This is a genomic window from Armatimonadota bacterium (assembly GCA_031459765.1).
GTDB lineage: Bacteria > Sysuimicrobiota > Sysuimicrobiia > Sysuimicrobiales > Kaftiobacteriaceae > Kaftiobacterium > Kaftiobacterium secundum.
Window position 1 is genome coordinate 1 of record JAVKHY010000006.1, and the last position, 56,508, is coordinate 56,508.

At 71.7% G+C, this 56,508-nt stretch carries 57 protein-coding genes (1 of these 57 only partly in view); 16 read left to right on the plus strand and 41 right to left on the minus strand.

The features are described 5' to 3' along the window. The 5 genes from QN141_08510 to QN141_08530 form a co-directional block, all read left to right on the plus strand. The coding region (locus tag QN141_08510) for a DUF58 domain-containing protein (protein MDR7558517.1) at positions 1-1,515 on the plus strand (1,515 nt) is incomplete at its 5' end. Positions 1,516-1,522: 7 nt separating this feature from the next. After that, positions 1,523-1,981, plus strand: a complete 459-nt coding sequence (locus QN141_08515; protein ID MDR7558518.1) for a hypothetical protein — start codon at positions 1,523-1,525, stop codon at positions 1,979-1,981. 339 nt (positions 1,982-2,320) lie between these two features. Further along, the gene (locus QN141_08520) at positions 2,321-2,719 is read left to right on the plus strand and encodes a HEPN domain-containing protein (protein ID MDR7558519.1); all 399 of its coding nucleotides are present in this window, start codon (positions 2,321-2,323) and stop codon (positions 2,717-2,719) included. Positions 2,720-2,732: 13 nt separating this feature from the next. Beyond that, complete coding sequence (locus tag QN141_08525) at positions 2,733-3,020, plus strand: nucleotidyltransferase domain-containing protein (GenBank protein MDR7558520.1); 288 nt, start codon at positions 2,733-2,735, stop codon at positions 3,018-3,020. Between the two features lie 129 nt (positions 3,021-3,149). After that, positions 3,150-3,500, plus strand: a complete 351-nt coding sequence (locus QN141_08530; GenBank protein ID MDR7558521.1) for a hypothetical protein — start codon at positions 3,150-3,152, stop codon at positions 3,498-3,500. Between the two features lie 24 nt (positions 3,501-3,524). On the opposite strand, the gene QN141_08535 is transcribed toward QN141_08530, so the two are convergent. The 9 genes from QN141_08535 to erpA all read right to left on the minus strand — a co-directional run bounded on the left by QN141_08535 (position 3,525) and on the right by erpA (position 12,769). Beyond that, on the minus strand, positions 3,525-4,292 hold the full coding sequence (locus QN141_08535) for an SRPBCC family protein (protein ID MDR7558522.1): 768 nt from the start codon (positions 4,290-4,292) through the stop codon (positions 3,525-3,527). A gap of 2 nt (positions 4,293-4,294) precedes the next feature. Then, positions 4,295-5,293: a methionine synthase gene (locus QN141_08540; protein MDR7558523.1), complete on the minus strand. Its 999-nt coding sequence runs from the start codon at positions 5,291-5,293 to the stop codon at positions 4,295-4,297. Next, a complete protein-coding gene (locus tag QN141_08545; protein MDR7558524.1) occupies positions 5,290-6,276 on the minus strand; it encodes a methylcobamide--CoM methyltransferase in 987 nt (328 codons plus the stop codon). The genes QN141_08540 and QN141_08545 overlap by 4 nt, the downstream gene beginning before the upstream one ends. A gap of 20 nt (positions 6,277-6,296) precedes the next feature. After that, positions 6,297-8,222 (minus strand): bifunctional homocysteine S-methyltransferase/methylenetetrahydrofolate reductase, encoded by a 1,926-nt coding sequence (locus QN141_08550; GenBank protein ID MDR7558525.1) that lies wholly within the window; start codon positions 8,220-8,222, stop codon positions 6,297-6,299. A 35-nt stretch (positions 8,223-8,257) separates the two neighbouring features. Beyond that, on the minus strand, positions 8,258-9,400 hold the full coding sequence (locus tag QN141_08555) for an acyl-CoA dehydrogenase family protein (GenBank protein ID MDR7558526.1): 1,143 nt from the start codon (positions 9,398-9,400) through the stop codon (positions 8,258-8,260). A 15-nt stretch (positions 9,401-9,415) separates the two neighbouring features. Further along, the gene (locus tag QN141_08560; GenBank protein ID MDR7558527.1) at positions 9,416-10,357 is read right to left on the minus strand and encodes a fused MFS/spermidine synthase; all 942 of its coding nucleotides are present in this window, start codon (positions 10,355-10,357) and stop codon (positions 9,416-9,418) included. Between the two features lie 40 nt (positions 10,358-10,397). Beyond that, positions 10,398-11,858 carry an RtcB family protein gene (locus QN141_08565; GenBank protein ID MDR7558528.1) on the minus strand — a complete coding sequence of 487 codons (1,461 nt, stop codon included), beginning with the start codon at positions 11,856-11,858 and terminating at the stop codon, positions 10,398-10,400. Positions 11,859-12,098: 240 nt separating this feature from the next. Further along, the gene (locus QN141_08570) at positions 12,099-12,323 is read right to left on the minus strand and encodes a NifU family protein (protein MDR7558529.1); all 225 of its coding nucleotides are present in this window, start codon (positions 12,321-12,323) and stop codon (positions 12,099-12,101) included. A gap of 29 nt (positions 12,324-12,352) precedes the next feature. Further along, positions 12,353-12,769 (minus strand): iron-sulfur cluster insertion protein ErpA, encoded by a 417-nt coding sequence (erpA, locus tag QN141_08575; GenBank protein MDR7558530.1) that lies wholly within the window; start codon positions 12,767-12,769, stop codon positions 12,353-12,355. Positions 12,770-13,454: 685 nt separating this feature from the next. Between erpA and QN141_08580 the strand changes: the two genes are divergently transcribed. Further along, on the plus strand, positions 13,455-14,696 hold the full coding sequence (locus QN141_08580; GenBank protein MDR7558531.1) for an HNH endonuclease: 1,242 nt from the start codon (positions 13,455-13,457) through the stop codon (positions 14,694-14,696). 162 nt (positions 14,697-14,858) lie between these two features. Here QN141_08580 and QN141_08585 read toward each other — a convergent pair whose 3' ends face one another. The 5 genes from QN141_08585 to QN141_08605 form a co-directional block, all read right to left on the minus strand. Further along, entirely contained in the window at positions 14,859-15,485 is a 627-nt protein-coding gene (locus QN141_08585) for a cupin domain-containing protein (protein ID MDR7558532.1), read from the minus strand. Beyond that, complete coding sequence (locus QN141_08590; protein MDR7558533.1) at positions 15,482-16,516, minus strand: zinc-binding dehydrogenase; 1,035 nt, start codon at positions 16,514-16,516, stop codon at positions 15,482-15,484. Before QN141_08590 ends, QN141_08585 begins: the two co-directional genes overlap by 4 nt. Beyond that, positions 16,507-17,610 (minus strand): zinc-binding dehydrogenase, encoded by a 1,104-nt coding sequence (locus QN141_08595; protein MDR7558534.1) that lies wholly within the window; start codon positions 17,608-17,610, stop codon positions 16,507-16,509. The genes QN141_08590 and QN141_08595 overlap by 10 nt, the downstream gene beginning before the upstream one ends. Positions 17,611-17,637: 27 nt before the next feature. Then, complete coding sequence (gene moeB, locus QN141_08600; protein ID MDR7558535.1) at positions 17,638-18,885, minus strand: molybdopterin-synthase adenylyltransferase MoeB; 1,248 nt, start codon at positions 18,883-18,885, stop codon at positions 17,638-17,640. A 364-nt stretch (positions 18,886-19,249) separates the two neighbouring features. Further along, positions 19,250-19,900, minus strand: a complete 651-nt coding sequence (locus tag QN141_08605; protein MDR7558536.1) for a hypothetical protein — start codon at positions 19,898-19,900, stop codon at positions 19,250-19,252. 234 nt (positions 19,901-20,134) lie between these two features. Between QN141_08605 and QN141_08610 the strand changes: the two genes are divergently transcribed. The 6 genes from QN141_08610 to QN141_08635 all read left to right on the plus strand — a co-directional run bounded on the left by QN141_08610 (position 20,135) and on the right by QN141_08635 (position 26,258). Then, the gene (locus tag QN141_08610) at positions 20,135-20,569 is read left to right on the plus strand and encodes a CBS domain-containing protein (GenBank protein MDR7558537.1); all 435 of its coding nucleotides are present in this window, start codon (positions 20,135-20,137) and stop codon (positions 20,567-20,569) included. Further along, positions 20,566-21,966 (plus strand): FAD-dependent oxidoreductase, encoded by a 1,401-nt coding sequence (locus tag QN141_08615; protein ID MDR7558538.1) that lies wholly within the window; start codon positions 20,566-20,568, stop codon positions 21,964-21,966. Before QN141_08610 ends, QN141_08615 begins: the two co-directional genes overlap by 4 nt. A gap of 110 nt (positions 21,967-22,076) precedes the next feature. Beyond that, complete coding sequence (locus QN141_08620) at positions 22,077-25,217, plus strand: BTAD domain-containing putative transcriptional regulator (protein ID MDR7558539.1); 3,141 nt, start codon at positions 22,077-22,079, stop codon at positions 25,215-25,217. A gap of 62 nt (positions 25,218-25,279) precedes the next feature. Next, entirely contained in the window at positions 25,280-25,477 is a 198-nt protein-coding gene (locus QN141_08625) for a hypothetical protein (protein ID MDR7558540.1), read from the plus strand. A gap of 9 nt (positions 25,478-25,486) precedes the next feature. Then, a complete protein-coding gene (locus QN141_08630) occupies positions 25,487-25,705 on the plus strand; it encodes a DUF2283 domain-containing protein (GenBank protein MDR7558541.1) in 219 nt (72 codons plus the stop codon). Positions 25,706-25,751: 46 nt separating this feature from the next. Then, positions 25,752-26,258: a hypothetical protein gene (locus QN141_08635; GenBank protein ID MDR7558542.1), complete on the plus strand. Its 507-nt coding sequence runs from the start codon at positions 25,752-25,754 to the stop codon at positions 26,256-26,258. 12 nt (positions 26,259-26,270) lie between these two features. On the opposite strand, the gene QN141_08640 is transcribed toward QN141_08635, so the two are convergent. From QN141_08640 to QN141_08705, 14 genes are all read right to left on the minus strand, one after another. Continuing rightward, complete coding sequence (locus QN141_08640; GenBank protein MDR7558543.1) at positions 26,271-26,606, minus strand: LytTR family DNA-binding domain-containing protein; 336 nt, start codon at positions 26,604-26,606, stop codon at positions 26,271-26,273. A gap of 7 nt (positions 26,607-26,613) precedes the next feature. Continuing rightward, a complete protein-coding gene (locus tag QN141_08645; protein MDR7558544.1) occupies positions 26,614-27,258 on the minus strand; it encodes a response regulator transcription factor in 645 nt (214 codons plus the stop codon). A gap of 74 nt (positions 27,259-27,332) precedes the next feature. After that, a complete protein-coding gene (rsrA, locus tag QN141_08650; protein MDR7558545.1) occupies positions 27,333-27,608 on the minus strand; it encodes a mycothiol system anti-sigma-R factor in 276 nt (91 codons plus the stop codon). Continuing rightward, complete coding sequence (locus tag QN141_08655; GenBank protein ID MDR7558546.1) at positions 27,605-28,243, minus strand: sigma-70 family RNA polymerase sigma factor; 639 nt, start codon at positions 28,241-28,243, stop codon at positions 27,605-27,607. Before QN141_08655 ends, rsrA begins: the two co-directional genes overlap by 4 nt. 252 nt (positions 28,244-28,495) lie before the next feature. Continuing rightward, positions 28,496-28,924 (minus strand): Rrf2 family transcriptional regulator, encoded by a 429-nt coding sequence (locus QN141_08660; protein MDR7558547.1) that lies wholly within the window; start codon positions 28,922-28,924, stop codon positions 28,496-28,498. After that, positions 28,921-30,315: a pyridoxal-phosphate dependent enzyme gene (locus tag QN141_08665; GenBank protein ID MDR7558548.1), complete on the minus strand. Its 1,395-nt coding sequence runs from the start codon at positions 30,313-30,315 to the stop codon at positions 28,921-28,923. Before QN141_08665 ends, QN141_08660 begins: the two co-directional genes overlap by 4 nt. Before the next feature lie 33 nt (positions 30,316-30,348). Next, complete coding sequence (locus QN141_08670) at positions 30,349-31,176, minus strand: hypothetical protein (GenBank protein MDR7558549.1); 828 nt, start codon at positions 31,174-31,176, stop codon at positions 30,349-30,351. After that, complete coding sequence (locus QN141_08675; GenBank protein MDR7558550.1) at positions 31,176-32,822, minus strand: cystathionine beta-synthase; 1,647 nt, start codon at positions 32,820-32,822, stop codon at positions 31,176-31,178. The genes QN141_08670 and QN141_08675 overlap by 1 nt, the downstream gene beginning before the upstream one ends. Positions 32,823-32,833: 11 nt before the next feature. Next, positions 32,834-33,979 (minus strand): cystathionine gamma-synthase, encoded by a 1,146-nt coding sequence (locus QN141_08680; protein MDR7558551.1) that lies wholly within the window; start codon positions 33,977-33,979, stop codon positions 32,834-32,836. Beyond that, entirely contained in the window at positions 33,976-34,701 is a 726-nt protein-coding gene (lipB, locus tag QN141_08685) for a lipoyl(octanoyl) transferase LipB (GenBank protein MDR7558552.1), read from the minus strand. The genes QN141_08680 and lipB overlap by 4 nt, the downstream gene beginning before the upstream one ends. A gap of 114 nt (positions 34,702-34,815) precedes the next feature. Beyond that, a complete protein-coding gene (locus tag QN141_08690) occupies positions 34,816-35,637 on the minus strand; it encodes a Nif3-like dinuclear metal center hexameric protein (protein ID MDR7558553.1) in 822 nt (273 codons plus the stop codon). Further along, positions 35,634-36,707, minus strand: a complete 1,074-nt coding sequence (locus QN141_08695) for an ABC transporter ATP-binding protein (protein MDR7558554.1) — start codon at positions 36,705-36,707, stop codon at positions 35,634-35,636. Before QN141_08695 ends, QN141_08690 begins: the two co-directional genes overlap by 4 nt. Beyond that, on the minus strand, positions 36,700-38,328 hold the full coding sequence (locus QN141_08700) for an iron ABC transporter permease (GenBank protein MDR7558555.1): 1,629 nt from the start codon (positions 38,326-38,328) through the stop codon (positions 36,700-36,702). The genes QN141_08695 and QN141_08700 overlap by 8 nt, the downstream gene beginning before the upstream one ends. Continuing rightward, complete coding sequence (locus QN141_08705; GenBank protein ID MDR7558556.1) at positions 38,329-39,333, minus strand: iron ABC transporter substrate-binding protein; 1,005 nt, start codon at positions 39,331-39,333, stop codon at positions 38,329-38,331. A 238-nt stretch (positions 39,334-39,571) separates the two neighbouring features. On the opposite strand from QN141_08705, the gene QN141_08710 reads away from it, so the two are divergent. Both QN141_08710 and QN141_08715 read left to right on the plus strand, forming a co-directional pair. Continuing rightward, a complete protein-coding gene (locus QN141_08710) occupies positions 39,572-39,991 on the plus strand; it encodes a Fur family transcriptional regulator (protein MDR7558557.1) in 420 nt (139 codons plus the stop codon). Next, on the plus strand, positions 39,988-40,647 hold the full coding sequence (locus QN141_08715) for a metal-dependent transcriptional regulator (GenBank protein ID MDR7558558.1): 660 nt from the start codon (positions 39,988-39,990) through the stop codon (positions 40,645-40,647). The genes QN141_08710 and QN141_08715 overlap by 4 nt, the downstream gene beginning before the upstream one ends. Here QN141_08715 and QN141_08720 read toward each other — a convergent pair. Beyond that, positions 40,644-42,008, minus strand: a complete 1,365-nt coding sequence (locus QN141_08720; protein MDR7558559.1) for a TrpB-like pyridoxal phosphate-dependent enzyme — start codon at positions 42,006-42,008, stop codon at positions 40,644-40,646. The genes QN141_08715 and QN141_08720 overlap by 4 nt on opposite strands. Before the next feature lie 221 nt (positions 42,009-42,229). Here QN141_08720 and QN141_08725 point away from each other — a divergent pair, with 221 nt between their 5' ends. Continuing rightward, complete coding sequence (locus QN141_08725) at positions 42,230-42,724, plus strand: ferritin-like domain-containing protein (GenBank protein ID MDR7558560.1); 495 nt, start codon at positions 42,230-42,232, stop codon at positions 42,722-42,724. A gap of 29 nt (positions 42,725-42,753) precedes the next feature. Here the strand turns inward: QN141_08725 and QN141_08730 are convergent, their stop codons facing one another. The 10 genes from QN141_08730 to QN141_08775 form a co-directional block, all read right to left on the minus strand. Beyond that, positions 42,754-44,481 carry an ABC-ATPase domain-containing protein gene (locus QN141_08730; protein ID MDR7558561.1) on the minus strand — a complete coding sequence of 576 codons (1,728 nt, stop codon included), beginning with the start codon at positions 44,479-44,481 and terminating at the stop codon, positions 42,754-42,756. Between the two features lie 21 nt (positions 44,482-44,502). Next, complete coding sequence (locus QN141_08735) at positions 44,503-45,588, minus strand: nucleoside 2-deoxyribosyltransferase (GenBank protein MDR7558562.1); 1,086 nt, start codon at positions 45,586-45,588, stop codon at positions 44,503-44,505. After that, positions 45,585-46,784, minus strand: coding sequence for an acyl-CoA dehydrogenase family protein (locus QN141_08740; protein MDR7558563.1), 1,200 nt, complete (start codon positions 46,782-46,784; stop codon positions 45,585-45,587). The genes QN141_08735 and QN141_08740 overlap by 4 nt, the downstream gene beginning before the upstream one ends. 17 nt (positions 46,785-46,801) lie before the next feature. Then, positions 46,802-47,980, minus strand: coding sequence for a M20 family metallopeptidase (locus tag QN141_08745; GenBank protein ID MDR7558564.1), 1,179 nt, complete (start codon positions 47,978-47,980; stop codon positions 46,802-46,804). A gap of 76 nt (positions 47,981-48,056) precedes the next feature. Further along, positions 48,057-49,421 carry a S41 family peptidase gene (locus QN141_08750; protein ID MDR7558565.1) on the minus strand — a complete coding sequence of 455 codons (1,365 nt, stop codon included), beginning with the start codon at positions 49,419-49,421 and terminating at the stop codon, positions 48,057-48,059. Positions 49,422-49,484: 63 nt separating this feature from the next. Then, positions 49,485-50,213, minus strand: a complete 729-nt coding sequence (locus tag QN141_08755) for a cytochrome c biogenesis protein CcdA (protein ID MDR7558566.1) — start codon at positions 50,211-50,213, stop codon at positions 49,485-49,487. 347 nt (positions 50,214-50,560) lie between these two features. Further along, a complete protein-coding gene (locus QN141_08760; protein ID MDR7558567.1) occupies positions 50,561-51,364 on the minus strand; it encodes an SAM-dependent chlorinase/fluorinase in 804 nt (267 codons plus the stop codon). Positions 51,365-51,401: 37 nt separating this feature from the next. Continuing rightward, positions 51,402-52,259 carry a DNA-formamidopyrimidine glycosylase family protein gene (locus tag QN141_08765; protein ID MDR7558568.1) on the minus strand — a complete coding sequence of 286 codons (858 nt, stop codon included), beginning with the start codon at positions 52,257-52,259 and terminating at the stop codon, positions 51,402-51,404. Next, positions 52,252-53,472 (minus strand): DHHA1 domain-containing protein, encoded by a 1,221-nt coding sequence (locus tag QN141_08770; protein ID MDR7558569.1) that lies wholly within the window; start codon positions 53,470-53,472, stop codon positions 52,252-52,254. Before QN141_08770 ends, QN141_08765 begins: the two co-directional genes overlap by 8 nt. A 3-nt stretch (positions 53,473-53,475) precedes the next feature. Then, positions 53,476-54,033, minus strand: coding sequence for an inosine/xanthosine triphosphatase (locus QN141_08775; protein MDR7558570.1), 558 nt, complete (start codon positions 54,031-54,033; stop codon positions 53,476-53,478). Between the two features lie 32 nt (positions 54,034-54,065). Here QN141_08775 and lgt point away from each other — a divergent pair, with 32 nt between their 5' ends. Then, a complete protein-coding gene (gene lgt, locus QN141_08780; GenBank protein ID MDR7558571.1) occupies positions 54,066-54,803 on the plus strand; it encodes a prolipoprotein diacylglyceryl transferase in 738 nt (245 codons plus the stop codon). Between the two features lie 19 nt (positions 54,804-54,822). On the opposite strand, the gene QN141_08785 is transcribed toward lgt, so the two are convergent. Together QN141_08785 and QN141_08790 are read right to left on the minus strand one after the other, a co-directional pair. Beyond that, positions 54,823-56,250, minus strand: a complete 1,428-nt coding sequence (locus tag QN141_08785; protein ID MDR7558572.1) for an NADH-quinone oxidoreductase subunit N — start codon at positions 56,248-56,250, stop codon at positions 54,823-54,825. After that, a protein-coding gene (locus QN141_08790; GenBank protein ID MDR7558573.1) for an NADH-quinone oxidoreductase subunit M crosses the window boundary here: on the minus strand, positions 56,247-56,508 show its 3' portion. 1,217 nt of this gene lie beyond the right edge of the window; only the last 262 of its 1,479 coding nucleotides appear in the window; its start codon lies beyond the right edge, outside the window — the gene reads right to left on this strand; it ends in the stop codon at positions 56,247-56,249. The genes QN141_08785 and QN141_08790 overlap by 4 nt, the downstream gene beginning before the upstream one ends.

Sequence of the window (56,508 nt, forward strand, 5' to 3'; positions counted from 1 at the left end):
ATGGCCGCGCTCTCGGCCCTGCTGCTCGCGCTCGCCGTCCCGTTCATCCCCGTCCCCCACATGGGCGTGGCGGTCGGCGCGCTGGCGCTGCGCGTGCGTCTCGCCGGCGCGGCGGAGGCCGAGCGCCTGTTCATCGCGGCGGTCAACCTGCTGGCCCTGCCGTTCGTCTGGGAAGCCGTTTTCCCCGGCCGTCGGGGTGTGGCGGCCCTCGCCCTGGCGGCCTTCCCCTGGCTGCTGCAGACCCTGGAGGGAAGCGTCCACCACGCGCTCCTCCCACCGACCATCCTCGGCCGCAACCCCACGCCGCGGCTCGCGGCGCTGGCCGCCGCCTTTGCCGCCGCCGCGGCCGCCGCCGGCACGCTCGGGCACGATGTGCTGGCCCTGGCCGCGGCGGGCACGCTCGGGCTCCTCATGGCCGTAGCGGCGACCTCCCTCGCCCGACTGCGCCCCCACCTGCTCGCATTCGACGTCCCGTCGATCCGGGCGCTGGCCGGGCAGCCCGGCCGCTTCAGGACGGTCCTGAAGACCGAGCGCAGGGTTCTTGGTCATGTCCACATCGCGCCCCACGCACGGTGGGTGTACGCCGTGCCGTTGAAGACGACCGATCGGGACGTCGTTCTCGATGTGCGCGTCGTCCCGCCGCTGGCGGGATCCGGCGCGGTGGAGGCCCGCCTCATCTGGACCGATCCGTGGGGCCTGACGGGCGCGGCCTTCGACCGGCCGCTGGCGCAGCTGCGGGTGATCCCGCGCGCGGCGTACGCGGCGTGGCTGGCCCGACGCTACCTCGAGACGAGCCGCGCGACGGGGGCGTCCGCCGTGATGACTTCCGAGGCGCGCGCCGCGGGCACCCGGCGGGGACTCGACTACTACGGAGCGAGACACTACGAGGCGGGCGACACGCTGCGCGACATCCTGTGGAAGCAGACGGCCAGGCTCCTCCAGCTCGTCGTCAAAGACCGCCGCCACGATCTGGCGCAGGCCGCCGTCCTGGCCGTGCGGCTGGCCGGACGCGATGCGGACGAGGCGGACCGCCTGGCCTACTACCTGCTGATGGCCACGCTGACCCTGGCACAGGAAGGGATCCCGCTCGCCATCGCCGCCTACGGCCCGGACGGTCCGGCGGCCACCACCCCGCTGCTGGCTCCGCGGCCCGCCGTGCGGCAGGCCCTGCTTCTGGCCGAACAGGTCCACGTCGCTCCGCGCCCCCGACGGCTCCTCAGTCCCGCCGACCCGCGGCGGCTGCGGCGGGCCATTTCCCGGGTGCAGCAGGCCGATGGGGTTCCGGGGAGACGGCTCGCCGATGTCCTCGCCTTCGAGTACCGCGCGCACCGGCAGCGGGCGCACCACCATCCGGCGGTCCGGGCCCTGGCCGCGGTGCTGCCCCACCTGCAAAGTCCGGCCATCATCGTCGTCATCTCGGGCGTGGCGGACGACGCAGAGGTGCTGAACTTCGCGCTGGAGGGCCTGGCCGCGCGCGGGTTCCAGCGGATGGACCTGCTGGCCGTGTCCGGCTGAGTCCCGGATGAACCCGCTGGCTCACGCCCTGACGGGCGCGCTCATCGGACAGGTCGCGGCCTCTCCGACGCTGGGATTCCTGGGCGGCCTGGCCAGCCATCTCGTGCTGGACGCCATCCCGCACACGGAGGGCGAAACGTTCCGGGGAAGTTCTGCGACCTCGGTCGGCGTGGAGCATCTGGAAGCGGCCGTCGAGCTCGGCCTCGCCGTGGCCGGCCTGTGGTGGGTGGTCACGCGGTGCGCTTCGGCGCAGCCCTTCGCCCTCGCGCTGGGGGCGCTGGGTGGGATCGTGCCGGACCTCATCGATCAGCCGCTGAGGATGCTCCACAGGCCCCTCCTGCTCCACCGGATGGAGTGGCACCACACCCTCCCGCGGCATCGGGCGGGCGCGGGCATGCTCACACAGCTCGCCGCGGCCCTCCTGGCCGGCCTGGGGGTATGGCGGCTCTCCGGCTGCGGCTGGTAGACCACCGGCCGCCGGGGCCTTGGCCGCGCCTCGGGGGTCCAGGGCAAGCCCACATTGGTAAGGTGTCTTTCAGGGCGGGCTGCGACCCGATGACGACCGACGCGCTGGAAGTCCGGATGGCCCCGCCCTCATCCTGACCGCCATCTTGATCCCGCTGCTCATCGATCTCCGATTCTCAAGGGGGCACGTTCAGGCGGTAGTTGCGGAGGACGGCCGCCGTGTCGATCCCGGACCGCGGGATGTGCACCGGACCCTGGGCAGGCGGGCGACGACTGGGTATAGTGGTTGCGGCACAGCAATTGCGGCGGTCGCATCCGGGGGCGGGGGTGAAGAGCCGGCATGGCCGAGCGCAGCCGGGACTGGGCGGAACAGGCGCGGAGGGACCTGGAGAGCGCGCGCCTGCAGGCGGAGGGCGGGTTCTTCGAGTGGGCCTGCTTCGTCAGCCAGCAGGCGGCGGAGAAGGCGGTCAAGGCCGCCTATCAGAAGCTCGGCGGCGAGGCCTGGGGGCACGCCCTGGGGCCGCTGCTCGAGGGCCTGCGGGAGAAGGTGCCGGTCGCCGACGAGATCCTGGCCTGCGGGAGGTTGCTGGACCGCTTCTACATCCCCGCCCGATATCCGAACAGCTGGGACAGAGGCAGCCCCAAGGACTACTTCACCCGGGAGGATGCCGGGCATGCGCTCCGTTGTGCAGAGTCGATCCTACGGTTCTGTGAAGGTCTTCTGGCTCAACAGGGGTGAGGCGCTGACCCGGGTGAAGGAGGCCGCCGAGAGACTCCTCGCCGAGCGACGGGATGTCGCCGCCGTCTATCTGTTCGGCTCTCTGTCCGAGAACCGGGCCGTGCCGGGTAGCGACGCCGATCTCCTCATCCTCCTGGAGCGGAGTCAGCGGCGCTTCCTGGATCGTGCGGAAGAGTTCTCCCGCTATTTCTCGGGGATCGGCCTGCCGGTCGAGCTCTTCTGCTACACGCGCGAGGAGGCGGAGCGCACCTGGCTGGCCAGGGCGGCCATCGCCCGCGGCGTCCTCCTCGCGGGTCGCTGATCCCTCGCCGGAAGCTCGGCCGACGTTCCCCCGGAGGTTGACGAAACAGCTTGAGCGTTTCTGCCGGCCGGCCGACTTCCGTCGAATGCCCCGACCTGGTCGGAGCAGGCGGAGGCGATCCGTGGTAAGGTGTCCTTCAGGACGGCCTGCGACCCGATGACGACCGACGCGCTAGAAGTCCGGATGGCCCGGCTCGAGGGGGCCTACGAGCAGATCAACGAGCGCCTCGCGGGCGTGGAGCGCGGACTCGCGGCGCTCCGCTCCGAAGTTGCGGGCGGGATCTCGGGTCTCCGCTCGGAGCTGGAGGGCGAGATCGCGGGCCTCCGCTCGGAACTGAAGAGAGAGATGGGGGAGCTCCGCGTCACGATGACCGCGGGCTTCGAGGGGGCGCGCCGGCAGACGCAGACGCAGTTCTACTGGACGCTGACGTTCATCTTCGGCGCCGTCCTGGCGCCGCTGCTGCTCGAGGTCCTCCGCTGACTGCCCTCCGCTGACTGTCCTCCGCTAATTTTGGCCGCCTGAAGCCGCCGGCGGCGGCCCGCCCGGACCCCGAAGTCCGCGCCGCGACCGGCGGCGCCGGCGGCGCCTCCGCTTTCCCCCGGGTTGTCCCGCCGTCCCGGGGCCGGCTGCGGGTGAAGGCACCTCGGGGCGGCGGCCGGCGGGGCGCGGGGCGGCGGGACCTGAGACGGCCTCGCCGTTTCGCGCGGCGGCCGCCGCCGGCTTCGGCGCGGAGGGCGCCGCTGCTTCCGCCTCCGCGCTCTCGGCTTCCCCGGCCTCGGTTTCCTCGCCCTCGGCTTCTCTGGCCGCGGCGCCGTCGGCGGTCTTCCGCGCGACCGCGCGCGGGAGGTCGCGCTCGGCGGTGAGCTTGAACTTCTCCAGGCTGCGCTCGACGAAGGAGTGCAGCACCAGGCGCGCCGCCTCTTCGGAGATCAGCGGGATGCCGACGTCGGCCTCCACCGTCAGGATGACCTCGGTGTCGCCCTCGATGGGCTTGAACTGGTACTGGCCGCGGAAGGCCTTGAGGTTGCCCCGGAACTGGCGGAAGTCGATGCGGTTCGGGGGATGGAGGGTCGCCCGCTGCACCGACTCCACGGGCAGACCGGCGAAGTAGCCGCCGTAGCGCACGGTGAGGGTGTTGTTCTTCCTCTCCACCGCCTCCGCCGTCAGCCACAGGCCGGTGACGCGGGGCAGCGCCTCCAGGCGGCTGACCAGCTGGAACACCTTCTGCACCGGCGCGCGGATGATGCGCCGCCCTTCGACCTTGACCGGCACCGCTACGCCCTCGCCCCCTCCCGCGCCCCGAGCAGTTCGCCGCGCACCAGGCGGGTGCCCTCGACCATCGCCCGCAGCTTGCCCACCGTCTCCTCGATCGTCCGGGTCTTCAGGCCGCAGTCCGGGGAGACGTAGATCTGCGGGGCGGGGATGACCCGCAGGGCGCGGCGGATCCCGTCGGCCACCTCCTCCGGCGTCTCCACGCGGTGGCTGTGGGCGTCCACCACGCCCAGGCCGATGTCTTTGGTGAAGGGGACGGTGGCGAAGGTCTCCAGCAGGGCGAACTCCTCGTTCTTCAGGGCCAGGTCCAGCTGGTTGACCGCCAGGCGCAGCATCGCCGGGTAGATCTTGGGCACGTCCCCGTAGCAGATGTGGGTCACGGTGTAGGCGGAGACGCCGTCGGTGACGATCTCCATCGCCTCCCGGGCCAGCTCGAACTCCTCCTCCGGCCGGGTGTGGATCGCCGGCTCGTCGATCTGGATGTAGCGCGCCCCGGCGCGCTCCAGGTCCACCACCTCCTCGTGGATCGCCCGGGCCAGCTCCAGGACCAGGGCCCGGCGGGTGGGGTAGTATTCGTTGAACGACCACTCGGCGATGGTGTAGGGGCCGGTGAGCATCCCCTTCACCGGCCGGGGGGTGAGGGACTGGGCGTAGGTGAACCAGGAGACGGTGACCGGCGCCTTGCGGCCCACCGGGCCGACCACCACCGGCTTGGGGTAGTAGCGGTTCCCGTAGGAGCGCACCAGCCCGGCGATGGCGAAGCCTTCCAGTTCGTCCGCGAAGTAGGCGACCATGTCCCCGCGGTACTGCTCGCCGTCCACCAGCAGGTCCAGCCCCACCTCTTCCTGGATCCGGATCCACTCCGCGGTGGCCCGGCGTTCGAGGGCGGCCAGTTCCTCTTTGGAGATCTGCCGGCGCAGGAACTTGCGCCGGGCCTCCAGCAGGTAGGCCGGCTTGGGATAACTGCCGACGGCGGTGGTGGGGAGCAGCGGGAGCGTCACGCCGGCACCCCTTTCCCGGCCCGGCGCGCGGCGGCGACACCCTCCGCCAGGGCCGCCAGCTTGCGGCGCGCCACGCCGCGGGGCAGGAACTCCAGCCCGGCGCTGGGCGCCACCATCAGCCGCTCCGGCGGGACGATGCGGGTGAGGCGTTCGACCGCGGCCACGATCTCCTCCGCCGTCTCCAGTCGGGTGTTGCGCGCGTCGAGGATCCCGGCCATCAGCCCCTTGGTGAACGGCGCGGTCTCCAGGAGGTCCCAGTTCCGGTGGCCGGCGACGAAGTCCAGTCCCAGCACGGCGAAGGGCAGCTCCAGCATCTGCGGGTAGAGCCCGCCGACATCCCCGAAGTAAGTGGCCAGCACCAGGGTGCCCTGCACCCCGTCGGTCAGCACCCCCATCGCCTCGGCGAAGACGGGGTAGTCCGGCCTGCGCCGCAGCAGCGCGGGTTCGTCCACCTGAATCACCTCCGCGCCGGCTGCGGCCAGGGCCCGGAGCTCGGCGTTCAGGGCCCGGGCCAGCGCCAGGACCAGATCCCGGAAGGTCGGGTAGTAGGTGTTCCGGCTCAGCGCGGCCAGCGTGAAGGGCCCCGTCACCACGGGTTTGACCGGCCGGGGGCTGTGGGCGCGGGCGAAGGTGTAGTCGGCGACGGTGATGGGCGCCTCCCAGACGACCTCCCCCTCCACCACGGGCTCCCGGAAGTAGACGTTGGTGTCGAAGTAGCGCTGCAGCCCGTTGATGCTGAAGCCCCGCAGCCGCCGGGCGAAGGGGGTCTGGCCGTCCTCCCAGCGGATCTGGCCGTCGGTGATGAGGTCGATGCCGGCCTCCACCTGCTCGCGGATGACCTCCAGGGTGACCTCGTCCTCCACGGCCCGCAGCGCGGCCTCGTCGATCTGCCCTTTCTGGAACTTCTCCACCGCGCTGCGCCACCTGCCGGGGGCGGGGAGGTCGGGGATCTTGGGATAGTTGCCGATGACCGTGGTGATCACTGCATCCTCCGGGAACGGAATTACCGCCCGTCGCCGACCGACGAGCGGTGGTTGGAGCGGTGACTCTTTGCCATCTTCACCAGTTCGATGACCGTATCATAGCGTCCGAAGGAGGGGATGAGGTAGATCCCGGCGACGCGCCCCGCCAGGGCCCGGATCAGTTCCTCCGCCATGCGCAGCCCTTCCTCCCGCCCGTCGGCCGCGGCGCGCAGGCGGGCGCGCACCGCCTCGGGGACCACCAACCCCGGCACCTCGTTGTGCAGGAACTCGGCGTGGCGGCTGCTGACCAGGGGGAGCACGCCGACCAGCACGGGCAGCGGGATGCGGCCGCCGATCCGCTCGAAGCGGTCCAGGGCCTCCGGCTCGTAGACCGGCATCGTGCAGATGAAGTCCGCGCCGGCGCGGACCTTGCGGTCGAGGATGCGCGCCTCGCGGTCCAGGTCGGCGGCGGAGAGGTTGAGGGCCACGCCCACCGAGAACGCGGTGGGCGTCCCGATGGCGTTGCCGGCCACGTCGCGGCCGCGGTTGAACTCCTTGATGAGCTTCACCAGCCCCGAGGGAGTGACGTCGCTGACGGCGGTGGCGTTGGGGTAGTCGCCGATCTGCGGCGGATCGCCCCGCAGCACCAGCACGTTGCGGATTCCCAGGGCGTGGACGGCCAGCAGGTCGGACTGCAGCCGCACCAGGTTGCGGTCGCGGGTGGTGAAGTGCAGGATCGTCTCCAGCCCCACCTCGGACTGGATGCGCGAGGACATCGCCCAGGGGCTCATCCGCAGCCGGGCCATGGGGTTGTCGGCGATGTCCACGGCGTCCGCGCCGGCCTCGCGCAGCCGGCGGCAGGCCTCGATCTCCCGGTGGTCGTGCACGCCCCGCGGGGGATGGACCTCCACGGTGACGACGAAGGTGCGCCCCAGCTTCTGCCCCAGGGCGCTGGGCGTCCCGGGCGGGGCGGCCACGGGCTCCGGCTCCACGACCGGGGCGCCGAGGGCCCACCGCGATCCGGTCTTCGCCTCGCTGGATACCTGCGGGTGCTGCAGGGCGTCGCGCATCCGGGCGATGTGCTCCGGCGTCGTCCCGCAGCAGCCGCCGACGATCCGCACCCCCAGCGCGACCAGGCGCACGGCGTGGGCGGCCATATACTCCGGCGTGGAGACGTAGATGTAGCGGCCGCCCACGTAGGAGGGGAAGCCGGCGTTGGGCATCGCCGAGAGGTACGCCGAGCGGACTGCGGCGGCCATCTGCTCCATCACTTCCAGCACGCCCTGGGGACCCACGCTGCAGTTGGCGCCGACCACTTCTGCGCCGGCCCGCTCCAGGGCCTGGACGATCTCCCGCGGTCCGTGCCCCAGCAGCGTCCGGCCGTCCTGGGTGAAGGTCATCTGCGCGATGATCGGCACCCCGGCCGCCTCGCGCGCGCCGCGCAGGGCCTCCAGCAGTTCGGCCAGGTCGGTGAACGTCTCCAGGATGAGCACGTCGGCCCCGCCGGCCACCAGCGCCCGCGCCTGCTCGCCGTAGGCCTCCCGGACCTCTTCGGGGGAGACCGTCCCCAGCGGCGCCATCGGCCGGCCGATCGGCCCCATCGATCCCGCGACGAAGACCCGGCGGCCGACGGCGGCGGCGGCGTCCCGGGCCAGCGCGGCGCCCGCCCGGTTGATCTCCTCCAGCCGGTCGGCCAGCCCGTGGCCGGCCAGCTTGAACCGGTTGGCGCCGAAGGTGTTGGTCTCGATCAGCTCGGCGCCGCTGGCCAGGTAGTCGAGGTGGATGCCGCGCACCAGCTCCGGGGCGGTCAGGTTCAGCTCGTCGAAGCACTGGTCGAAGGGGACGCCGCGGGCGTACAGCTGCGTCCCCATGGCCCCGTCGGCCAGCAGGACCCCCTGGTTCAGCCGGACGAGAAAGGCGTGCACGTCTCCCCCCACCATGCGGCGGTAACTGCCAGAGTACTCCACCGGGGGGCGTTTCGCAATGCGCCGCGGGGTAGATTCTACTCCGCCAGAAGGGATTTGGCGATGATGATGCGCTGGATCTCCGAGGTGCCCTCGCCGATCTCGGTGAGCTTGACGTCGCGCAGGTAGCGCTCTACGGGGTAGTCTTTGATGTACCCGTAGCCGCCGTGGATCTGCACCGCCCGGTTCGCGGCGCGGCTGGCCGCCTCGCTGGCGTACAGCTTGGCCATCGAGGACGCGGCGCGGATCGGCTCCCCCAGGTCGGCCAGCTGCGCGGCGCGCAGCACCAGCAGCCAGGCGGCGTCCAGCTCCGTGGCCGTGTCGGCGATCATGAACTGGATGGCCTGGTGCTCGGCCAGCGTCATCCCGAAGGCTTTGCGCTGCCCGGCGTAGGCGATGCTGTCGTCCAGGGCCGCCCGGCCCAGCCCCACGGCCATGGCCCCGATCCCGATGCGGCCGCGCTCCAGGACCGCCATCGCCTGCCGGTAGCCCTGCCCCTCCCCGCCGATCAGGTTGCCGGCGGGGACCTCGCAGTCCAAAAATGTGACCTCCGCGGTGTCGCTGGCCCGCAGGCCGAGTTTGTCCTCCTTCTTCCCCACGCGCAGCCCCGGCGCGCCGCGCTCCACGATGAAGGCCGAGATCCCCCGCCGCCCCGCGGCCGGATCGGTCTTGGCCAGCACGACGTAGACGCCGGCCACGCTGCCCTGCGTGACGAACACCTTGGTCCCGTTCAGCACCCAGACGTCGCCGGCGCGCACGGCCCGGGTGGTGATCGCCGCCGCATCGCTGCCGGCGCCGGGTTCGGTGAGGCACCAGGCGCCCAGGCTCCGGCCGGAGGCCAGTTCGGGCAGGTAGCGCGCCTTCTGCTCCGGGCTGCCGAAGAGGTGGATGTGGCCGGCGCACAGCGAGTTGTGGGAGGCCACGGTGAGGCCGATGGAGCCGTCCCCCCAGGAGACCGCCTCCACGGCCAGCGCCGCGCCCACCATCCCCAGTTCCGCCCCGCCGTAGGACTGCGGGATGGTCAGCCCCAGCAGCCCCAGGGCGGCCAGTTTGGGGACCACGTCGATGGGAAAGCGGCCTTCCTGGTCCCAGCGGCGGGCGTGGGGGCGCAGCTCCTGCAGGGCGAACTCGCGCACCGTCCGGTGCAGCAGGGCCTGCTCCTCCGACAGATCGAAGCGCATGCGCCGGCCTCCTCCTCACAGGACCGTCAGGGGCTCCCGGTCCGAGATCACCCCCTGCTCGCCGGCGATGAGCCGGCGCAGCGGCGCGGGCAGGGACATCACCCGCCGGTGCGTCTCGCCGTCGTAGAACCGCAGCCGCAGGCCGCGCTGCGCCAGCCGCCGGTCCACCTCGGCGGCGGAGAGGTCGTCCCAGACCGGCCGCCGGGCGCCGGCGACGAAGGCCCAGGGGTAGTCGAAGGAGAGGATGTACTCGCAGTAGGAGCGCGTGTGGGGGAAGACCTGGCGCACCGTGTGGTGGATCATCGCGTGCAGCCGGTCGCCGGCGTCGTAGTGCACACCGATGGCCTGGGTGACGAACAGGCCTTCCGGCGCCAGCACCCGCGCCACGGCCTGGTAGAACTCCCGGGTGAAGAGCAGCTTGCTCGGCCCGCCCTCGATGGGGTCGGTGACGTCGTTGATCACCACGTCGAACCGCTCCTTCGTCTCCTCGACGAAGGCGCGGGCGTCGCCGTAACGCAGGCGCACCCGCGGGTCGTCGAAGGCGCCGGCGTGCCAGCCCGGCAGGTGCTCCCGGCACAGCGCCACCAGCTCCTCGTCGATGTCCACCATCACGACCTGCTCGATCGTGGGGTGGCGCAGGATCTCGCGCAGCGGCGCGCCCTCGCCGCCGCCGCAGACCAGCACGCGCCGCGGCGCCGGATGGGCCACCAGGACCGGGTGCACCAGCAGCTCGTGGTAGATGTACTCGTCCACCTCGGCCGACTGGATCTTCCCGTCCACGATCAGGCAGCGCCCCAGGTGCTCGAGCTGCTGGACGACGACCTCCTGATAGCGGGTGCGGGCGCGGGCCACGACGGGGCCGGAGCGGTGCGCGTGCACCTCAGCCGGCGTGTACCGATCGTAGAACCAGATGCCCTTCAGCGGAAACTCGGCGGGCCGGGCGTCGAACTCGGGCACGGCGGGACCTCCCTGTCTCGGGTTCCCCCGCCGGGCGGCGTTATCCTTTCACCACGCCGATGGGCCGGGTGCGCACCACGCGGCGGCTGATGCCCGCGGCGTGGCAGACGGCGACCACGTCGGCGACGTCCTTGTAGGCCGCGGAGGCCTCCTCCGCCAGCAGCCCGCGGTCCTGGGCCCGCACCAGGATCCCGCGGCGCCGCAGCTCGTCGGCGATGTCGCGGCCGGCCAGGGTGCGGACGGCCTGCTTGCGCCCCATCACCCGGCCTGCGCCGTGACAGGTGGAGCCGAAGGACTCCCGCATCGCCTGCGCGGTGCCCACCGCGACGAAGGAGTAGCGGCCCATATCCCCGGGGATGAGCACGGGCTGGCCGATCTGGCGGTAGCGCGCGGGCACGTCGGGGTGGCCCGGCGGAAAGGCCCGCGTCGCGCCCTTGCGGTGCACCACCAGTCGGCGCTCGACGCCGTCCACCGTGTAGGGTTCGACCTTGGCGATGTTGTGCGAGACGTCGTAGACCAGCGACATGCCCAGGGCTTCGGGGCTGCGGCGGAAGACGGCGGCGAACGCCTCCCGGGTCCAGTGGGTGATCAGCTGGCGGTTGGCCCAGGCAAAGTTCGCGGCCGCGCACATGGCGGCGAAGTAGCGCGCCCCCTCCTCGGAGGTGAAGGGCATGCAGGCCAGCTGGCGGTCCACCAGCTGGATGCCGTGCTGGCGGGCGGAGCGCTCGGCGACGCGCAGGTAGTCGGTGCAGACCTGGTGGCCCAGCCCGCGCGACCCGCAGTGCACGAAGACCACCACCTGGCCGGGCGCCCCCAGGCCCATCGTCTCCGCCGCCTCCGGGTCGTACACCTCGTCCACGACCTGGATTTCGAGGAAGTGGTTGCCCGAGCCCAGGGTGCCGACCTGGCCGCGGCCGCGCTGCTTGGCCTGCGGGCTCACGGCGTCGGGATCAGCCTCCGGCAGGGCCCCGCCGCCTTCGATCGCCTCCAGGTCCTCCTCCCACCCGTAGCCCTGGCTCACGGCCCACCGGGCGCCGCCTTTCAGCGCCGCGTCGATGGCGCGCGTGTCCAGCTTCACCCGCCCCGTGGCGCCGACGCCGGAGGGCACGGCGGCAAAGAGCGCGTCGACCAGCTGCTGCAGCTGCGGCCGGACGGCCTCCTCGTCCAGGTTCGTGCGGATGACCCGGACCCCGCAGGAGATGTCGTAACCCACCCCGCCGGGACTGATCACGCCCTCCTGGGGGTCGAAGGCCGCGACCCCGCCGACGGGGAACCCGTAGCCCCAGTGGATGTCGGGCATGGCCAGGGAGGCGCCCACGATGCCCGGCAGCGTGGCGACGTTCGCCACCTGCTCCAGGGCCTGCTCCTCCGCGATCTGGGCCAGCATGCGCTCGTCGGCGTAGACCAGGCCGGGGACCCGCATGCCCCGCTTGTAGGACGGCGGGATCTCCCAGCGGTAGTCGTCGATCTTCTTCAGGATGTGGGTCCAGGGGGTGCTCATGCGCGCACCTCCGAGACGAGTGTACAGCAAGACGGGCCCTCCGGAAGAAGGCCCTCCGGCCTGCGGAGCGCCCTGTTTCCGTCCGGGAGATTCAGTCCGGGAGATCCGGCCCCGGAGATTCGCCTCGGGAGATTCGGCTCGGGAGTGTGGGCCCCGGAGGTGCGGGCCGGGAGGATCGGAACGGGAGGTTCGCGCCGGGAGGTGCGGACCGGGAGGTGCGAACCGGAGACTGCGGAAGGTCTAGAAGGGCATCGCCTCGACGCCCTTGATCTCGGGCACCGCGTCTCTGATCAACCGCTCCACGCCGGCCTGCAAGGTCATCATGGAGTGCATGCACCCCACGCAGGCTCCCGCCAGGCGGATCTGCACGATGCCGCCGACGATGTCCACCAGTTCGATGTCCCCGCCGTCACCCTGGATGTAGGGCCGGATCATCTCCAGGACCTGCTCCACCTTGCCGCGCAGTTCGGCGTCCGCGCGCTCCACCTGGGTCGTCATGTCGTCGCTCCTTCCTCCGATGCGGCGCCGGATGCCTCCGCTGCGGCGTCGGGCTCGCACCCGCACTCCTGGGGCTGGCCGCGGTCGTGGCGCGTGTGGAAGGAGTGGCCGCAGCCGCAGGTGGCGACGGCGTTGGGGTTGCGCACCGTGAATCCTTCGCCCATCTGGGAGGTGATGTAATCGATCTGCGCGCCGCGCAGGTAGGGACCGGAGGCGGAGTCCACCAGCAGGCGGACGTCCCCCTGCTCGATCACCGTGTCGTCGGGATGCCGCTCGGGGTCGAAGGCCATCCCGTAGGTGAAGCCCTCGCACCCGCCGGGCGCAACGAACAGCCGCAGATACAGATCCGGCTGCTCCTGGTTGGCCAGCAGTTCCCTCAGCTTGGCGACGGCCGCAGCGCTGATCGTAATCATCGTAGCTTCCATTCTATGGATTGCTGAGCAACCCTGTCAACAAAGCGCGCCGGCCGACGGGCTCCGGAAGAGCTGGGCGGGCGGACCGGGCTCGGCGGGCGGACCGGGATCGGCGCACCGCCCACGCTCGGCAGGGTCCCGGGCTCGCTACGCCTCCCGAGCTCGACAGGCAGCCTGCGCCCGGCAGGGGGACTGCGGTCGGCAGGCGGACTGCGCTCGGCAGGCGGACTGCGCTCGGCAGGCGGACTGCCCTAACCATCCGAGCCGCGCTCGTACGCCGACTGGGCTCACCAAGAGGGCGGTGTTTGAAACTCGTGCCAGCCAAAGTTCGGTACAACATTCAGGCCAGGATGGGCGCAGCTCCCATATCTGGTGTTCGGTCATCCGCCATGCGCTGCTGAGTTGCGCTCCTGACTGACCGGATTGGCCTCATCGGACCATCGAACACCACTTGAAAGGCCCGGATCACGTTGTGGTATAACAGGCGACGACCGCACATTCATCACCCGCATCGACCGCACATCGACCACACCCCGACCACACCCAGACTACACACCACACCCCGACCGCACCCAGACCACACACCGACCGCGCCCTGCGCGACCGCGATCCGCCGCACTGCTCGGCACCCCGTGGATGCCCGGCTCCCGAGTCCCTCAGGCATCCCGGGAGAAAGGAGGCACGCATGAGTGCACACACCGATGTCCAACGATCGCTCGGTGATGTCCCCAGACCGTTCGGTTCGGAGGCGCTGGCCAGCATCGGGCGGCTCTCCGACGGCGAACTGCTCGCCCGGGTGCGGGATCTGGCTCAACGCGAACGGGAAGGCACCGCCGCCCTCATCGCCCACCTGGCTGTCCTGGACCGGCGCCGACTCTACCTTCGGGAAGGCTACTCCTCGCTCTTCACGTACTGCACGCGGGCCCTCCACTTCTCGGAGAGCGCCGCCTACTGGCGGATCGAGGCAGCCCGGGCGGCGCAGAAGTTCCCCCTCGTCCTGGACCGGCTGGCCGACGGCTCCGTGCACCTCACGGCGGTGGTTCTGCTCGCGCCGCACCTCACCCCGGCCAACCACCGGGAGCTCCTGACGGCCGCCGTGCACAAGACCAAACGCGAGGTGGACGAACTGATCGCGGCCCTGCGCCCCAGGCCGCCCGTGCCGTCGGCCATCCGCAGGCTGCCGGGGGTGTCCCTGCCGTCTCCATCGCAGGCCGCCTCCCGGTTCGCCGGGGAGTTACCGGTCGCCCCGCCGCCCGGCGCGCCGATACCGGACGCGTCGCCGGCCGACCTCGCACGATCGGACCCCACGCCGCCCGACACAACCCCGACCGTCGCCGCCCCGCCCGACGCCACCCCGCCCGACGTAACGTCGCCCGATGTAACGTCGCCCGACGCGCCGACCGGCCCGGCCGACACCGTCCGCCTGCGAATGGGAAGGGTTGAACCGCTGGCTCCGCGATGCTATAAGGTCCAGTTCACGGCGAGCGAGGAGCTGTGCGCGAAGCTCCGTCGGGCGCAGGAGATGCTTCGTCATCAGATCCCGGACGGGGATCTGGCGCAGCTCATCGATCGGGCGGTCACCCTGCTGCTCGAGCGGCTGGCCGCACAGAAATACGGAGTGACTCAAGGCGGAGCGAAGGACCGCGATACCGGTTCGGGCGGACGGCGCGCCGGCGCCAACTCGCGCTACATCCCCGCCGCCGTCAGACGGGCGGTGTACGAGCGTGATGAAGGACGGTGCGCCTTCGTCTCGGCCAGCGGGCGCCGCTGCGGCGAGCGCGCCTTCTTGGAGTTCCACCATGTCGTGCCGTACAGCCTGGGAGGTGAGGCGACGGTCGAGAACATCCAGTTGCGTTGCAGGGCCCACAACGGTTTCGAGGCGGAACGGTGCTTCGGGCGTCGTCCGCCACCGGGCGGGCGGACCTGAGACCGGACATGAGACCGGACCTGCGGGTGGTGTTCCGCGCGGACGCCCGCCGTGCTGTCGGCGCCGGTCCGGCTGTCGGGCCCTGTCCGGCTGTCGGGCCCTGTCCGGCTGTCGGCGCCGGTCCGGTTACCCGCGCCTGCCCGGCTCTCCGCGCCTATCCGGTCATCGGCGCCGGTCCGGCGGGTCGGCGATGCGGATCGCCGCGCCCACCACCGGGTCGGCGAGCAGCGCCTCCAGTTCGCGGACGGAGAGTGCCTGCGGCGCATCGCGTCGGGCGTCCACCGAACACAGGAAGCCGAACGGCTCCTTCCCCGCGTTCACGAACTGGTGCGGGACATCCGGCGGGATGACCACGAGGTCGAAGGGCGCGACCTGGAACACATTGCGGCCGGCGACGACCGTCCCCGTTCCCCGGAGCACGACGATGGTGTGGGCGTGGGCGTGTTTCTCCAGGCTGCTGAATCCGCCGGCGCCCACCTCGAAGTACCGCAGCTGAAAGGCGAAGCCGTCTCCTCCGGCCAGCGTGTGCCGGACGACGTGGCGCCAGCCCATGCCCGCCGCTCCGCTCTCGCCCCGCTTGTACACCTGCGCCGGAACGCCTTCCCAGCTGAAGGTCTCCGGATCGAACTTTCGGTGGGCCAGGGCGGAGCGATCGACGACCGGCTCGGGCAGATCGCAACTGCCGGTTTGCGTCGTCGCCGGATCCGGCGCAGCGGCCGCATCAGGCGCATCTGAGGATGAGATCGGCGGAGCGGGCGAAATCTGGGACCGTCCGGGGCGGGATCTCACGGCCGCACCACCACCTTCAGGGCGTCGGCGGCCTCGCGCACCAGACGGTACCCTTCCGGAGCCTCGTCGAGAGGCAGGCGGTGGGTGACGAGGGTCTCTACCGGCATGCCCCCGCGGATGAGGGCCAGCGCCTCGCGGGTGTCGGCGGGACCGCAGGAGTACGACGGCACCACGCTCACCTCCCGAAAGTACGCGTCGTGGACCGGCAGCATCCAGCGGGCCTCGGGTTCCGTGGGCGTGAACAGGACAAGGGTGCCGCCGGGGGCGGCGGCCTCGAAGCCGGCCTGGATGGCCTCGATCGAGCCGGGGCCGACGATGACCACGTCCGCCCCTTCGCCGGCGGTGACGTCTCGGACGACCTGCGCCGGCGGTGTCTCCCGAACGTCGATGACGTGGTCGGCGCCGGCCTCGCGGGCACTGGCCAGGCGGCGGGGGACGCGGTCCGCGGCGAAGATCTCCCCCGCCCCCAGCCTCCGGGCCAGCATGACGTGGAGGAGCCCCATGACGCCGAGCCCGATGATCAGGATGCGGTCTCCGGCCCGCAGGCGGCCGCGCCGGATCGACTTCACCACGGTGGCCAGCGGCTCGATGAAGGTCGCCGCTTCGTCGGAGACCTCCTCGGGGACCAGCAGGGTGTCGCCGGCAACGATCTCCTCGGGGACCACCGCGAACTGCGCCAGCCCGCCCGGAATCAACCGCGTGCGCCGCCAGGTCGCGCAGTGGACATAGTCCCCGCGGCGGCAGGCGCGGCAGCGCAGGCAGGGCGCGTGGTGGTGCACGAAGACGCGGTCTCCCGGGGCGAACTCCCGCACCGCCGCGCCGCAGGCGACCACTTCGCCCACCGGCTCGTGCCCCAGGACCAGCGGCGCCTTGCGCGCCATGTACCAGTCCATCGCCTCGCCCGGGCAGAGGCCGCAGGCGCGGATCCGCACCAGCAACCCGCCCGGACCGGGGGCGGGCAGGCTGACCGTCTCCAATCGCAGATCGTCGGGGCTGTGGAAGACGACGGCGCGCGTGCGGACTACGTCCATCCGACGGCCTCCGGCAGGATCGCGTACTTCACGCCGTGGCCGCGGTCCAGGGAGGCGAAGACGTCCGCGATGCCGGGGAGGTCCCGCACGCCGCTCACGATCGGCCGCACGTCGATGGCGCGGGTGGCCAGCAGGCGGTGGGCTTCCTCCACGTCCGCCGGGCGGTAGTGGAAGCTGTTGATGATGTCCACCTCGTCGTAGTGCAGCCGGGTGGCGTCGAAGGCGACCTGCGCGCCGGCGGCGAGCCCGGCGAAGAGGAGCACCCGCCCGCCGCGGCGGGCCCACCCCGCCACCTCGACCCACATGCGCGCGCTGCCGGTGCACTCGATCACCACGTCGGGGCCCTGCCCGTCGCCGGCGTCGCGAATCTTGCGGGCCACGTCGTCGTGCTCGGTATCCACCACCGCGTCGGCGCCCATGGCCGCGGCCAGCGCCAGGCGCTCGCGGCGGCGGCCCACGGCGATGACGCGGACCCCCATCGCCTTGGCCATGCGGATGTGCAGGAAGCCGATTCCTCCCAGGCCGACCACGGCCACCTGCTCGACCGGCGTCGGCCGCAGGCGGCTCCAGGCATGCACCACGCAGGACAACGGCTCCAGGAACGCCGCCTCGATGTAGGAAAGCCCCGAAGGCTTGCTCAGCAGGTGGGTGGCGGCCACCTTCTCGGAGACGAGCAGGTAGTCGGCGTAGGCGCCGAGCACGATGCCTTCAAACTGCCGCTCGCAGAGGTTGTGGCGCCCGCGCCGGCAGGCCGCGCACTGGCCGCAGGGGGCCGTGGGCAGGGGCACCGCGGCGTCGCCTTCGCGCACCCCGCGCACCTCGCGGCCGACCGCAACGACGTCCCCGGCGCACTCGTGACCGAAGGGGCCGAAGGGCACCTTGGGATGGCCGCGCCGGTAGGTCTTCAGATCGGTCCCGCAGGTCAGCGCGGCGCGGACGCGCAGCACCACCTCCCCGGGACCGGGCGCGGGGACGGGCAGGGTGACCAGCTCGATGTGCCGCGGCTCCCGCAGGACGGCCTGGCGCATCACCGCCGTGGACTCCGCCGGGGAAGCATGCACTTCGACCACGTTGTGGCGATCGGACACACCCATGATTTCCAAAGGCGGCGTCCGGTTCCTTCAGGACGCGGGGCCCGCCTCGACCGGGCCCGCTTCTATGGGATACTGCCCGTTCATCCAGGCCACGATCCCGCCCGCGATGTTGTACGCGCGATCGTGCCCCTGCGCGCGCAGCGCCTGCACCACGGCGGCGCTGCGCTGGCCCACGGCGCAGTACACGATCACGGGACGGTCGGTGGGCACCTCGCCCAGCCGCGCGGGGAGCTCGCTCAGCGGAATGAGCCGGGCGCCGGGGATCCGGGCCGTCGTCCACTCCCACGGCTCGCGGACGTCCAGCAGGACGGCCTCCCCGCCGTCGAGCAGTTCCTTGGCCTGCTGCGGGCTGATGTCGGCCGACGGCACCGCGACGGCCGGGGATGCTCCGACGGCCGACGCTCCGGCCGGCACCAAGGAGGCGATCACCGCTGTGGGCGCGTGGACGGCGGAACGGCCCGGCACGCCGCAGAAGGCTTCATAATCAATCAGTTCGGTGATCGTGGGGTGGTCGCCGCACACCGGGCAGTTCGGGTTGCGGTTCCAGCGCAGGGTGCGGACCTCGCCGGAGAGGGCGTCGAAGATCAGCAGACGGTTGACCAGCACGTCGCCCCGTCCAAGCAGGAGCTTCACCGTCTCCAGCGCCTGCAGCGTCCCCATGAAGCCGGCCAGCGCGCCGATGATCCCGCCCTCGGCGCAGGAGGGCACGGCGCCCGGCGGCGGCGGCGTCGGGAACAGGCAGCGGTAGCACCCGGAGCCCGGCAGGAAGGTGGTGGCCTGCCCCTCCCATTTCAGGATGCTGGCGTCCACCAGGGGCTTGCGCAGGAAGACGGCGGCGTCGTTCACCAGGTACCGGGTGGGGAAGTTGTCGCTGCCGTTGACCACCACGTCGTAGTCGCGCAGGATGTCCAGGGCGTTGTCGCTGCTGAGCACCGTCTGGTAGGGGACCACGGTGACGTCGGGGTTGATGTCCTCCAGGGTGCGGCGGGCCGACTGGGTCTTGGGGCGGCCGACGTCGTGGGTGAAGTGCAGCACCTGCCGGTGCAGGTTGGTGAGGTCCACGCGGTCGCCGTCCACCACGCCCAGCGTCCCCACGCCGGCCGCGGCCAGGTAGAGCGCCACCGGGCTGCCCAGCCCGCCCGCGCCGATGATCAGGACCTTGCTCTCCAGCAGCCTGCGCTGGCCGGCGACGCCGAGCTCCTCGAGGATGATCTGCCGCGCGTAGCGCTCCATCTGCTCGTCACTGAGCAGCGGACCGCGGTGGGTAACCGCCATAGACGACTGCCTCCTTGAATCCCCATTCTAGCACAGCGGGTGCGGGTGACCGGGGCACACCTCCGAGCACGCGACACACCCCCGAACCCGGTACACACCCGAGCACCCGACACACACCCGAGCAACGGAGGCGCCGCCCGCGGCATTCCACTCGGGTCGCGCGGCTCGGGGAGCCGCGGGGCTCGAGGGGCCGCGCGGCTACGGGGCTCGAGGGGCCGCGCGGGTCGGGGGCCGCGGGGGTCCAGGGGTCGAGCGACTCGGGGTGTCCCGCGGCGGCGGACTGTCGGAAGGCGGATCGCACCGGCGGGCGGGGGGACGAACCGCGGTCTCCGCCCGCCGGCGCGGGATGAGGGAAGGACGAGGCCTACTTCACCGGGCCGCTCTGAAGCTCGACCACCACCGTGGCCTGGCGCACGCCCTTGTTGAAGACGTCGACGTCCGCGCGGACCTCGACGGTGCCGACCGCGAACAGCGTGTAGATCTGTTTCAGATTTCCCAGGATCAGCGTTCCGTCCCACCGGGTCGCGGTGAACGTGCCGGCGGGCACGGTGACCTTCAGGGTCTTGCCGCGGGAGACCACGTTGCTCCACCCGCTGCGGCCGGTGACCTCGCCGTTGGTGTAGATCTCGGCGCGCCCGGCCAGGGCCTCGTCCACGCCGGTCTGCGCGTAGGGTTTGTCGAAGACGGTCTCGGTGGTCGAACGGCCGTCGCTCGACGCCGCCACGGCCACCCGGAAGTACTTCCCCGTCCACAGGGTCAGGTGCCGCTCCACCTCCTTGGCCAGCGATTCACGCGTCTCGAAGAGATGGTAGCTCTTGCCCTGGAACGTGGTGGGGCCGCGATAGGTCACGGTGCGCGTCGTCACGGTCCGGCTGCCCTGGGGGGTGGCGCGGAGCACACGGTAGGTCCAGACTGTTCCGGGCTTGAAGGGCACCGGCGCGGGCGCGGCGGCCCGGGCCGGCCCGGTCGCCGCCAGCGCCGCGACGAGGGCCAGCGCCGCCAGCATGAACCGCATGGGGGGACCACCTCCTGTCTACCATCTGTTACCCATCCCGTGAAAACGGCAGACCCGTGAAAGCGGCAGACCCGGTGGTAGGAACGACAGAGGCGGGAACGACAGAGGCAGTGGGCACGGCGGAGGCTGCTTGGGTCGGGCGGAGGCTGCCCGGGCCGGCAGTTGACGACCGACACCGCCCGAGGGCGGTGTCATGCGCTATCATCAGGGAGGATCGCGGGGGGAGGGCGGGCCATGAACATCCGGCACGTGCTGGCGCAAAAAGGCGGCCAGGTCTACACGGTCGGTCCGGACCAGACGGTGCGCGAGGCCCTGGCGCTCCTCGCCGCGCACAACGTCGGCGCGCTGGTGGTGGTCGATCGGGAGGGCCGGCCGGTGGGGATCATCTCGGAACGGGACATCGTCCGCGCCGCCGTTGCCGACGAGCAGCTCTTCGGCCGGCCGGTGCGGCAGTTGATGACCCGCGAGCTCATCGTCGCCTCGCCGGAGGACGACCTGCGGGTCGTGGCCCATACCATGACCGAGCGGCGGATCCGGCACCTGCCGGTGGTCATGGGAGACCGCCTGGTGGGTATCGTTTCTATCGGGGATCTCGTGAAGGCGCAGCGCGACGCATACGAGGGCGAGATCGACATCCTGGAAGCGCGCGTGACCCCGGAGCATCCATGAGGGTGCCGGGCACCGAGGATCATCCGGTCCGCGTGGCGATCATCGGCGCCGGGCCCACGGGATTCTACGCCGCGGAGCAGCTCCTCAGCCGGAAGGACCGGATCGCCTCGGTGGACGTCTTCGACCGCCTGCCCACGCCCTACGGCCTGGTCCGCTACGGGGTGGCGCCGGACCACCAGAAGATCAAATCGGTCACCGCCGTCTACGACCGGACGGCCTCGCATCCCCGCTTCCGCTTCTTCGGCAACGTGGAGTACGGGAAACACCTCACCCTCGAAGACCTGACCCGCCACTACCACCAGATCGTCTTCTGCACCGGCGCCCAGACCGACCGCCGCCTGGGCATCCCCGGAGAAGACCTCGCCGGCAGCTATCCGGCCACGGAGTTCGTGGCCTGGTACAACGGCCATCCGGACTACACCGACTACCGCTTCGACCTCTCCCAGGAGGTCGCCGCCGTGGTAGGCATCGGCAACGTGGCCGTGGACGTGGCCCGGATCCTGCTGCGCTCGGCCGACGAACTGGCCCGGACCGACATCGCCGACTACGCGCTCGAGGCGCTGCGCGAGAGCCGGATCAAGGAAGTGCACATGCTCGGCCGGCGCGGGCCGGCCCAGGCCGCCTTCACCAATCCCGAGATCCAGGAGCTCACCGAGCTTCCCAACGCCGACGCCACGGCCCGTCCGGAGGAAGTGGCCCTCGACGAGCTGAGCAGAGCCGCCGTCGAGCGCACCCGGGATTACACCACGATGAAGAAGGTGGAGATCCTCCAGGCCCTCGCCGCCCGGCCCAGCCGCGGCAAACCCCGCCGACTGGTGCTCCGCTTTCTGGTCTCGCCCACGGCGCTGGTCGGATCCGACGGCCACGTGCGGGAGATGCACCTGGTCCGCAACCGGTTGGAAGCCACCCCGGCCGGCACGCTGGTGGCGAAACCCACGGGGGAGACGGAGACGCTTCCCGCGGGGCTGGTCTTCCGCTCCGTGGGCTACCGCGGGGTCCCCCTCCCCGGCATCCCCTTCAACGACAAGTGGGCGGTCATCCTCAACGACAAGGGACGCGTGCTGGATCCCGACACGCAGGACCCCCTGGTCGGACTCTACACCGCGGGGTGGATCAAGCGCGGGGCGACGGGCGTGATCGGCACCAACAAGCCGGATGCCGCCGAGACCGCGGCCAACATGCAGGCCGACCTGGATCAGGGCCGCATGCTGGCCCCCGACCATCCCGAGCCGGAGGCCATAGACGCGCTGGTCCGGGAGCGGCAGCCCTACGCCTTCTCCTACGCGGACTGGCGGAAGCTGAACGAGATCGAGGTGGCCCGGGGCCGGGCGGCCGGCCGCCCCCGCGTTAAGTTCACCCGCATCGAGGAGATGCTCGCCGCCCTGGGCCGGACGTAGGCCCCGCCGAAGACCAGCAGAACCGCAGAGGAACAGCACAGGAACCACGAAAGGAACCGCGTTGGCAAGGGAAGAACCCTAGCGGCACGTCGTTTCGGGGGCCGCGGGGCGTGGATCCGACAATCCTGCCGGCCAAACTGCAGATCCCACTCGCGCAACCCAAGACGCTTCATCGCGCCCGCCTGACGCGGCGGCTCGATGAAGCGCTACACCGGCCGGCCACGATCATCGCCGCCGATGCGGGATTTGGGAAGAGCACGCTGGTCGCGGCCTATCTCGCCGACGAGGGCCGCCCGGCGGTGTGGTACCGGCTGGATCGGGGGGACAGCGATCCAGCGCTCTTCGCCGCGCACCTCCTGCACGGACTCCGGCCCTACCTACCGCGCCAGGCGCACGCGGCGGCCGTCGGCGGTCTCGGCCATGTCACGGACTGGCGGGTGGCGAGCCACCTGCTCTCCGTCAGCCTCCACCGCCTGCGGACCGATGTCGTCATCGTGCTCGACGACTTTCATCTGCTCGACGCGCCGCAGCTCGCGGAGGCGATCACCCGCCTGATCGAAACGCTGCCGGCGCGCGCCCGCCTCGCGCTGCTCACCCGGAGCAGACCGGCCTTCCCGCTGGCCCGGTGGCGGATCGAGGGTCGCCTCGCGGAGATCGGGACCGAAGATCTCCGGTTCACGGCGGAGGAGGTGCGCGACCTCCTCGTCGGCCTGCACGGGCTGCCGCTGTCGGAGGCCTCGCTCCACCTCATCGGCGCCCGGACCGAGGGGTGGCCGGCCGGGATCGTGCTGGCGCTGCACGCGGCGATCACGCGCGGTCCGCAGGCGGTCGCCCAGTCCTTGAGCACCCTGTCGGGATCGACGCGCGAGATCTACGACTATCTGGCCCAGGAGGCCTACGAGCGCCAGGCGCCCCCGGTCCAGCGGTTCCTGCTGGCCTCGGCCGTCGTCGCCCAGTTCAGCGTGCCCCTGGTCGAGGCGCTCCTCGACACTCCGGCGGACGAGCTCCGGACGATCGTCGATCATCTGGAACGCAGCCACCTGTTCATCGTTCCGCTGGACAGGGAGCGCCTGTGGTACCGGTATCATCACCTCTTCCAGGAGTTCCTCCGGCAGGTCGGAGCCGAGCAGGACCAGGAGTGGATCCGCGACATCCATCGGCGCGCCGCCGCCTGGTGGGAACGCGCCGGCGACGTCCACGAGGCGATGACCCACCTCGCGGCGGCTGGGGAAACCCGGCGGGCGGCACATCTGCTGAGCGCCAACGGGACCGACATCGTCTCCCGCGGACACCTGGAAACCATCCGCCGCTGGCTGGCGGCGCTGCCCGAGCCCTTCTGGCACGCGGCGCCGCGTCTGTACTACATCCGGGGACTGGCCCAGCTCATCGCCGGGACTCCCCGGCAGGCCGTGCGGTCGCTCCAGCAGTCCCGCCAGGTGCTTCGCGCCGCCGGCGATGTCGAGGGAGAAACCATGGCCGTCCGCTGGCTGGTCAATGCCGCCGCCTGGGAGGGCGAGATCGACCTGCTCTCCCGACTGCTCCCCCAGATCACCGAACTGGAAACGCGACTGCCGGACGGCGCGCTGATCCCCCGCGCCCATCTCCACGCCGCGGCGGGCCGGATCGCGCTGTGGACCGGAGATCTTCAGGGCGCCGAAGCACGCTGCCGCGGAGGCCGGGAGGCGGCCGCCGCGAGCGGCGACGCGTACACCGAGATCTGGTGCGCTCGGGCCCTGACCGACCTGCTCATGACCACCGGAAGGTTCTCCGAGGCCGCGGGCGTCTACGAGGAGATCATCGCCTCCGCCCGGGCGCGCGACTGGTGGCACGAAGCCGCCCACCTGCACACCGAGCTGGCCGAAGTGCTGCTGTTCCTGGGCCGGCTGGACGAGGCCGAACGCCACCTGGGCGAGGCCCGGCTGCTGCAGGCGACGATCCCCTGCCTGGTCCTGAAGGCCGAACTGGCCCATAAGACCGCCCAGGCCGCCGGGCGACAGGGGGCGCGGGACCGCGCGGAGGCGATCCTGCGGGAACTGCTCGGCCCAGGAGAGGGCGCGACGCCTTACGGTCTCTGGCGCTTTCTTGCCGCGGTGGACCTCAGCATTCTGCTGGCGGAGACGGCTCCAGGTGAAGCCCTGCGCCTCGCGGAGGAGGCGGTCGCGCAAGGGAGTCGGTTCGGGGTCGTCCGCCACGGCCAGGCACTATTTGCCGCAGGTCTCGCCGGGCGTTCCTCCGAGCAGTGTCGGGACGCGGCCGCGGCTTTCGCCAGGGCCTCCGCCCCCCACTGGCAGGCGCTGAGCCTGCTCCACGCCGCCGCACTCGCCCCCGCCGGAGACCGCACCGCCTTGAGGGCGCAGGCGCTGCTCGCTCTGCGGGGGCTCACCCCCGAGGGCTGGGAGTTCCTCCTGGCGCGCGTCTTTCCCGGAATCCTCGCCCCCTATCGGGACGATCCGGCGATCCGCGCCCGCGCCGCCCCGCCGGCCCGCCCGAACATGCCGCGGCTGACCGTCCGCTGCCTCGGCCCGTTCACCGTGATCCGCGACGGGATCCCGCTCGGCCAGAACGACTGGCCGCGGGCGGCGCCCCGGAGGCTGCTGCAGTACCTCCTTATTCAGGACAGACCTGTGCACCGTGAGGAAGTGATCGAGCACCTGTGGCCCGGCGCCGACCCGCAGCGCGGGGCCAATCAGCTGCGTGTGGCGCTGGCCCATCTGCGCCGCGTCCTCGAGCCGGACCGGCCCGCCCGAGCACCGTCCCGGCTGGTGCTCAGTTCGGCATCGACGCTGGCGGTGGCGCGGGACCGCCTCGATGTCGACCTCGATCGATTCCGCGCGGCCATCGCCAAGGGCGCCTCCGGCGCGGGGCCGGAACGGACCCGCGCGCTCATTGAGGCGGTCAGCCTCTACAGGGGACCGCTGTTCGCCGACGATCCGTACGAGGAGTGGGCCCACGTCCACCGCGAGCGGTTGGTCCGACAGTTCCTCGAGGCGCTGAGGCTGCTCGCCGAAGAAGAGGAACAGATGGGACGCCACGAAGACGCCCTCACCCGGTGGCGGGCGGCCGTCGAAGCCGACCCGTACGCCGAGCAGGCGTACCGCGGCATGATGCGCTGCTCCCTGGCGCTCGGCCGCAGTGCGGATGCGCTGCGGGCGTTCGCGGCCTGCACGCAGGCCCTCGCCGGCATCGACGCCGCCCCCTCCTCCGAGACCCTGGCTCTGCGCGACCTCGTTCCGGTTCCGCCCACCCGTTAATCCCCGGATAACGCCGCCCGGATAGAGTGGACCCCACTACCCGCTCCGGGGGGTGTGCCCTGGTGAAGAGAGCCGCGTGCCTGTCGATCCTGCTCCTGAGCCCGGCCTCGATCGGAGGCGTCGCCTGGGCGCGGGCCGCCGAGGCCGCGGTGGAAGTCGCGAACATCGGGCACAACGCCCTCAATCGGGGGACCGTTCCGCTCAAGTTCCTCGTCGTCTACACGGGCGAGGAAGGCAAACCGACGACGGTCGCCCCGTGACGGCCGACGATGCGCCTGGCCTACGATGCTCAGGCCGACGCCCTGAGTCTGACCTTCAGGGAGGGGACCGTGAGGAGCAGCCGGGAGATCGCCCGGAGCGTGATCGTCAATCTCGACCCGGCTGGGGAACCGGTGGCGATCGAAATCCTCAACGCCCGGCGATGGATCGGACGAAGGGGGCTGAGCCGGATCGCCATCGATCTGCAGGACCTCTGGCCGGCGGAGTGACGGACCCGGCCAACCAGGCGGCGCTGAGACACGAGGAGGCAGCGAGATGATCCGCATGCGTCACTTCACGATCATGCTGGGACTGCTGGTGGTGCTGTCCGCAGGTCAGGCCTCCGCGTCGCACACGGGGCTGCTCTTCGGCGCCTCGTCGCGGGTGGTCATGACGATGTCCGAGTGGAAGTTCTCGCCCTCCACCATCACCCTTCCGGCGGGGGTATCGGTCGATCTCGTCCTGGAGAACACGGGCATCCAGTCCCATGTCTTCATGGTCTATCCGGCGCCGAAGACACCGTACAAACTGACCAGCGACTGGTGGGAGTACGTGCTCGAGCGGACCTATTTCCAGGGCATGGGCGAGATCATCGTCCACCGCCGCTACGACTTCGTCGTCTCCGGGACGCGGCTGGCGGAAGTGGCGGTGGAACCGGGGAAGACGGTGACCCTCACGTTTACGCCGGTGAAGAAGGGGCGGTTCGAGATCGGGTGCCACCTTCCTACCGGCGGAGGGAGCCACTACGCCGCCGGGATGAAGGGCCTGTTCATCGTCAGGTAGGGGTGATCCTCCCTACCAGCGCAGCAGCAGGCGCAGCGCCTTGACGCGGTGGCGGCTGAGGGGCACCTCCTTCCGGCCGTCGAGGGCCAGGCTGTAGGCGTTGCGCGTCCAGGGGATGATGCTGCGCACATGCTCCAGGTTGACCAGGTAGGCGCGGTGGGCGCGGAAGAAGGGGGCGGGCTCCAGGCGCCGCGCGACGGTGGTCAGGGTCCAGCGGACGGGCAGTTCATCCCGCTCGGTGACGACGCGGACGCGGCCGCCGTCGGCATAGCAGTACAGGATCTCTTCCAGCGGCAGCAGCCGGATCTCGCCGTCCAGGTGGATGGGCAACCGCGCCGGAGCGGCCATGGAGCCATCAGGCGCAGGCGATCCCGCGACGCAGGGCGTGCACGGCGACTTCGGCCTGGCTGTGCACGCCGAGTTTGCGGTAGGCCGACTTGAGGTGGTTGCGCACGGTGTGGGCGCTGAGGTGCAGCTCCCGCGCGATGTCGCGCACCGAGTGTCCGGCCACCACCTGCTGGACCACCTCGATCTCCCGGCGGGACAGGGGGAACGGTCCGCGGGAGGCGATCCGCGGCGCGGCGGCCCGCTGCACGGCGGCGGGAGCGATGGCCGGATCGATCACCCGCTGGCCGGAGGCCACCCGGCGGACGGCCTCCACCAGCTGCGCGGCCGGAGCGGTCTTGAGGAGGTAGCCGGAGGCGCCGGCGCGCAAAGCCTCCAGGACGTAGGGTTCCTGGTGGAACATCGTCAGGACCAGCACGGGGATCGCCGGGAACTGCCGTCGCAGCGCCCAGGTGGCTTCCACACCGTCCATGCCGGGCAGCCCGATGTCCATGAGCACCACCGAGGGCTGGAGACGACGGGTCAGGGCCAGGGCTTCCGGGCCGCTGGCGGCCAGCCCCACAACCTCGAAGGCGGGGTCGGAGCGCAGCAGGACGGCCAGCGTTTCCGCCACCAGGCGGTGGTCATCGACGAGGAGCAGGCGGATGGCAGACACAACCAGACCTCCTCTGCCCTCCGCCTGATGCCGATCATAGCGGCCGCGGCCGAAACTGCAATACCGGAGGTGAGCTAGCCCGGCGGGACTGGTGGTCGGATGGCGCCCTCGGACGCCCCTTCTCCCTCGAGGAGACGGAAGAGGCGCCGCCGCAACTCGGGGGGCATGGGGCCTTCCCGACACTTCTCTTCGATCAGCGCCATCAGGCGGCGCTGGAACTCGTACTTCGAACCGCACCCCTCGCACTCGGCGACGTGGGCCCGGATCTCCAGGTAGGCGTCTTCGGAGACCTCGCCGTCCAGATAGCTCCAGACCTGCTCCAGTACCTGTTCACAGTCGATCTCGCTCATCGGGTCCCACCCGTCCCGCTCGCCGGAGACGGCCCGGCACCGACGTAACGGGCGCGGCGTGCATACTCCCAGAGCTTGACCTGGAGCTGGCGGCGCCCGCGGTGCAGGCGCGACATCACGGTGCCGATGGGAATGCCCAGGATCTCCGCGATCTCCCGGTAGGAGAAGCCCTCGATGTCCGCCAGGATGACCACGTTGCGGAAGGCCTCGGGCAGGCTGTCCAGCGCCCCTTTGACGTCGGCATCCATCAGGCTGCTCAGGAGCAGCTCTTCGGGGTTGCCGGCCCGACGGAAATCCTCGCTCTCGTGCACCTTGGAGTAGAGATAGAACTCGTCCACATCTTCCTGGTCCACCACCTCCGGCTCGCGCTCGCCCTTGCGGTAGCCGTCGATGTAGGCGTTCATGAGGATGCGGTACAGCCAGGCGCGAACGTTGGTGCCCGGACGGAAGGTGTGGAAGGACCGCCAGGCCCGCAGGAAGGTCTCCTGGAGCAGATCCTCCGCCCGCGTGCGGTTCCGGGTCAGGCGCAGGCTGGCCCCAAAGAGGCCGTCCAGATGTTCGCTGACCATGGCTTCGAACCGCGCCCGGTCCTCGGCCGTATATTCGCGCTGGTGGACCAATACCCCGGCTCCCATCGGTCGCCCGGTCCAACGGCCGGGCGTCCCCCCGCATTCCCGTCTTCTGTCACGGGCAACCAGCAAGACCAGCCGCGACACCCTGGTCCCCCCTCAGTGTACCTTACGTCGGGGTCGCCGAGTGTACCCGACATCAGGGTCGCCGACAGGCGTTGCGGTCCGGAGGCCTTCGTTCCGGTGCAGGACGGAGGCGCGCCCGCCGGGGCGCGGCGTCGGATCCGGCCCCGCGGCGTCGGATCCGGCCCCGCGGCGTCAGACCCGGCCCGCGGGTTGCCGCGCGCGGGCGCTGACGTCGGCGAGCGAGATTCCTTTGAGGACCTGCGCCACGGCGCCGTTGATGGCGTGCCACACCGGACGCAGGCTGCACCCGGCCGCGTAGACGCAGTCCGGCTCGCTGGTCTCCACGCACCACCAGGGAGCGGTGGACCCCTCCAGGACGTCGAAGGCCTCGTGCAGGCTGATCTGTTCCGGCGGCCTGGCCAGGGTGTGGCCGCCCGTGGGCCCGCGCTTGCTGCTCACCAGACCGGCCCGCCGCAGCGTTGTCATCAGCTGGTTCAGGTAGGGCTCCGGCAGTCCCTGCCGCTCGGCGATGTCGCGGCTCTGCACCGGCCCCTCGCCGTAGTGGTTGGCGAGGTCGATCAGCGCCCGCAGACCGTACTCCGCGCGCGTGCTGACCTTCATGCCACGATCACGGTCCCTTCGCTGACCCGGCCCTCGACGATCCGGAAGACCCGCACCTCGGGACAGGAGGGATCCTGCAACGAGACGATGAGGTAGAAGGAGTCGGGATAGGTGGCCTTGGCGATGTCGGTGCTGGACGGATAGGCCCTCGTCCTCGGGTGCGAGTGATAGATCGCCGTCAGCTCCAGCCCCTCGGCCTCCATCAGCCGGTGCGCCCGGTACAGCTCCTGGGGATCCATGTTGTAGGTCACCGGGCTGTGGTCGATATTCGTCCCCCGGAAGACCCGCTCCACCCGGTGCCCGTGCCCCAGGAGCAGCCCGCAGCACTCCAGGGGCGCCTCCTCCAGCGCCTGGGAGAGCACCGCCGCCAGGTGTCCGGCGGCCAGGACGACGGCGTCTACCCTCCTTTTATAGCAGAACCGCCGCCGGAAAGAAACCGACGTTCCCTCCCCCAGGCGCCCTTCCACGGTCACGAACCCGTCGTCCGACGCAAACTGCGGCGAGGTCTCCCACATCGCCGTGGAGAGGTACCGGTCCCCCCCGTCGGGACCGATCGCCACCACCACGCCGGCCTCCAGGGTGTGGGCCACGGCCAGCGCGCCGACCGCGGCCGCCCCGGCGGACTGTCCCGCCAGGATGCCTTCCTCGCGCGCCAGCCGCCGGGCCATGGCGTAGGCCGCTTCGGTCGGGACGGACACCTTGAGGTCGTGCCCCGCCGGATCGTAGATGCCGGGGACGATGGCCGTGGCCATGTGTTTGAGCCCCTCGATCCCGTGCAGGCCGCTGTCCGGCTCCACGGCGACGATCGTCACGCCGGGGGTTCGCTCGCGCAGGTACCGTCCGGCGCCCATGATCGTCCCGCTGGTGCCCAATCCGGCCACGAAGTGCGTGATCCGTCCGCCCGTCTGCGCGTAGACTTCCGGACCCGTGGTGGTGTAGTGGGCGCGGACGTTGCTGGGGTTGTTGTACTGGTCGGCGTAGAAGTAGCGGTCGGGCGCGGCGCGGGCCAGTTCCCGCGCCAGGAGGATCGCCCCGTCGGAGCCCTCGAGCGGGTTCGAGTACCGCACCTCGGCGCCGTAGGCCCGCAGGATGGCCTTGCGCTCGGCGCTCACGTTCTCGGGCACGACCAGGTGCACCGGATAGCCCTTGGCCGCCCCGATCATGGCGTAGGCGATCCCGGCGTTGCCCGAGGAAGCATCCAGGATGATGCGGCCGGGCCGGAGCCGCCCGTCCCGCTCCGCGTCCTCGATGATCGCCCGCACCGGCCGGTCCTTCACCGACCCCCCGGGATTGAACCACTCCGCCTTGATGTAGACCTCCACGGCGGGCGGCAGATCGGCGGTCAGCCGCCGCAGGCGGATCAGCGGGGTGTTGCCGATGCAGTCCAGCACAGAGGCCATCAGGGAAACGCGCGGCGGCGGACCTCACTCATCAAACAGGAAGGCCCCTTCCGGGTAGTAGCGGACGCGGCCGTCGAGCAGGCGGGCGCGGACGAGCTCCTGCAGGCGGGCGTTGGCGCGGTCGATCTCCTTCCCCTCGGCCAGAAGGTCCAGCGGGATGTTCACCCGCAGCGCCCGGCCGGGGATCAGGTGGCGCGTGATGCCCGTGGGCAACTTCGCCGGCGAGGCGGCGATGGCCACGATATCCTGCTTGTCCAGCTGGGGAAAGACCACCACGGCGGAGATCTCCCCGTAGCTGCGCACCAGGGTATCGAAATCCTCCGTCGGCACGCGGTAGATCCGCGCCGCGCCCTTGTAGGCGGCCACCACCCGGCGCAGCAGATCGGCCAGCCGGTGCTGCGGCGAGAGGGGCACGACGAAGGCGTGGGCGTTGGTCAGGAGGTAGCAGGCCGCCTGCCGGTCCCGCAGCGCCTTCGCCGCCGCCTCGCGGGAGGCCGCCTCCAGCGGGACGCCGGCCTCGCGCAGCGCCCGGGGCAGGTCCATCGGGTCCAGGATCAGATGGCGCCACACCTCCAGGCGGACCGCCGGGTCGTCGTAGTTCACCACCTGGAGCGGCACCGCGGGCAGGTCCAGACGGGCCAGGGCGCTGACCCGGTTGGCGCCGTCGAGCACCACATAGCCGTCCTCGCCGAGCAGCGCGGCCACCGGCGGGTTGCGCAGCATGCCGTCGCGGCGCAGCCGCTCGGCCAGGCCCGCCACCCGCAGCGGGTCGGCGTCCTCGTGCAGGGCCACCTGCGCCCGGGACACCACGCGCAGGTCGGGCAGCACGCGGCCGGCGACGCGCAGATCCATCAGGACCGCCCGACCTGCCTGGCCAGGTAGTCGATGACGTCGATCTTCGTGACGATCCCCACCACGGCGCCGTGGTCCACGACGACCGCGGCGTTGGCGGAGAGGAAGATCCCGGCCAGGGCGTCCACCGGCGTCTGCGGGTCGACCACCGGCGGCGCGGGATCGACGATGGACTCGATGGGATCGGCCCCCCGGTGGTCGCCCTGGAGCAGCGCGTTGAGGAGGTCCACCTCGGAGATCATGCCCACCAGCCTGCCCTCGTCCAGCACGGGCAGCTGCGAGACGTCGTGTGCCTTCATCTTGGCGATGACGTCGTTCATCGCGTCGCCCCGCGAGGCCGTGACCAGCCGGCCCTCCCGGCCCCGGAGGAGATCGCCCACCACCCCGGGCGTCTCGAGGAACCCGTGCTCGCGCATCCAGTCGTCGCTGAAGAGCTTGCTGAGGTAGCGCGAGCCGGAGTCCGGCAGGATGACCACCGCGCGCAGGCCGGCGCCCGTCTCGGGCAGCGTCCGCAGATACTTGACCGCGCCGGCCACCGCGGCGCCGCCGCTGCCGCCGCAGAAGATGCCCTCCTCCCGGACCAGGCGGCGGGCGGTGAGGAACGCCTCCCGGTCGGACACCTGGACGACGTCGTCCAGCACCGAGAAATCCATGGTCTGGGGGAGGAAGTCTTCGCCGATCCCCTCCACCTTGTAGGTGTGGGGTTCGGGCAGGCGGCCGGTCCGGAAGTACTCGTAGAAGACCGAGCCGACCGGGTCGACGCCGATCACCCGCAGGCGCGGCTGCCGCTCCTTCAGGTAGCGGCCGGCGCCGGAAATCGTCCCGCCGGTGCCCATGGCCACGACGAGGAGGTCGATCCGGCCGCCGGTCTGGCGCCAGATCTCCGGGCCCGTGGTCCGGTAGTGGGCCTGGGGGTTGGCCGGATTGGCGTACTGGTTCGCGTAGAAGGCGTTGGGCGTTTCCTGCGCCAGGCGCCGGCTGACGCTGTAGTAGCTGCGCGGATCCTCCGGCGCCACCGCGGTGGGCGTGATCACCACCCGCGCGCCGAAGGCGCGCAGCAGGCGGATCTTCTCCTCCGACATCTTGTCCGGCATGACGAAGATCGTCCGGTAGCCGCGGACCGCGGCGGCGATGGCCAGGCCGACGCCGGTGTTTCCCGAGGTGGCCTCCACGATCGTGCCGCCCGGCCGCAGCGCGCCGGAGCGTTCGGCCTCCTCGATCATCGCCGGGCCGATCCGGTCCTTCACCGATCCTCCGGGGTTGAGGAACTCGAGTTTGGCCACCACCTCGGCCCGCACACCCCGCGTCACCTTGTGCAGCCGGACCAGCGGTGTGCGGCCGATGACCTCCAGGATGGTGTCGCAGATCTCCTCCGCCCCGCCGGCCATGGCCGGGATGATCGAGACCTCGTCGCCCTCCTCCAGGGGCGTGCCCAGGCCCTGCCGCTGCCGGATCTCGACGCCGTTGACGAAGACGTTGATGAAGGCCCGCACCCCGCCCGCCTCGTCGCACAGCTCGCGCCGGATCCCGGGAAACTGCCGCTCCAGGGCCTCCAGCGCCTCGCCGACATCGGCGGCGCGGACGGCCACCTTGGCCTGTCCGCCGGTCAGCCGGCGCAGCGGGGTGGGAAGGTAGACGGTGGCCATGGCTTCTCCGTTCAGGACGCGGCCGAAGCGAGCGCCTGCTGCAAGTCCTCAACGAGATCGTCGGGGTGCTCAATTCCGACGGAGAGGCGCAGCAGCCCCGGATCGATCTGCAGCGGGGAGCCGGCCAGACTGGCGTGGGTCATGCTGGCCGGATGGTCCAGCAGCGACTCCACGCCCCCCAGGCTCTCGGCCAGGGTGATGACCCGGACCCGGGCGGCCACCGCCCGGGCCGCGGCCTCTCCTCCCTTCACAATGAACGACACCATCCCGCCGAATCCGCTCATCTGTCGACGGGCGATCTCATACCCCGGGTGCTCGGGCAACCCCGGATAGCACACGCGCGACACGCCACGGTGGCTTCTGAGGAACTCGGCAATGCGCATGGCGTTTCGCGCGTGGGCTTCCATCCGCACGGCCAGCGTGCGCAGCCCGCGCAGGACCAGCCAGCAGTCGAAGGGCCCCGGGACGGCGCCGGCGGCGTTCTGGTGGAACTTCAGCGTCTCGTAGATCTCCTTGCTCGAGGTCACCACCGCGCCGCCCACCACGTCGCTGTGGCCGCCGAGGTACTTGGTGGTGGAATGGACGACGATGTCGGCGCCGAAGCGCAGCGGGCGCTGGAAGTACGGCGAGGCGAAGGTGTTGTCCACCACGACCAGGGCGTCCCGGCCGTGGCCGAGGTCGGCCAGGCGGGCCAGGTCCAGAATCTTCAGATACGGGTTGGTCGGGGTCTCGATCAACACCATCCGGGTGCGGGGCGTGAACGCCGCCTCGACCTGCGTCGGATCGGTCATGTCCACACAGGCCGACTGGATGCCGTAGCGCCGCAGCACCCGCACGAACAGCCGGTACGTCCCGCCGTAGACGTCGTCGGGCAGCAGGACGTGGTCGCCGGGGTTGAGCAGGTAGGCCACCGCGGTGATCGCCGCCATCCCCGAGGCGAAGGCCAGTCCGTAACTGCCTTCCTCCAGGGAGGCGAGGGCCGTCTCCAGCGCGGTGCGCGTCGGATTCCCCGTGCGGGCGTACTCGTATCCTCGGTGCTCGCCCGGGGCGGACTGGGCGAAGGTGGAGGTCTGGTAGATGGGCGGGATGACGGCGCCGGTGGCGGGATCGGGGGCCTGACCGTCGTGGATGGCGCGGGTCTCGAAGCGTCGGGTCATGGCGGCGACCCCGCGCCGACGGCGCCGGCCGGCTCGACGGCCGCCCTGGCCCGCAGCGCCTCCACCGTGACGGGCTCCAGCGCGAGGTCGTACACCTCCGCGAAGCGCCGGGCGTACGCGGCGCGGACGTCGGCCATGGCCACGGGACGGCCCAGCAGCCGGGCCATCGACGTGACCGGTTTGCCCAGGCCGCAGGGGTTGATCAGGGCGAAGTGGCCGAGGTCGGGATCGACGTTCAGGGCGAAGCCGTGCATCGTCACCCTGCGCTTCACCGCCACCCCGACGGAGGCGATCTTCTCCCCGCCGACCCACACCCCGGGGTATCCCGGCAGTCGGCCGGCGGCGATGCCGAAATCGGCCAGGGTGCGCAGCAGCGTCTCTTCCAGCGACCGCATGAAGCCCACGATGTCCTCGCCGTACCCGCGCAGGTCGAGGATCGGGTAGCCCACCAGCTGGCTCGGCCCGTGGTAGGTAATGCTGCCGCCGCGTTCGATCTCGTAGACGCCGAACCCCTGCGCCCGCAGAGCCTCACGCGGAAAGAGCAGGTGCTCGGCCTTCGTCGACCGCCCGATGGTGAAGACGGGTTCGTGCTCCAGCAGGATCAGCCCGTCGGAGATCGCCCCCCGCTGGCGCGCGGCCACCAGCAGCTTCTGCAGCGCCCACGCCTCGGCGTAGGGCGTCAGCCCCCGATCCAGATCCAGCAGCCACCCGGTCCGTCCCATTACCCCCCATTGTACCAGCGAGCCCCGCCCGGGCCGACTGCCCCGGGCGGGCGATCGCCGCCGGAGGCCGGCGGAGGTGACTTCCCCGCGTCAGGGTCCGCAGGCGGCCGGAGCTCATGCCGGCGGCTCGATCACCCCGCTGAAGGTCGTCACCTCCAGGCCGCGCCGGCGCAGCGCGGCCAGGAAGGGGGTGAAGCCCACGGCGTCGCCGGCCAGGTGGCCGGTGATGATCAGGTTGCCCCGACCCTCGGCCCGCAGCCGCTGCAGGTCGGCGTAGTCGATGTGGATGTAGACGACGACGTCCACGCCGTGGGCGAAGCAGGTGCGGGCCACGGGATAGCCCCCGTTGGTCAGCGCGCCGTGGGCGACCACCACGGTGCGGACGGGATGGTCGGGGTGCCCCAGGACCAGCTGCACCGTGGTGGGCGCCGCGCGCATCTCCGGCAGCGCGGCGAGGGCCTCCACTACATCGGCCACGCGGGCCCGGCCGTCCGCCAGCACCGCGTCCACCTGCCGGCGCATCCGCCGTCGGCCGATCTCGTCCAGAGGAGCGTGGATGTTCATGAAGGGCATCCCCAGCAGCCGCGCCGTGGACGGCACGTGGTCGGCGTTGGAGATCTGCCCGCGGAGTTTCGTCGCCTCGATGCGGTCGGCGATCGCCTCCCGCGCCGCCTCCTCCGGGACGCCGGAGGCGGTCATGAACTGGATGTGGCGGGCGAGGACCTTCCACTCGTCGATGTAGACCCCGGTGGGATGGTGGGCGATGACGAGGTCGAAGCCCAGGGCCCGGGCCAGGGCGATCTCCGCCGCGCCCACGTCCACCCCGAACAGCACGCGGCGGATGTTGCGGCCGGGAACGAAGACCGCGGAGTCCTCGGGCACGCGGTCCATCCCCGCCAGCTCCAGGGCCAGGCTCATGATCTCGTCGGTGGTCATCGCGGCGGGTCGACCGCCGGCACGACATCGGCCAGCACGGCCTCGCCGTTGGGGAAGCAGACGAGCGGGTGACCCGGGTCGATGGCCACCCGCACCGTCGCGCCCGGCGGGTAGTGCACGGTGTGGTCCTGCAGGCTGTGCAGGATGCGCCCCGAGGGCAGCCGGACGCGGTAGAGGTGCTGCATCCCTCTGAACATCCGCGACACCACCACGCCCCCCTCGCCCGGCGCGATCGCCACATCGTCGGCCCGCACCAGGAGGTCCACGGCGGTCCCCTCCGCCAGCGGCGGCCGCTGCGGGATCAGACCGACCTCCGTGCGCAGTCCCTGCGCGGTCACCGTGGCGGGGAGGAAGTCGGCCCGACCCAAAAAGTTGGCGATGAACCGCGTCCGCGGCTGCTGGTAGACCGCCTCCGGCGTGCCGACCTGCTCGACCACGCCCCGGTGCATGACCGCGACTTCGTCGCCGATCTGGAGCGCTTCCTCCTGGTCGTGGGTGACGAAGACCGCGGTGGTGCGGGTGCGCAGGAGAATCTCCCGCATCTCCTCCCGCAGCTGCTGCCGGAGGTCGGCGTCCAGGTTGCTGAAGGGCTCGTCCAGGAGGACGACCAGCGGGTCGCGGGCCAGGGCCCGGGCCAGGGCGACCCGCTGCTGCTGGCCTCCGGAGAGCTCGTAGGCCATCCGGTCCTGCAGCCCGGCCAGTCCGACGAGGTCCAGCAGCGCGGCGACGCGGCCGGGGTCGGCGCTTCTCCCGGGGAGCCCGTAGGCGACATTCTGTCCCACGTTCAGGTGCGGGAACAGCGCGTACTCCTGGAACACCATCCCGATCCGCCGGCGCTCGGGAGGCACCATCACCCCCGGCCCGCTCACCACCTGGCCGTCGATCTCCACCGTGCCCGCGTCCGGGACCTCGAGGCCGGCGACGAGCCGCAGCACCGTGGTCTTGCCGCAGCCGGAGGGCCCCAGCAGGGAGAGGATTGTTCCCCGCCGCACCGTGAGATCGAAGCCCCGGAGGACGGGCAGCGCCCCGAAGGATTTGTGCAGACCGCGGAGGCGGATCGCGTCACTCATCGCGCCACCGGAGCCCCTCCTGCGACAGGAGCACCCCCATCGACAGAGAGGAGGCCAGCACCAGCAGGAGCGCGGGGACCGCGGCGCGGGCGAAGAGCGCCTCCGTGGCCGCCGACCACACCCGCATCGCCAGGGTCTCGAAGCCGATGGGGCTGAGCAGCAGCGTGGCCGGCAGTTCCTTCATCGTCGTCAGGAAGACCAGCCCCGCCGCCGCCACCGCGCCCCGGCGGGCCAGGGGAATGGTCACGCTCCAGACGACCTGGCGCGCCGTACGTCCCAGCGTGCGCGCCGACTCTTCCTGCGCCGGACTCACCTGGAGCAGCGCGGCGCGGAGCGGCCCGAGCGCCTGGGGCAGGAACAGCACCATGTAGGCGAAGACCAGCAGGGCCAGCGTCTGGTACAGCGGCGCGGCGTAGCGGGCGCCGAAAAATACCAGCGCCAGGGCGACCACGATCCCGGGAAGGGCGTAGCCCGCATAGCTCAGGCGGGCCAGGGCGGCCGGCAGCGGCCCCCGGAACCGCACGGAGAGGATGGCCACCGGCATCGCGGCGGCCACCGTGAGCAGCGCCGCCAGCAGCGCGGCGTAGAGCGAGTTCACCAGGGGAGGCAGGCTCAGCAGGATCGTCTCGCCGTGGCGCAATCCGACGACCAGCCAGTAGGCGATCACGGCCACCGGCAGGAGCACGCCGGCGGCGACCACCGCCGCCGGCAGCGCCAGGGCCGGCCAGCGCCAGCGACCGAGCCTGACGCGCCGCGGGAGCCGCGCCGTCGCCGACCCGACCCGGTGGTAACGGACACGACCCCGCCGACCTTCCAGGAAGACGACGAGGACGGTGAGCGCCACCAACACCAAAGACAGCACCGCGGCGTAGCTGCGGTTGAAGGAGCCCTGATACTGCAGGTAGATCGCGGTGGTGAAGGAGTCGAAGCGCATCATCGAGACCGCGCCGAAGTCGCTGAAGGCGTAGAGGACGACCAGCAGCCCGCCGGCGCCGATCCACGGCCGCAACAGGGGGAGGGTGACCCGGCGGAAGGTGGCCCACGGACTGCGTCCCAGCACGCGGGAGGCCTCCTCGACCGCGGGATCGATGCCCGCCAGCCCCGCCCGGACGCTGAGCAGGACGTAGGGGTAGGTGAACAGGCTGAGCGTCAGCCACGCCCCGGGGAACCCGTAGAGCTCGGGCAGGCGCTCCAGCCCCCACAGCCGGTGCAGGATCACCTGCAGCAGACCGGTGGGTCCCAGGGCCGTGATCAGGGCGAAGGCGCCCACATAGGAGGGAAAGACCAGAGGCAGGACGGTCAGCACGCGCCACAGGGATGCGCCCGGCAGGTCGGTGCGCACGGTGAGCCAGGCCAACGGGACGGCAAGCGCGACCGCCGTCGCCGCCACGGCCGCGCCCAGGAGCACCGTGTTGAGCAGCAGGCGAAAGGTCCGCGGGCTCAGCAGCAGCGGCAGGACGCCCTCATCCGCCCCGGCCGCCCGCACGATCAGGTACGCGACCGGCAGGAGCACCGCGCCCGCCACGAGCACGGCGGGGATCCAGAGGAAGGGCGGAGCGGCAGGCCGGCGCGCCCCGGCCTGCCGCCCGATACTGCCGGGCCGCGGCAGCGTGACCGCCATCTACAGGAGACCGGTCTCCCGGAGGAGCTTCAACGTCTCCTCCAGCGCCTGCAGGTGGTTCAGGTCCACCTGAGGCGTCCTGATCTGCGCCAGCGGCGGCAGGAGGGGGTTGGCCGGGATGCCGCTCACCAGGGGATATTCGAAGGTCTCGCCGGCGAAGTACCGCTGCGCCTCGGGCGAGAGGAGAAACTCCACGAAGCGCTGCGCCGCCGGAGCGCGCGCGGTGTCCACGACGCCCACCCCCGCCACGTTGACCAGATTGCCGGCGTCCGCCCCCGGGAAGAAGTAGTTCCGCGCCGGGAACGCCGGGCCGCGCTCCCGCAGGAAGGCGAAGAGGTAGTAGTGGTTGACGAAGCCGACGTCGATCTCCCCCGCTCCGACGGCGGCGACGATCGCCGTGTTGTTGCGGTAGGCGCGCGCGCCGTTGGCCTTGATCCCCAGCAGCCACCGCCGGGTCCGTTCGTTCCCCCACAGCAGGCGCATGGCCGTGACGTGGGCCTGGAAGGAGCCGTTGGTCGGCGCCCAGCCGATCCGGCCCCGCCACTTCGGCTGAGCAAACTCCGCGATCGACGCCGGAAGCTCTTCGGGCCTCAGGCGCCGGGTGTTGTAGACGACCACCCGCGCCCGCCCGCTGACGCCCACCCACCTGCCGTCGGCCGACCGGAAGCGGGGCTCCACCCGGCTCAGAATCTGTTCCGGCAGCGCCCGCAGCCGCCCGGCAAAGGCCAGGGCCCCCAGGGCGCCGGCGTCCTGGGCGAAGTAGACGTCGGCGGGACTGTTTGCCCCTTCTTCCAGGATGGTGGCCGCCAGCTCCGCCGTCTCGCCGTACCGCACCCTGACCTGGATGCCGGTGGAGGCGGTGAAGCGCTCGAAGAGCGGCGCGACGAGGTCGCGGCTGCGGCCGCTGTAGATGGTGAGGGCGGCCGGCTCTCCGGCGGCGGGTCCGATCCCGCCGGCGGCCAGGACCACCAGCACGACGGCGACAAGAACCCACACCCGACGCATCCTGTTCCTCCTGCGTTCGCAGGCCCGGACGATTCGACCGGCGCCCGGAGCCGCGCCTTGCCCCTGTGGCGCGGTTAGGCTATCCTAATCCCGGAGTTGGGTCAATCCTATTGCCGCCCGATCGACCCTCCTCAGAGGAACCGAGGCGGCGGCGGGACGGCTTCGATCGGCGCCGCTGATGCGGCTTCTGAGAAGTTGACCTGACAAGTCAACAATCGTTGCTAGCAAGCCGGGATCGATGACAACGAGCGTGGAGATCGAGTCGGCGCTGCGCCGGCGGGGACTGCGGGTGACCCCCCAGCGGGCCCTGGTGTTCCGGCTGGTCCAGGAGATGGGAGCCGACCACCCGTCCGCCGAAGCCATCCACATCCGGGCCACGCGGCAGATGCCGTCGCTGTCCCTGCGCACGGTGTATGCCATCCTCGGCGAACTCGAAGAGATGAAGGCGATCCGCTCCCTGGACCTGGGCACGGGCAGCAGGCGCTTCTGCGTCAACCCCAGGCGCCACCACCATCTGGTCTGCACGCGCTGCGGGAAGATCAAAGACGTCTTCGCCGTGGTGGATTTCGTGGAGCTTCCGCCGGATCAACGCCAGGGGTTCGTCATCACCGAGCAGGACGTCGTCTTCCGCGGCCTCTGCCGGGAGTGCCGGGCATGACCACCCACGACATCGCCAGAACCGAGCGCATGGAGATGTACCTGAAGGCGGTCCTCACCCTCCAGCAGGCCGCGCCCCCGGCCACCGTGACCAAGGTCGCGGAGTTCATGGGGGTCTCCGCGCCGTCGGCCTCGGAGATGCTCCGCCGGCTGGAGCAGCAGGGCTACGTCCGCGGGGCGGACGAGGGCTTCGACCTCACCGCCGCGGGCCAGGAGAAGGCGACGACGGTGGTCCGGCGGCTGCGCCTCGCCGAGCGGCTGCTCACCGACGTGCTCAAGCTGGACCTGCCCAAGGTCTACGACGAGGCCTGCAAGATGGAGCACGTCATCAGCGCCGAGGTGGAGGAAAGGCTGGCCGCGGTGTTGGGCCACCCGGCCACCTGCCCGCACGGGTTGCCCATCCCGGGAGAGGCGACCACCGTGGTGCCGACGCGCCCGCTGAGCGAGGTGGGCGCGGGACAGACCGCGACCGTCGCCTCGGTTCCGGAGGAAGACACCGCGCTGCTCACCTACCTCGCCGGCGCGGGCCTCGTCCCGGAGGCGACGGTGACGGTCGAAGAGGCGGCACCCTTCAACGGCCCGCTCACCCTCCGGGTCGGCGACGCCACCCGCGCCATCAGCCGCGAGGTGGCCGCCCGCATCCGCGTGCGCGCCTAGCCGGGCTGGATCCCGGCCAGCTCCCGCATCGCCGCCTTCACCTGCGCCTCGGGGTAGGCGTAGTCCTCCAGTTTGCCCGCCAGGTAGGCGTCATAGGCACCCAGGTCGAAATGCCCGTGGCCGCTCAGGTTGAACAGGATCGTGCGGGCCCGGCCTTCCTCTCTGGCCTCCAGGGCCTCGTCGATGGCCTTGCGCACGGCGTGGGCCGACTCCGGCGCCGGCACGATCCCTTCGGCGCGGGCGAACTGCACCGCGGCCTCGAAGACCGGCCGCTGGTGGTAGGCCACGGCCTCCACGTACCCGTGGTGGTACAGCAGGCACAGCAGCGGCGCGTCGCCGTGGTAGCGCAGTCCGCCGGCGTGGATGGCGGGAGGGACGAAGCCGTGGCCCAGCGTGTACATCTTGAGCAGCGGCGTGGTCGCGGCGGTGTCGCCGAAGTCGTACAGGTACGCCCCGCGGGTCAGCGTGGGGCAGGCTTCCGGCTCCACGGCCACGACGCGCACGGGCCTGCCCTTGAACCTGTCGGCGAGGAAGGGGAAGGTCAGCCCGGACATGTTGCTCCCGCCGCCGACGCAGCCGATGACGACGTCGGGCGCGTCCCCGGCCATCGCCATCTGCTCCTTCGCCTCCAGCCCGATGACTGTCTGGTGCATCAGGACGTGGTTGAGCACGCTGCCCAGGGAATACTTCGTGTCGTCGTGCGTCGCGGCGTCCTCCACCGCCTCGCTGATGGCGATGCCCAGGCTGCCCGGCGAGTCGGGATCCCTGGCCAGGATGCCCCGCCCGGCGTGCGTGCGCTCGCTGGGGCTGGGGATGACCTCCGCGCCCCAGGTCTGCATCATCACCCTGCGGTAGGGTTTCTGCTCGTAACTGACCTTCACCATGTAGACGGTGCACTCCAGGCCGAACAGCCGGCAGGCCAGGGCCAGGGCGCTGCCCCACTGCCCCGCCCCGGTCTCCGTGGTCAGCCGGCGCACGCCGGCCTGCTTGTTGTAGAAGGCCTGGGCCACGGCGGTGTTGGGCTTGTGGCTGCCGGCGGGGCTGACGCCCTCGTACTTGTAGTAGATCCGCGCCGGGGTGTCCAGGGCGCGCTCCAGGCGCCGCGCGCGGTACAGCGGCGTGGGCCGCCACAGCCTGTAGATCTCGCGCACCGGCTCGGGGATGGGGATCTCCCGCTCCGTGCTCACCTCCTGGCGGATCAGTTCCATGGGGAACAGCGGCGCCAGGTCGTCGGGACCGATGGGCTGCTTCGTGCCGGGATGGATCACCGGCGGCGGCGGCACGGGGAGATCGGCGGCGATGTTGTACCAGGCCTTGGGGATCCTGGACTCGTCCAGCACGTACTTGACCGTATCGGCCATGGGCTGCGCCTCCAGAGCACGGGATGAAGAGACCGCGATTGAGCGAACAGTTTTCGTCCGCGGCGGAGCGCTTCCTGCCCGCCGCGGCGCCGCCGGACCCGGAAGACCCCGACCGGCCACCGGGCCGGGGCCCGATTCGACGCCGGGCGCGGCCCAGGATACCATAGAGGGTGCGGGGCCTCCCGCACCCCAGACCAATCTGCCGAAGGAGGGATCATCCCATGGGATCCACGGGTCGCGCCGTCGTCGACCTGGACGTCAACGCGCTGATCGCCGAGTTGAAGAAGGCCTACCTCGACGAGCTCCTGGCCTTCTATTCCTACTGGATCACCGCCATCGTGGCGGAGGGCTGGCACGGGGAGGAGCTCACCGAGCACTTCAAGGAGGAGGCCCGGGACGAACTGGGCCACGCCGAGAAACTGGCGAACCGCATCATCGAGCTGGGCGGCGATCCCGTCGTCCACCCGGGGGAGTGGGAGCGCGGGGCCAACGCGCCCTTCACGGCGCCGCGCCGGGAGTGGGCCGACGCCGACGGGATGGTGGCGGACCAGATCAAGGCCGAGGCCGGAGCCATCCAGGCCTACAACCGCCTGGCCAGGATGACCTTCGGCAAGGACCCGGTCACCTACCAGCTGGCGACGGAACTCCTGGCGGACGAAGTGCGCCATGAGGAGTTCCTGGAGAACCTGCTGGGCGGGAAGAAGGCCAAAGTCTAGTCCGTGAGCCCGCGGAGGGAACGCGGCGCTCAGCTCCGGACGCGCAGAGGGCGCAGGCGGCTCCACGCCGCGGCCAGTTCCTGGCGGCGGAAGAGGGCCAGCCCGCCGATCGGAAACTCGTAGGGCGAGAGGAGATCCAGCCCTACGGAACTCAGGTCGGCCTCGATCAGGCTGAGGATCTCGCGCAGGGTGCGGACCCCGTCCAGATAGCCGCGCTCGACGGCGTAGACCAGGGCGGATCCGATCGCCCGGACCTGGCCGGGATCGACCAGCTGGGCCAGGGCCCGCAGGTCCACGACCTCGCGGGCCAGGTGCAGGGTGCGCGGCGAGGCGGCGTCGGGGCGGTGGCGACGTCCGCGCAGGAAGGCCAGGCTCTCGCCGAGGGGCACGCGGTGGTGGATGCCGCCGAAGCCCCGCGGCTCGGCGGCGCGGGCCCCGGGCCACTCGCTGGCCAGTTGCTTCGCCCGCGTCGTCACCACCACCGGATGGAACCCGTCCATGGCGATCACTGTGTCGGCCACGGCCGGAAGGCTGCTCCCGGTCCCGCCGGCGATGATCGTGGAGACGCCGTGCTCGGCGTACAGCGGCCGGACCAGGTCGGCCAGCGGCGTGACCGGATCCTTCGCCTCGGGCGCGAGATGGCGCCACAGGACATCGCGGGTCAGCAGCCGCGGGGCGCTGGTGTCTTCGTCGAAGAGCAGCAGCGTCGTGCCGGCCTCCAGCGCTTCCTTGATCGAGGCCGCCTGGGCCACCAGGGCCGGCGCGTGATCGCCGCGGAACCGCGCGGGATCTTCTCCCGTGGGCAGGCCGGAAATGAAGGGGGTGAGGTTGACCCCTTCGACGCGGCGGCCCTCGTCGGCCTGGATCATGACGGCGTCGGGGACGGTGGCGCAGTACTCCCGCCCGTCGCCGGGGATGTGTGCGTAGACGGCGCTCGCGATCGCCCGCAGCAGCGTGCTCCGGCCGGAGAATGCGCCGCCGATGATCACGGTCACCCCGCGAGGGATACCCATCCCGCTGATCTCCCCCCGGTGCGGAGCCCGCAGGACCACGCGCAACTCGTCGGGCGCGTGGAAGGGCACCAGCCGCGCCAGGAGCGGGCGGTCGGCATCCCCCTCGCGGGGGAGCACGGCGCCGTCGGCGATGAAGGCCACCAGCCCGCGCTCGGCCAGCGCCCCGCGCAGCGCCAGGGCGTCCTCCGCCACCTCGGTGTGCCGGGCCAGGTGCTGCGGGTTGTAGGCGCCGTACAGCAGCGCGCCGTCCACCATCTGGCCCAGGTCGTCGAAGAGCAGCGCCTGCGCGGCTTTGGCGCCGGCCTTCCGGCCCTCCGCGGGCAACACCACCTCGGCGCGGAGCTCGACGTAGTCCTCCGTGATCCGGCAGGACGACCGCGGCAGGATCGCCTGCCCGCCGGCGTCCACGGCGATCCCGCCCCGGCCGCCCCGGGCGCGCGTGGTGCGCCGCGCCACTTCGGCGCACCGGCGGGCGAGGCAGTCCTCGAGGGCCGTCCGGCGCACGGGAGAAGACCACAGCTCCGGCGGGAACCGCGCCTCGGCCTGGTCCACGCGCACGCGGATCGGTGACGGCGCCCCCGGCGGCTCCACGACGACGGTGTCCACGAACAGGACGAACCGCTCGAAGCGGTAGGCGCCCTCCAGCGTCTGGTAGGCGGCGACCGGTTTGCCCTCCAGGGTGAGGAGCTTGTCGCGCAGCCGCTCCCAGGGCAGCATCGGCAGGCGGTCGTCGGCCGACGTCACCTCGGGCGCACCTCCTCCGGCTCAGTCCCGCCCCCCATCGTCACCCCCGGAGCGCACCGTGACCTGACCGCCCGGGAGCTCCCGGGCCAGGACCCTCAACAGATCGGCCTGATCGTCGTAGGTGATCACCCGCAGCGCAGGGTGGCCGGCGACCATCGCCGACAGGGGAACGCCCGCCTGGCACAGCGCGAGGATCGGCTTGCCCAGCCGGGCGGCTTCCGCCACCTCCACGCCGACGCCCAGCGAGGGTGTGGAGACCTCCGCAACCACAATGTCGCTGGCGGCCAGCCACCGCAGGTCGCGCGCGTAGATCTGCTGCGCCGTCATTCCCCGGCGCGTCTCCTGCTCCAGCACGTCGGGATCCGCCACATGCGTCGTCAGCACCTGATACCCTCGCTCCTGGAGCGCGTCCACGATCACCCGGTACAGGGGCTGCCGCGCGCGGCCGCCCCGGATGGCCCCGCAGAAGTAGATCTTCTGTGGCGGCGCCGCAGCCGGAGGGCCCGCGCCCACGGCGCGGGCCGCGGACGCCCTCGAGGCGGCCAGGACGGCCACGGGCTCGCCGGTGACCTCTTCCTCCGGGACGCCGAGGCGCGCCAGCGCGCCGCGGATCTCCTCCGCGGCGCCCGCCAGATCGCGGCCCTCCCGCTCGATCTCAGCCATCCAGCCCACCCCGTCGATGTGCTCGGTGACCAGCGTGCCGATCTCGGGCACGTCGAACAGGCGGCCGTCGAGCTTGCGCACGACGACGCCGGGGACGAAGCCCAGACCGTCCACGACCCGCCGGCAGTCGGGCAGCGCGCCGGCGTAGAGGCGCACCTTGCCTTCGGGGAAGAGGGAACGCTTGACGACGAGCCCCGCCACGGAGACCGTCGCGACGTGCGTGAGGAGAATCTCGCTTCCCGCCTGGGGGGTGAGGTGTTCCCTGATTCGCAGCGCCCGGGTGCGTCCGTCCCACTCTCCGCCGGCCGGACCGGCCGGCCGGTGATAGTGGTCGGTGAAGGCGTACGCCTCGCGCACCCGGCCGCCCAGATCTCGCAGACGCCGGTGGAACGCCTCGGGATCGCGGAGGAAGAAGCGGACCTCGCACTCGAAGGGCGCGGTCATTCGAAGGGCCACTTCGGCAGGGTCACCCGCGTCGGGCGATCCTGGCGGTAGCCGAGGGCGTAGTCGGCCTGCATCAGGGTGTGGATCTCGCGGGTCCCCTCGTAGATCACCGCGCCCTTGCTATTCCGGTAGTACCGCTCCACGGGGTAGTCGTCGGAGTAGCCGTAGGCGCCGTGCACCTCCACGGCGTCGCTGGCCGCGCGCTCGCTGGCCACCGTGGCGTACCATTTGGCCAGCGAGGTCTCCCGGGAGTTGCGCAACCCCTGGTTTTTCATCCACCCCGCGCGCAGGTACAGCAGACGGCTGACCTCGTAGTCGCGCACCATCCGGGCGATCATCTCCTTCACCAGCTGGTGCTCCCCGATGGGCCGGCCGAAGGTCGTGCGCTCCTTGGCATACCTGACGCTGGCGTCCAGACAGGCGCGGATCAGCCCCGTGGCCCCCGCGGCCACGGTGTAGCGCCCCTGATCCAGGGCGAACATGGCGATGCGGAAACCCTCGCCTTCCTGACCGAGCAGGTTCTCCGCCGGGACGCGGACTTCGTCCATCACGATCGACCCCGTGTTCCCGGCGCGGATGCCGAGCTTGCCGTGGATCGTTCCCGTGCGCAGACCCTTCATCTCCCGGGTCAGAAGAAAGGCGCTCAGGCCGCTGTGGTCCCTCGCCTTCTGCTTGGCGGCATCGGTCCAGGCGAAGACCAGGAAGTGGTCGGCCACGTCGGCCAGCGAGATCCAGATCTTCTCGCCGCTCAGGACGTAGTGGCGCCCGTCGCGCACGGCGGTGGCCCGGATGCCGACCGCGTCGCTGCCGGCGGCCGGCTCGGTCAGGCCGTAGGTGGCGATCCGCTCGCCGCGGGCCTGGGGCACCAGGTAGCGCTGCTTCTGCTCTTCCGTCCCCCAGCTCAACACGGTGAGACTGTTCAACCCGACGTGCACGGACATGATCACCCGCAGCGAGGTGTCCACGTACTCCAGTTCCTCGCAGGCCAGCCCCAGGCTGATGTAGTCCATCCCGCCGCCGCCGTAGCGTTCCGGCAGGCACAGCCCCAGGATCCCCAGCCGGGCCATCTCCGCGAGCACGGAGCGGTCGAACTGCTGGGCGCGGTCCAAATTCCTGATCCGCGGCGCCACCGTCGCGGCGAAATCGCGCACCATCTGCGCCGTCATCCGCTGGGCCTCGGTCAGCGCGAAGTCCATCTATCTCCCTCCTCCGGTCAGGTGGGACCCAGCAGCCGCAGGGCCAGCAGCGCGTAGAACTTCGCGGCGGTGACCACGTCGTTGACGTCCACCCACTCCTGCGGCGTGTGGGCCAGGGCGGGATCGCCCGGGCCGAAGAGGATCGTGGGAATTCCCCGCTCGGCGAAGAAGCGTCCGTCGCTCGCCTGGTGGTAGCCCACCGGCTCGGGTGACAGCCCGAGCTCGCGGGCGACGTCCTGGGCGGCCCGCACGAGCGGCGCGTCCACCGGCGTCTCCACGGGCGGACCGGCCTGCAGGATCTCCACGTCCGCCTGCAGGTCCGGATCGGCCTGTTTGAGTTCGGCGACGATCCGCTCCACCTCGCCGATGGCCTCGGCCAGGCTCTCGTTGGGGAGGGTCCGACGGTCCAGCGTGGCCTCGCACCAGTCCGGGACGACGTTGGTGGCCACGCCGCCCCGGATCGTGCCGATGGAGAGCGACGGCGGCGGGGTCAGCGGGTGCGAGAGGGCGGCCAGCCGGGAACCGATCCGGTCCTCAACCGCCTGCAGGACGCGGAGCATCGCCGAGATGGCGTTGCTCCCCTCCCAGGGCGTGCTGCCGTGCGCGGCCCGGCCGTGGGTGACGATGCGCAGCCAGACCACGCCCTTCTCCGCCGTGGCCAGACGGTTCTCCGTGATTTCGCCGACCACGACGTGGTCCGGCCGCAACAACCCGCGATCCACCAGGTACTCGGTCCCCTTCACGCCCCCCACCTCTTCGTCGCTGACCGCGGTCAGGGTGAGGGTCCCGCGGATCGGGAGGACCTGGGCCACGACCTCCATCGCCGCCACCATGGCGGCCAGCGAGGCTTTGGCATCGGCCGCGCCCCGACCGTGCATCCGCGTGCCCACGATCTCGGCGCCGAGGGGCGGATACCGCCAGGCCTTGACGGTGCCCACCGGGACCGTGTCCATGTGGGAGGTGTAGAGGAGCTCCGGCCGCCCCGCGCCCAGCCGGGCAATGAGGTTGGGTTTGCGCGGTTCGTCCCCCAGGACCTGGAAGTCGATGCTGGCCTCGCGCAGGCGGGCGGCGATCAGGTCGGCGACCTGGCGCGTGTCGCCCGGCGGGTTGACGGACTCCGCCCGCACCAGGCCGGCCAGAAAGCCGATGATCGACGCGCGGCGCCGCTCAAGTTGGTCCAGTACGGTGTGCTCCATTCGACGCGGAAGATCAGGCAGAGGCTGACGCTCTCTTCCCTCTTCCTGTCGGAGGGGGGAACTTCCTGTCCCGCTCCTAGCGCGCGGTCTGGGCCAGGGCCTGTCGCGCCGCCCGCAGCGCGGTCGTCAGGACCCGGTCCGTCCCGGCGTCGAGGTCCGCCGCGGTGAGGATCGCCTCCACGTCCGGCGCGACGCCCGCACCCTCCAGGCGCACGCCCCTCCCGGTGGCCAGCCGGAAGGTGGTGATGCTCAGCGCCGAGCCGTCGGAGAGGTCGACCAGGATGCTGGCCTCCACCGCGCCGGCCGTCTTCCCACCGACCAGCAGCCCCCGCCGGTTCTCCTGGACGGCGGCCGAGAGCAGCTCGGCGGCGGAGGCACTCCCCTCATCGATCAAGACATACAGCGGTACCGTGGTCGGCAGCAGCGGCGAGCCGCTGGTCCGCTGGACGCGGGTCTGGCCGCCCTGGCGCATCTCCGTGTAGACGGGGAGGCCCGCGGGCAGCAGCGCGTTGAGCACGCCGTTCAGCTCGTGGAGGTACCCGCCGCCGTTGCCCCGCAGGTCGAGCACCAGGGCCCGCATCCGCTGGCCCTGCAGCCGCAGCAACGCCGCGCGGAAGTCGCGCGCCGTGCCCTCCACGAACTGGTAGAGTCTGATGTAGCCGATGCCGCCCTCCAGCACCTCGGCCCGAAAGATGCTGGGGACGACGATGGGGCCGCGCGTGATGGTGAGGACCACCGGCTCGGGCACACCGGGGCGCTGCAGGGTCAGGGTCACCGGCGTCCCCGGGGCGCCCCGGATCATCCCCGAGACCTGGTCCACCTGCATCCCCGCCGTGCTCACGTCGTTGATCTTCAGGATCCGGTCGAACTCCCGCACCCCCACCGCCTCGGCCGGCCCGCCCGGGACGACCGCCCAGACGTAGAACTTCTCCTCCTTCGGCAGCAGGATGATGCCGACACCGGTGAAGCCGGCCTGGCCGCGCTGGCGCAGACGGCGTTCCTGGCTCTGCTGCGGGGTCATGAATCCGGTGTGGGAATCCTTGAACGTCTCGGTCATCCCGCGGATCGCGGCGTAGGACAACTGCGTGGGCGTCAGCGCCGAGCCGGCGGCGGCGACCGCCGCGGCGAACTGCTCAGCGAACAGGCGGCGCGCCTCGACCTCCGGAGCGCCCGCGGGAACGGCCGCCAGCACCGCGACGATCCCGGCCTGGGAGAGCTGCTGGCGCAGCCCGTCCAGGGCGCCGTTGAGCACTCGGGGCACATCGACGGGATCCACGTAGTGGGTCTGCAGCGCCCGGAGCGCCTCGAAGACCAGCGCCGGCTCCGTCCCCGCCGCGCCCTGGGCCAGCGAGACCGGTGCGGGCGCGGCGAGGATCGCCAGCATCGCCAGCGCGACGAGGAGTGTCGCGGGGCGCCGGAGCCTGGTGCGGCGTGCCTTCATCTCGTCCACCGTCCTGTCAGCAGAATCTCCTGCCGGTGCCATTGTGGATGCTCCGCGCCGCGGTCACAGCGCCGGTCGAAAGGGCACGACCCGAAGCATCCAGGCGTTGAGCCGGAACACAAGATCGAAGATCATCGCCGCGCCCATCATCACGAGGAAGCCGCCGCTGAACACTTCGACGACGCGGCCGTGACGGCGCAGCCAGCCCAGGGCGTCCACGGCCGTGGTGACCAGGACGGCGGCCACCAGGAACGGGAGGCCGAGCCCCAGGGAGTAGGCGAAGAGCAGCAACGCTCCGCCGGCCGCCCCCTGGGCCGTCGCGGCCAGCGTCAGGATGGCGGCCAGCACCGGCCCGACGCAGGGCGTCCAGGCGAAGCCGAAGGCCATCCCCACCGGCACGGCGCCCAGCAGGCCGCCCGGGCGCCGCGCCACCTGCAGCCGGCGCTCCCGGAAAAGACCCGGCACCCGGATGACCCCCAGCACGCTGAGGCCGAGGAGGACGACGACGATGCCGCCCACGCGGCCGAGGGCGACACGGTTGTCCACGACAAAGGACCCCAGGGCGCTGGCTGAGGCGCCGAGCGCGGTGAAGATGACGGAGAACCCCAGGACGAAGAGCGCGGTGGCGGCGAGGACCTGACCGAGTCTGGCCCGCCGGGCGGGAAGATCCATCTCCGCCAGGGACAGGCCGGAGACGAAGGAGAGGTATCCCGGAATCAGGGGCACGATGCACGGCGAGGCGAATCCCAGCACGCCGGCCACGAAGGCCAGGAGCAGGCTGATGTCGGTCATCGGGTCACCGCCCGGAGCATCCCCACCAGTTCCGCCTCGTTCGAGGGGCCGTATCCCGCCCGTATCAGGGTGCCATCGCCTCCGACGACCGCCCAGAAGGGCTGATAGGTCAAGACGCCCGACAGGCCTCCCGGGAGTCCGGCAGTCCTATCCCGACGAACCGGACTCCTTTCCCTTTCCATTCCCGCCACGTCCGCTCCCACACGGGGGCGTCACGGTTGCAGACAGGATCGCCGCCGCAACCGCCGTCCATCGGGCCAGCCCTCCACAGGGCGCGAGGAGTCCTCGAAGGAAGCTCACGCCTGCACGACCTACCAGGTCATTGTACAGTCTGGCGGGCCGGCGCGTCATCGGCGGCGCGGCCGCCCCCGCAACGTCCGAATGCGCACGGAGGTCCCCGGGACCGCCCGCAGCACCGAGACCGCGCTGCCTTCGCGGACGGCGATCTCGACGAAGCCGTCGCTCCCCGGCACCACGACGGGGCGTCCCCGAACGCCGTCGGCGTAGGTGCGCCCGACGGAGGCCGACGCCTCGCGGCGCCCGACGCGGACGGCCACCCTCCTCCCCGCCGCGGGGAGGAGGGCGACGGGGAGGTTGGTGATCACGTTGCCGAAGGGATCGATGTAGATCACCTCCCCGACCAGGACCTCTCCTTCGAGGCGTCCCGTCCCAAACTCCAGGTCCACGACCTCCGAAGCCGGCACCCCTAAGGCCTCGGGAGGCGTGCCGCGGGCCAGAAGAGCTGCGGCCGGCGCGAAGAGGTCGCGCCCGTGGAAGGTCGTCGAGCGCACGGCGCGCACCAGGCGTTCGTCGGTGATAACATAGGGCCGCGGCCTCCCCACCCTCCGCGCCGCGGGCAGCAGCAGCCCGTTGTCCGGGCCGACGAAGTACTGCCCCCCCGAGGCGACGATCAGCGGCCGGCGGGCGGTGCCCACCCCCGGGTCGACGACGGCGAGATGGACGGTCCCCGCCGGCACGAAGGGCGCGATCGTCGAGAGCAGGTAGGCGCCCGCGCGGACGTCGTGGCGGGGCACGTCGTGGCTGATGTCCACCAGCAGGTGCTGCCCGCAGGAGACCAGGACGGCCTTCATCGCCGCCGGATAGGGGCTGTGGGAACCGAAGTCGCTCAGCAGGGTGACCAGCGTCGGCATCAGGGCGCGGTGCGGTTGCGGCCGGCCATCTCGCCGTTCACTTCAGCAGGCGCGACAGCCGCCGGTCGGCGTAGACCTTCCCGCCGGTCTGGCACGACGGGCAGTAGCAGGTCTCCTCCTCGGCGTAGGCGACCCGGGCCAGCGTGGTTCCGCAGCGCGGACAGGGTGCGCCGGCCCGGCGGTGGATGCGCAGCAACGGCAGCGGCTCCTTCTGCGGCAGGACGCCCCTGAAGTAGGCCCGGTGCTCCTCCAGGGCACGCTGCAGCGTTTCACGGATTGCCCCGAGCAGCGCCGCGGTCTGAGCAGGGCTCAGCGCGGAGGTGGGCGCAAAGGGCGACAGCCGCGCCTCCCAGAGGATCTCGTCGGCCCAGGCGTTGCCGATCCCGGTCAGGTAGCGCTGCAGGGTGAGGAACCGCTTCAGCTGAACGCGCTCCGCCTGCAGCATCCCGTGAAGGCGGTCGGGCGTGAGCTCCGGGGCAAACGGATCCGTCCCCAGGTCGCGCAGCGGCCCGGCGGCGGCGAGGACGTCTGCGGGCAGCAGGTAGGCCGAGGCGCGCTTTTTCGGACCCGGTTCCACCAACCGGAGCTCGCGCCCGTCGTCCAGCCGCAGGACCAGCGCCAGATCCTTTCCGGCCCTGGCGCGCGGCGCCCCGATCTGCAGGCGGCCGTCGCGCATCAGGTGCAGGACGAGGGTCAGTCCGCCGCTCAGGTCGAGGACGATGAACTTGGCCACGCGCCCGACCCCGAGGAGGGACCGGCCGACCAGCGCCTCCAGCGGGGGATCGTAGCTCTTCATCAGGGAGACGGAGTGCAGTCGCAGGGCGACGACGGTGCGCCCGCGGACCTGCGCGTCGAGATTCTCGGCCAGCACCTGCAGGAACGGGAGCTCAGGCATGGAGCGCCTGCCGCAGCGCCGCGCGCGCCGCCTCCACCGCCGCCTCCATGGACTCCGCCGGGAGCACGCCCCGGGCGAACTCCGGCCGGCCGCCGCCTTTGCCTCCCAAGGGCTCCAGCACCGCCCGCAGGATCGCCGCGGCGTCCACGGCCACCGACGGGGAGCGGGCCACGACCAGCCGTCCCCGCGCGGCCAGCGCCACCGCCGCCTCCCCGGCGGCGATGATCCGCCCGGCCAGGGCCGCGGCCTCGTCGGGCGGCCGGTCCAGCACGGCGGCGACGATCTTCGGCGATCCCGACGCCTGCGCCAGGTAGTCGGCGGCTTCCCGGGTCAGCAGCCGCGTCAGCGTTTCCTGCAGGGCGCGCTCGCGCTCCCGCAGCGCGGCGCCGAGGCGTCCCACCGCCTCCTTCACCTCGCGGTCGGCCACGGACAGCGAGGCGGCCACGTCCCTGAGCAGGGTGTGCTTCCACCGGTAGTCGCGGAGCGCCCGCCCGCCGCAGAGGAACGCGACGCGCACGCCGCCTTTGTAGCGCTCCCACCCGGTGATCTTGATCAGCCCGATCTCCCCGGTGCGGCGGACGTGGGTGCCGCCGCAGCTGGAGCGGTCGAACTCCGCCACCTCGACCACGCGGATCTCCCCGCGCCTTTTCGCCGGCCGCCGCAGGCCCAGGGTCGGCACCTGGGACTCGTCCACGAACCGCACAGACACCGGCCTGTCCTCGACCACCACGGCGTTGGCCAGGTCCTCGATCTGCGCCGCCGTCTCGTCGGTGAGGTCGGGCCGATCGAGATCCAGCGTGCAGGCCTCGGTTCCGAAGTGCACCGACGTGGTCTGCGCCCCGCACACCCGCAGCGCGGCCTGGGAGAGGATGTGCTGCCCGGTGTGCTGCTGCATGTGGTCGAAGCGCCGCGGCCAGTCGATCTCCCCGCGCACCACCCCCGCCACCGGCGCGTCCGTCACGTGCACGATGCGCTCCCCCTCGTCCTGCACGTCCAGCACGGCCGCGGCGCCCAGCGTGCCCCGATCGTGCGGCTGGCCGCCGGAGGTGGGATAGAAGACGGTGCGGTCGAGCACCACGGCATAGCCCTGCCCGCGGGGTCGGACCTCCAGCACCTGCGCCTCGAAGACGCGCAGGTAGCTGTCCGCGTAGTACAGCCGCTCCGTGGGGGCGGGTCCGGGGCCCGGCTCAGCGGCGGGAGATCCGCGGTCCACGGCTCACCCGCGGTGCGCGGCGCTCGAGGCCGGCGCGGGGCCGTCGTACACCGAGGGGGAGAGAAACGGGGCGAGGGCCGCCAGCACCGCCTGTTCCAGCGCGGCCTGCCGATCCAGCAGGCCGCGGGTCAGCAGCCCCACGGCTCCCAGCGTCTCATGGGCCTCGGGCTCATCCAGATGGGCGTCCACGATCGCCCCGAGCTCTTCACCGGCCAGCGCTCTGCCGGCGATCCACTCCGGGAGCGGCACGCGCACGCCGGAGGCCAGCCCTTCGCGGCCGCGGCGGTCCACCACGACGGCCCAGGCGCACAGCCACGCCCCGCGCGCATCGCGGAAGACGCCGCCTTCGATGCCGATCCCCAGGTCGGCGTCGGTGCGCTCCCGCGCCTGGCAGGCCCGTTGTCTCGCGCCGTGGATCGTCTCCTCTTCGCCCACGGGCTGCGGGGCCACGCCGGCCGGAACATCCAGGGCTTCGACGGCGGCCTCCGGAAACGCCCGGGCGCAGACGGCGCGGACGGCCCGGAGCTTGGAGGGGCTGGTCGATCCCAGGACGATGCGCATGGGCGACGGTTCTAGTGTATACTACGCGCGCCGTGGATCCCATTCTCGTGCGCCTGGGTCCCCTGGTCATCCGCTGGTACGGGGTGATGATGGCGGTGACGATCGTGACCGGGCTGCTGGCCGCCTACCGCCTCGGTTCGCGCTTCGGCGTGGACGCCCGGGCGGTGGACCGGCTGTCGGTCCTGTTCATCATCCTGGCGTTCGTGGGGGCGCGGCTGGGCTACGTGGTCTCTCACCCCGCCGAGTTCACCGATCCGCTGGAGATCCTGCGCATCGACCACGGCGGCCTCACCTCCCACGGGGCCATCGCCGGCGGTCTGCTCGCCCTGGGGATCGCCGCCCGCCGCGGCGGCCCACCGTTCTGGGATCTGGCCGATACCGTGGTCTGGACGGTGCCGCTGGGGAACATCTTCGTGCGGTTCGGCAACTTCATGAACGGCGAACTCTACGGCGATCCCACCTCGCTCCCCTGGGCGGTGACCTTCCCGGGCGTGCCCGGCCCGCGGCACCCGCTGCAGCTCTACGAGATGTTCTTCGCCGTGTTGATCCTGGCGGTGACGGTGCCGATGTCCCGGCGGCGCGCCTTTCCCGGCCAGTTGTTCTGGACGGTGCTGGTCCTGACCTCGGCCGGCCGGATCGTCCTGGACCTGCTGCGCAGCGAGGACCGCATCTACGGCATCGTCACGCTGGGACAGATCCCGGCCGCGCTCCTCATCGTCCTCGGACTGGTCTTCCTGAGCCGGGGGCGGCGCGCCGGGACCCGCCGATGACGGCCGGATCCCGGTGACCTCAGCGCAGGGCCTGGCCCATCTGCTGGACGAGGGCGGTGAGCGGCGCGGGGAACACGCCCAGCGCCAGGGTGGCCGCCACCGTGACCAGCAGGGCCGCCGTCAGCCAGCGGTCCCCGGTCAGCGTCACCTCCCCCCGCGGCTCGCCCGTGAACATGGTGTAGGCGACGCGCAGGTAGAAGTAGGCGGAAACCACGGAGGCCAGGACGCCGACCACGGCCAGAACGGGCTGCCCCGCGTCCAGCGCCGCGGTGAAGACGTAGAGTTTGCCGATGAACCCGGCGGTGGGAGGGATGCCGGCCAGGGAGACCATGAAGACGGTCATCGCCGCGGCCAGGGCCGGCGAACGGGACGCCAGCCCGGCCAGGTCGGCGATCTGGTCCGCTTCCCCGCTCCTGCGGGCCACCTGCAGGGCCACGGCGAAGGCGCCGAGCGTCATGAAGGCGTACACCAGCAGATAGAAGACGGCCGCCCGGGCGCCCTGGTCCGTCCCCGCGGCCACGCCGATCAGGATGAACCCGGCGTGGGAGATGCTGGAGTAGGCCAGCAGCCGCTTCAGATTCGTCTGGCGCAGGGCGGCTAGGTTCGCCAGGGCCATGGTGAGGAGGCTGAGCAGGGCGAGCACCCCGGCCCACCGCGCCTCGGATCCCACAGGAGGAGGGAAAACCCGCAGCAGGGCGGCAAAGGCGCCGACCTTGGCGATGACGGACATGTACGCCGTGACCGGCAGCGGCGCGCCTTCGTAGACGTCGGGCGCCCAGCCGTGGAACGGGACGAGGGCGGCCTTGAAGGCCAGCCCGATCAGCAGCAGCCCCACGCCGGCGTCCAGGAGGAGCGGCGGGGCGGGCGCGGCGGCCAGCCGGACCAGGGCGGTCGATCCGGTCGCGCCGTAGACCAGGGCGATGCCGTAGAGGAAGATCGCGGTGCTGAAGGCTCCGAGCAGGAAGTACTTCATTCCCGCCTCCTGGGACCGCAGGTCGGTGCGGGCGAAGCCGGCCAGGACGTACAGCGGGATGGACAACGTCTCCAGCCCCAGGAAGACCATGATCAGGTCGGTGCTCCCCGCCATGACCATCGCCCCCAGGGCCGCGGTCAGCACCAGGGCGTAGAACTCGCCGGCGGCCAGCCGCGTCCGCTCGACGTATGCCGCCCCCAGGGCCAGGGCCAGCAGCGCGGCCAGCAGCGCGGCGACCTGGAAGACCATCGTCAGCGGGTCGCGTCCGTACATCCCGCCGAACAGCGACGGCTGCCCGGAATCCAGGCTGAAGGTCGCCCAGAGCGCCGCGCCCAGCGCCCCGGCCGCCGCCCACCGCAGACTCCCCTGCCGGTGGGAGGGCAGAAAGGTAGCCCAGACCATGACCAGCAGCGTCGCGCCGGCCACGATGAGTTCCGGCGTCAGGGCCCGCACCTCGGCGGCGGCGGGCGTCACCGGCGGGCCTCCACTGACTCCACCAGCGCCCGCACCGAGGCCTCGGTCCGCGCCAGGAGGGCGTTGGGGAACAGGCCGATCCAGAAGATGAGGAGGATCAGGGGGATGAAGACCAGCAGCTCGCGGGCGCGCAGTTCGCTCAGCCGCGCCCTATCCCGCGCGGCGAGCGGGCCGTGCATCACCCGCTGGTACATCCACAGCAGGTACACCGCGGAGAGGACCACGCCGCCGGCGGCCAGGACGGCATAGGCCGGGACG

Bases quoted from the DNA above. Each gene is read 5' to 3' on its own strand.
- QN141_08515 (MDR7558518.1), top strand. From the start codon at position 1,523: ATGAACCCGCTGGCTCACGCCCTGACGGGCGCGCTCATCGGACAGGTC.
- QN141_08520 (MDR7558519.1), top strand. From the start codon at position 2,321: ATGGCCGAGCGCAGCCGGGACTGGGCGGAACAGGCGCGGAGGGACCTG.
- QN141_08555 (MDR7558526.1), bottom strand. From the start codon at position 9,400: ATGCGCTTCGATCTGTCGGAGGAGCAGGCCCTGCTGCACCGGACGGTG.
- QN141_08565 (MDR7558528.1), bottom strand. From the start codon at position 11,858: ATGAGCACCCCCTGGACCCACATCCTGAAGAAGATCGACGACTACCGC.
- erpA (MDR7558530.1), bottom strand. From the start codon at position 12,769: ATGATTACGATCAGCGCTGCGGCCGTCGCCAAGCTGAGGGAACTGCTG.
- QN141_08580 (MDR7558531.1), top strand. From the start codon at position 13,455: ATGAGTGCACACACCGATGTCCAACGATCGCTCGGTGATGTCCCCAGA.
- QN141_08590 (MDR7558533.1), bottom strand. From the start codon at position 16,516: ATGGACGTAGTCCGCACGCGCGCCGTCGTCTTCCACAGCCCCGACGAT.
- QN141_08595 (MDR7558534.1), bottom strand. From the start codon at position 17,610: ATGGGTGTGTCCGATCGCCACAACGTGGTCGAAGTGCATGCTTCCCCG.
- moeB (MDR7558535.1), bottom strand. From the start codon at position 18,885: ATGGCGGTTACCCACCGCGGTCCGCTGCTCAGTGACGAGCAGATGGAG.
- QN141_08605 (MDR7558536.1), bottom strand. From the start codon at position 19,900: ATGCGGTTCATGCTGGCGGCGCTGGCCCTCGTCGCGGCGCTGGCGGCG.
- QN141_08610 (MDR7558537.1), top strand. From the start codon at position 20,135: ATGAACATCCGGCACGTGCTGGCGCAAAAAGGCGGCCAGGTCTACACG.
- QN141_08615 (MDR7558538.1), top strand. From the start codon at position 20,566: ATGAGGGTGCCGGGCACCGAGGATCATCCGGTCCGCGTGGCGATCATC.
- QN141_08630 (MDR7558541.1), top strand. From the start codon at position 25,487: ATGCGCCTGGCCTACGATGCTCAGGCCGACGCCCTGAGTCTGACCTTC.
- QN141_08635 (MDR7558542.1), top strand. From the start codon at position 25,752: ATGATCCGCATGCGTCACTTCACGATCATGCTGGGACTGCTGGTGGTG.
- QN141_08640 (MDR7558543.1), bottom strand. From the start codon at position 26,606: ATGGCCGCTCCGGCGCGGTTGCCCATCCACCTGGACGGCGAGATCCGG.
- rsrA (MDR7558545.1), bottom strand. From the start codon at position 27,608: ATGAGCGAGATCGACTGTGAACAGGTACTGGAGCAGGTCTGGAGCTAT.
- QN141_08655 (MDR7558546.1), bottom strand. From the start codon at position 28,243: ATGGGAGCCGGGGTATTGGTCCACCAGCGCGAATATACGGCCGAGGAC.
- QN141_08660 (MDR7558547.1), bottom strand. From the start codon at position 28,924: ATGAAGGTCAGCACGCGCGCGGAGTACGGTCTGCGGGCGCTGATCGAC.
- QN141_08670 (MDR7558549.1), bottom strand. From the start codon at position 31,176: ATGGATCTGCGCGTCGCCGGCCGCGTGCTGCCCGACCTGCGCGTGGTG.
- QN141_08675 (MDR7558550.1), bottom strand. From the start codon at position 32,822: ATGGCCACCGTCTACCTTCCCACCCCGCTGCGCCGGCTGACCGGCGGA.
- QN141_08680 (MDR7558551.1), bottom strand. From the start codon at position 33,979: ATGACCCGACGCTTCGAGACCCGCGCCATCCACGACGGTCAGGCCCCC.
- lipB (MDR7558552.1), bottom strand. From the start codon at position 34,701: ATGGGACGGACCGGGTGGCTGCTGGATCTGGATCGGGGGCTGACGCCC.
- QN141_08690 (MDR7558553.1), bottom strand. From the start codon at position 35,637: ATGACCACCGACGAGATCATGAGCCTGGCCCTGGAGCTGGCGGGGATG.
- QN141_08695 (MDR7558554.1), bottom strand. From the start codon at position 36,707: ATGAGTGACGCGATCCGCCTCCGCGGTCTGCACAAATCCTTCGGGGCG.
- QN141_08700 (MDR7558555.1), bottom strand. From the start codon at position 38,328: ATGGCGGTCACGCTGCCGCGGCCCGGCAGTATCGGGCGGCAGGCCGGG.
- QN141_08705 (MDR7558556.1), bottom strand. From the start codon at position 39,333: ATGCGTCGGGTGTGGGTTCTTGTCGCCGTCGTGCTGGTGGTCCTGGCC.
- QN141_08710 (MDR7558557.1), top strand. From the start codon at position 39,572: ATGACAACGAGCGTGGAGATCGAGTCGGCGCTGCGCCGGCGGGGACTG.
- QN141_08715 (MDR7558558.1), top strand. From the start codon at position 39,988: ATGACCACCCACGACATCGCCAGAACCGAGCGCATGGAGATGTACCTG.
- QN141_08720 (MDR7558559.1), bottom strand. From the start codon at position 42,008: ATGGCCGATACGGTCAAGTACGTGCTGGACGAGTCCAGGATCCCCAAG.
- QN141_08725 (MDR7558560.1), top strand. From the start codon at position 42,230: ATGGGATCCACGGGTCGCGCCGTCGTCGACCTGGACGTCAACGCGCTG.
- QN141_08735 (MDR7558562.1), bottom strand. From the start codon at position 45,588: ATGACCGCGCCCTTCGAGTGCGAGGTCCGCTTCTTCCTCCGCGATCCC.
- QN141_08740 (MDR7558563.1), bottom strand. From the start codon at position 46,784: ATGGACTTCGCGCTGACCGAGGCCCAGCGGATGACGGCGCAGATGGTG.
- QN141_08745 (MDR7558564.1), bottom strand. From the start codon at position 47,980: ATGGAGCACACCGTACTGGACCAACTTGAGCGGCGCCGCGCGTCGATC.
- QN141_08750 (MDR7558565.1), bottom strand. From the start codon at position 49,421: ATGAAGGCACGCCGCACCAGGCTCCGGCGCCCCGCGACACTCCTCGTC.
- QN141_08755 (MDR7558566.1), bottom strand. From the start codon at position 50,213: ATGACCGACATCAGCCTGCTCCTGGCCTTCGTGGCCGGCGTGCTGGGA.
- QN141_08760 (MDR7558567.1), bottom strand. From the start codon at position 51,364: ATGCCGACGCTGGTCACCCTGCTGAGCGACTTCGGTTCCCACAGCCCC.
- QN141_08765 (MDR7558568.1), bottom strand. From the start codon at position 52,259: ATGCCTGAGCTCCCGTTCCTGCAGGTGCTGGCCGAGAATCTCGACGCG.
- QN141_08775 (MDR7558570.1), bottom strand. From the start codon at position 54,033: ATGCGCATCGTCCTGGGATCGACCAGCCCCTCCAAGCTCCGGGCCGTC.